A 43,319-nucleotide genomic window follows, 5' to 3' on the forward strand; every position below is an offset into this window, starting at 1 on the left:
ATTAGATTATTGAGGATCAAAGCAAGAGGTTATCGAAATCAAGAACGATTTAAAACAGCAGTGATGTTTCACTATGGTAATTTAGATATGGGATTTTGAGTCTGACCACCATGATCGGGGAAGACCCGTTAATATACAGTATTTTTAAATGTATAAGGAGAAAAAGTCAATATCGATAAAGAATATTTTTTATTTACACTTATCGTAGTTGAATAATTAACACGAAGTAAAATCAAATAGTAAAATAAAACAAAAGGTTAGGTTGCTCGTTGAATAGTTTGGTATTCATAAACGTATTGTCTGCCATTAAAAAATCAGTATTCTAATAATAAAATAGAGCCCATATTGAGATGAGTATAGAACGAAATGTTGCATTCGGTACGAATATCTAAAGATGATATACAAGAGAAAAGCCTGATTAATCGATTATATGATAAGTCCTTCCCTCTCTATGAACAAAGAAGCTATCAAGGCCGTGAAGCAATATTAAGCCATGAGGATTATTACCTTTACTATTTTACAGACAATGGTGAGTTTATTGGTTTTATTGGCAGCTGGAAGGTTGGTGACTATTTTTATATTGAACATCTCGCCATTTCATCAATACATAGAGGAAAAGGTTATGGACAAAGGGTATTAAAGCAATTTTGTCTTAAGGTCGGAAAAATTATCCTTGAAATTGACCCTGTTATTGATGAAGTTAGTCAAAAAAGGCTTTCTTTTTACCAGCACTGTGGGTTTCAACAAAATAACTATCAACATGCTCATCCTAGTTATTATCCTGAAAATAAGCCCCATGAACTTGAAATCTTGAGCTATCCAACTGCAATCAATGTTGAAACTTACCAAAAATTTGCCCAAATGTTGCAAACTGTGGTGATGGTAAAATCTTTATTATAGCTTTGGCTATAGTTAGTCAGGAATATAGCAGTAGATAAGCTCTGGGTCGTTGTCATCCAAATTTTCAATGTAGCCACTAGGAATAAAACCCGCTTTTAACAAAAGTTGTTGAGTGGCCGTATTGGATTGATTCGTTGAAGTGAAAACTTTTTGGGTTTTGCTCTGTTTTTTTAGCTGGTTAATAAGAGAAAGCCCAAGCCCTTGCCGGCGATATTGATGGTTGACCATTAGTAGCTCAATAAATCCATGAGTGAAAAATTGCTGATTTATTACGCCATACGCTAATATTTTGTCATTACCCTCTAAAACAAAACACGTTTTTTGTTCGACCCAGTGTTCAATTTCTTCACGTCGTTTTTTTGTCCCTAGGCTATCTATCTGATAAATTTTAGCTATATCAACCATTGTGGCTAAGCGAAATTTCATGGTTATTTATCTCTAATATATTTAAACACGACAGTATAGGATTAAATTGTTTTAATTTTCAATAAAATATGGGGGGTAGAAATAATAATTCTATTGTATGGCTATTTCTGTGGGGAGTATAGCGTAATTATGTCAAAAAACATGGTATTAAATACAATGCATATGCTTTATAAGATGTCACAAGACAAAATTATTGAGGTGAATATTGATAATCGAAAGCCATAGAGAATATTTAGACCAGACGTTTAGTGATTTAGATATGGAAGACGGACAATTTGAGCATGTGCTATTTGAACGATGCGAGTTTATCAATTGCAACTTTACCCATAGTTATTTTTCACATTGTCGGTTCATCGAATGTACGTTATCTAAATGTAACCTCAGTTTAATGTGTATTCCAAGTACACGGTTTTCAAGTTGTGAGTTTATAGGAAGCAAATTGGTTGGTATTGATTGGACAACAGGGTATTGGCCTCGTTTCGACTTTTATTCACAATTAAGCTTTAGAAGTTGCATCTTAAGCAGTAGTAACTTTTTTGCCCTAAAACTTCATGAAACTTATTTTGATGATTGCCGCTTACATGATGTTGACTTTAGAAATGCAGAATTAAATAAGTCGGTGATAACTGATTCTGATTTGTCTAACAGCTTATTTATGCAAACAAATTTAACGTCAGTAGACTTTACAGGAACGCACTCTTTTACCATTGATATCCGTGAAAATAAACTTAGTCAGGCGAAGTTTTCCCGTTTTGAAGCTCTGGCATTATTACATAGTTTAGATATTCAACTGGTGGACTAAATGATAGTAAATTACCAAATAAAAAACGCCCTTGGCAGGAGAGACCTGAAAGGGCGGTTACTTGGGATCACATAGCATACATAAGTCCTATTTGCTTATCTTCTATCTCAATACTGATTTTGTCGCTATCTGGTGTTTCAATCGTCGCCAAAGAGATGAAAAAAACAATGACAATGATAGTGTATACGAGAAACATACAAACCTCCCGTAATGCTTGGTGTTAACTATACTGCACATAAGCGTATTCGCTCTACTTAAGAATAAATCAGGTTTTAAAATTTGAAAATATTTATTGATGCTTACTTTTGATTATTTTTTATTATTAACTTTGCCATTTGTGAGGGTATTTGCGTTTTAATTATAAGTAATTAGAATGTTAGGTGTTAATGATATGATTTAAGTGGAAACCGTGACTTAAAAGGAAAAACGCAATTCGGGGCGGGCCGAGTATCTATGTTTAAGAGGTAACTCGTGATGGTTCTAGCGCCGCGGCGACGAAAGCTAATCTATGCTGTTGTTTTTGAGTTTTTTGCTATTTTATTAAGTGCGTTGCTACTTTTTATTCTCAATAATGAGAACTCACCAGCCTCATTGCCTGTAGCTATCGCTGTTTCTGTGATAGCGCTTATTTGGAATTATTTCTTTAATACCGTATTTGAATACCTTGAGCTCTCATTTGGGGTGGTGAAGCGAACTTTTAAGGTTAGGGTGTTGCACTCTGCTGGATTCGAGATAGGCCTTTTTATTTTCACTGTCCCACTTTATATGTGGTGGTATGACGTTAGTTTTTTTAAAGCGCTTAGTATGGAGGTAACTATCTTAGTTTTCTTCTTCATATACACCTATGTATTTACCTATATTTTTGATTTGCTATTTCCTCGTGTTAATTGATTTGAGTCTAGAGCTATTCAGGCTTTACACCAACGAATTTCAGACATGAAATAAACCTCAAGTGGGTAGAAAAAGATGCGTCGGCTTTTATTTACAAATAAGTACTGGCATCATGGATGCAAGATTAATTGTGAAGTGGCGTTATTCCAATGAAAAGATTAAACATAGTTTCCTTGTTGCTTACATCCATAATATCCATAACCGCTTGGGCTAATTCAGGTAACGAATCAATATCATCGACAAAGATAACTGCTAAACACATCACAAGTGACTTAGATTCTGCCCCATTTGGGTTTAAATGGGGCGATGACATAAATCTAGTTAAAGGTAAACTCTCGGGGCAATATGAAATAATCGAAGCTTTAGACACATGTCCATTTACAATCGTAAAAGCGAATAACTTAGATGAAGTAATAAAGGGGACAGGGGAATATGAGCTGCTCATTATGCCAAAATATGAAGGTGTTACTTTCAGCGGGTTAATAGCGATTAGTTACAAAAGCAAGCCTGCAAATGTCAGGGAGTATTATAGCCTGCTTAATAAAATTACTAATAGTTTGAGTAAGGAGTATGGTGTGCTTCAACGTGCGAGAAGTATAGATACAATGGAGCGATATTACTTTTTTGAAGGTGAAAATCTGACCATTAACCTTACTGCGGATCAATACAAAGACTACTTTTCTATTGATTTAGAATATGCCTTCACAGGAGACAGGAAAGATCTGGAAACAGAGCAAGGTTATTCTCGATACTATCTCAGTTATTCTACCGCAGAAGAAATATGTAAGAAGCAACGAAGCCAGCACTGAAGTTTTTAACGCATAGCCCGCTAATATTGTAGGTTTTTATGTCTAGAAGTAAGTAAATTAGTCATCCTCAATGGGCTATCGAAAACAATCATAACACAAGTAGATGTTACGCTCTCAGACTGCTCTAGAAACCATTATTGTAGGCAAAACCCTGCGCTCAAGGCTACTGTTTTTCGCAAAAGAATACATGATAGAAAACGGGGTAGATTTATACATCAGTTTTACACTAAGCAAATTTCAGGCACAAAAAAACCAACCTTAAGTGGTTGGTTTCTTTATAAAAAATTGGTCGGCATGATAGGATTTGAACCTACGACCCCCGACACCCCATGACGGTGCGCTACCAAGCTGCGCTACATGCCGAACTGTGGTTTATACTACTCAATTTGCACTTAAAAGCAATAGGTCTTGATGCGACTGGTTGATAATTAAACACTAATTCTCATTAAAACGTTTCAATTCAGTGAAAATTTTCAAAAGCTCAGCCAAGTTGGGTTTTTCATCATTTTTGATGTTGCCTTGTTTATCATAGATATTAAATTGACCATTTTGATCCATGTATAGCGTAGCATTGTCGGTCGTAATGACGACATCATCATTATCACCAGTTATCACCCATGGATAAACACGTTGATTGCTGAATAAATCTTCACCTTGGCTGTAATCATCTGTCGGGTTAGTGACGTGCAATAAGCGCTGCATCAGTGTTGTCATGATATCTTGATGGCTAGTTAGTTTGGCAATTTCCTGTGCTGGTGTATTCGGCCAGTAAATGATTAAAGGTACTTGCATTTTATCGCGGTTAAAGCGCTTATCATCAAGCCAATTTTTCTCTTCTTTACCTTGGTTATTGTAATTTGCCGTTACAATCACAATGGTATTATGCAAACGGTTATCTCGTTTCAAGGTTTCGATGACACGATCAATTTGTTCATTGGTTTTTGTACTTCCTGGGGTGCCTTTAATATTCAGGAAAGAGAACCAAGGGGAATCGTATTTTAGATTATCCAACCAATTAACCCATTGAGATACAGTTAAATTATCGTTATCTGCTGTTTTGGCTGGCAGCGAATAATCAGACAAAATAGCGTGTCGGAATAAGGGTGAATTAAAGCCATCAGTAGAAAATAGACCAAATTGATAACCTTGATGCTGAAGAGCTTCAATCAGAACGGATGGATGACGACCATTTAGGATATTATCGAAATAACTTGATGAAATCCCATAAAATAAACCAAACAATGCCGTATCATTATGCAAGCCAGAGGTATAATGGTTAGTGAATTGTGTACTGATTCCCTTAAATTCATTGAGTGCATTTAGCGAATCTTGTTGAGATTTGTCTCCAAGGTCATCAATCACCAGTAGCAATAAATTATAACCTGAACCTTGATCATAATAACTCAATGGTTTAATCGGATAACTTAATTTAAGTGCAGTAGGACTTCCTTGTTGGAATACGCGGTTTTGGTGCTCTGTTAAGTCTAATAACCCATATCTGTCAAGTAGTTTACGAGCAGTCATTGGCTGAGATAGTGGGTAGTTATAGCGCTGCATAGTGATAGGGCGATAAAAGTTAGCATCCGCCCAAGCATACATCAGGTGTGACATAATGAAGGTCACAATAAAGATACCTGCCAGAGGTTTGCCAAAAGTTTGTCTATTCAGGCTGCGCAGTTTCTGCCAGCTCCAAGTGGCAAATAACATTTCAACCAGAAATATAATTGGGATACTGATAAACATCAGTTGCCATTCACGCGCCATTTCCCCTTTTAGAGGGTTAATAACAAGATCCCAAACTTGAGGTGTCAGGTGTAAGCCAAATTGGCTAAAAACGCGAATGTCAAAGATGAGAAGTGTGATACCCGCTGTTGCTAAAGCCACACAAATTAGTCTCAGTAGCCGCTGAGACATAACAATAAAGGTCAGTGGAAAAATAATTAGCAGATATGCAGCAAACACAATAAAGCTAAAATGACCTAACCAACTGACGAAAGCATAAACTCGACCAGTTAATGTATCTGGCCAATCAAAAATAAACAGATAGCTACTACTTAGCACAAGGCTAAGCAGTATATTGAATAGTGTAAACCAGTGCCCCCAACCAATCATGTTGGAGACTTTGTCACGATATCGCAGATGGGTGACCATGCTGTTTATTTTATTTTCAATTAGTGTGATTGATCTTCTTTAACAGAAGAAAGTAACGCGTTTGCAAAGGACTCTGCGATCATTTTACGTTGCGCAGGGGCAACTGAAGTATTCAGCAGATTCGTCACCATATTACCTAACACCATAAGGGAAAGGTCAACAGGGGTATGGTTTTTTTCTAACACATTAACGAGGTCAGAAAGTAAACCTTCAACTTTTTCATCACTATAGCGAGATGATTGTGGCATAAATTGAAACATCCTAAATTAATGAAAGCTCCATATCATAGCGTATAGCTGCTAGTTTTTCTTCTTTCTTCGCAACAAATTTTCGTTTAAATAGTAATAATGCTTATTCAGATTCGTAAAATGTGTATTAGTTCAGCATTTCGGGGTGAAAAAATAGGCAAAAAATAGTTTTTATTGCAGACGGGGAATATCAATGTTTGAATACGCGCGACAATATTTCTGCTATTAAAGAAGGAGCCAACAATGAGTCTGGAAATTACCCAGATAGCTTTACATCAGTTGATTAAGCGGGATGAACAAACCCTTGAGGTGATGCTACGGGATTCTTTATTGACGGCAGATGATGTCGTTCAGGACATGATGGCAGAATTACACCGTGTCTATAGTGCGAAAAGCAAAGCATTTGGTGAGTTCAATGAAGAAAGTGAATTGGCGGATGCATTAAAGCTATTGCGTAAAGGCGAAGAAGAGTTTTTAGGCTTCAGCCGTGCGATGACGGTGCGTTTAAAAGATGAATTGGCAAAATATCCATTTGCAGAAGGGGGCGTCGTCCTGTTCTGCCAATATCGCTATCTAGCGGTAGAATACCTATTAATTTCAGTGCTTAATAGCTGTGATAGCATGTTTGTGACAGATACATTAGATTTAGGCACAACGCATTATTTAGATATCCCTCATGCGGATATTGTCGCTCGAATTGATTTAACTGAATGGGAAACGAATCCTGAGTCAAAACGCTATTTAACCTTTTTAAAAGGTCGAGTAGGGCGTAAGGTTTCTGATTTCTTTATGGATTTTCTGGCTGCTTCCGAAGGATTGAACGCAAAAGTACAAAATAAAGGCTTAGTCCAAGCGCTGGATGACTTTTGTGATAATGCCCAAATGGATAAAAATACGCGTCAGGCGTATCGTCAGCAAGTACATAGCTATTGTACTGAGCAACTACAATCAGGTGAAGAAATTGAGTTACAAGCGTTGGCAAAAGAATTACCAATGGTTGAAGAACAAAGTTTTGATGATTTTGCTCGCCAAAATGATTATCAGCTAGAGGAAAGTTTCCCAGCTGATCGGGGCACACTCAAACAGTTAACTAAGTTTTCGGGTAGTGGTGGCGGTATCACTATTAGCTTTGATGCGATGTTGATGGGGGAACGAATTTTTTGGGACCCAGTGACGGATACGTTAACAATTCGCGGAACACCGCCTAATTTACGTGATCAGCTACAACGTCGCGGTAGTAAGTAATCAGAAGTGAATAACATTGTTAAATAATTAGCTGGTGGCGGTTTTGTGTGAGCAGAGAGGTTTCTCACTGGTTAATGAGTATTTATCGATAGAAATAAATAACGCCGCAATTGCGGCGTTATTTACTCGGCGTCCCGAAAATTTCTAAAGCTCGGCTGTGGGCTTTAATTAAGCGCGCAGGAAGTCAATGTGCGTCACTTTTGGCTTAAATGGGTGACGTTGAACAGCCTGAACTTTTACTTTAGTTTCTTTACCATCGATAACCAGATTCAGAACTTCGTAAAATTCTGCTTTGCTTTCTTGGTTAATGATTTCATCGTGGTTAAGAGTTACAGAGATAGCTTCTTGGTTGCCACCGTAAACGATAGCTGGAAGCTGGTTATCTCTGCGCAGGCGGCGGCTCGCACCCTTACCCTGCTCTTTACGTTCAATTGCATTGATAGTTAACATTACTATTTCTCTATAAAAAGAAAATATAAATTCCTGCTACAGGCGACCCAGCAGCAGGTTCGAGATTTGGCCAGTGAATACTTTATTCTAAGAACAAGATATCTAGAGGCGGCGGCATTTTAACGAAAAATCGACCATCCAGCAATCATTAAGATCATTTTTACGTTAAGACAGCGAGTCAGAGACACGGAAACGCCCTTGATAATCGAATATTTTTTCTCGTATTTCCCAAAAACGTTCTTTTTTTCTAGCGACGATGAACTGTGGATAACGTAATAGTGACTGTTGCAATAAAATGTCATTAACATTGTTCCATTTAAATGGGATACCAGGAGCACGTTGATGTTCTCGTAAAAAACGATATTCAAATGCTTTTTTTTGCGCAGGAGTGCTTAGGCGGAACCGTTCGGAGACACTGGTTCCATCTTCATCATAATAGTTAATTTTAAGCCATTCACCCTTGGCGTCATTGCCAGTAATGAATTGCATTCCACCGCAACGGATGATTAATGCATCTTTTAATTTTAATGCCGCTTTTAGCATGTCATCAGGGTCTGTAAGCACTTCTTGGCATTTTTGGCAGCGACGTGCTGCAATATCGTTCTCTGCACCACAGTGAGGACATTGCTTGAAGCGAAAACGGAATTCGCATTGTTGTTTCTGTCCGTTATCGTCTTCTTCCCAACCTTGGCAGCGCCGACCATAGTGTTCAATAATTTGCCCGTCTGACGTAGTTTTTCCCCAAAAGGTATTGGCAAATTGGCACAGAGGACAAAAAACCTGCACAGGTACACTGCTTGAATTAGGTTTGCTTGAGCCAACTTCTGGGCGAAATAAGTCATGAGGATTACCTGCATAATCTAAGATTAAACATTGCGTTTTGCCTTCAGCAAGACGTAAACCGCGACCAACAATTTGTTGGTATAAGCTTATTGATTCGGTAGGGCGTAAAATCGCAATGACATCGACATGAGGGGCGTCAAAACCTGTAGTGAGAACGGAAACATTAACTAAATAGTGTAATTGCTTATTTTTAAACTGCTGGATAAGCATTTTTCTGTCTGCCGCTGGAGTCTCTGCGGTGACTAAAGCCGCTGTGTTTTCAGGTAGATAACTGAGTATTTCTTTTGCATGCTCTACAGTGGCTGCAAAAATCATACAGCCTTGTAAAGTGTTTGCATATTCAACAATTTGAGACACAATTTTAGGTGTAATACGTTGTTGTTTTTTGAGTGATAGATTGAGCTCTCGCTCATTAAAAATACCGGAGGATGTGAGTGAAACTTGACTGAAGTCATACTGTAAAACAGGCATGTCTAAGCGTTCAGGAGGGACAAGAAACTTATTTTTAATCATGTAATGTAACGGTAATTCATAAATGCATTCGCGGAAAAAGCATTGTTCATCACCTCTTACCATACCATGATAATGATATTGATAAATCCACCCACTTCCTAGCCTATATGGTGTGGCTGTCAAGCCTAAAATACGTAATGAAGCGTTGTTAGCCTGTAAAACATGAATAATTTGTTGGTATTGGCTTTTGTCATTCAAACTTATGCGATGGCACTCATCAATAATTACTAGGGAAAAATTCGCATCAAAGGCCTGAAGGTTTCGAGCAACAGATTGCACACTGCCAAACACGACTTTGCTTTGTGATTCTTTTCGGTTAAGACCGGCTGCAAAAATATCGGCTTGTAAGCCATAAGCGAGATATTTGGCATGATTTTGTTCAACCAATTCTTTCACATGCGCTAAAACCAAGACTCGGCCGCGAGCAAGGCGAGCCAGTTCTGCAATGACCAGACTTTTTCCAGCCCCTGTTGGGAGAACTATTACCGCAGGCTGAGTCTGTTTGCGGAAGTATTGAAGCGTTGCATTGACAGCTTCTTGTTGATAAGGACGTAAAACAAAAGACATATTATTCAGTATTATGTAGTAAATCAGGTGAATGACGCTAAATTTAGTTTAAAACAATGCCTCTGTCTAAAGATACTTGTTGTGACAAGGAAACTATCCCTTCACTAATGTTATTGTTATAATGAATTATGTGATAGTAATCACAGCAACCTTTCATTGTATATTCTGGCAGTTGAGCGCTATTGTACGCTTGACTGGCATTCCTTCAAGTTAAGAGAATCTATGCGACTGGATAAATTTTTGTCCCAGCAATTAGGGATAAGCCGGAGTTTAGTGGCGCGGGAGCTGCGCGCGGGGCTTGTGACGGTTGATGATGAGGTCGTTAAATCGGGCTCTTTTCAAGTAACAAAAGACCATGAGGTCGCTTATGATGGCAATGTCCTTGTACAGATAACAGGGCCACGTTATTTCATGTTACATAAGCCTCAGGGGTATATTTGCTCAACGGATGATCCTACGCATCCAACTATCCTTTATTTTATTGATGAACCTCTCGCTCAAAAACTTCATTCCGCAGGGCGTTTAGATATTGATACTACAGGGTTAGTGCTCCTCACTGATGATGGGCAGTGGTCACACCGTATTACATCTCCTAAACATCATTGTGAGAAAACATATCGAGTGCAATTAAGTGACGATATTGCGGATGATGTTGCGGGACTATTTGAGCAAGGGGTGATGCTTAATGGTGAAAAATACCCAACTAAACCGGCAAAATTGGAAATTATTAGCTCTAAAGATGTTCGACTGACTATTAGCGAAGGGCGTTACCATCAAGTAAAGCGCATGTTTGCTGCAGTAGGTAATCATGTTTGTGGTTTACATCGTGAGAGAGTCGGGGAGATCTGGCTAGATGAGACGTTAGAGCCTGGAGAGTATCGTCCATTAACGGAAGCAGAAATAAACAGCATTAATGTACCACGTAAATAAGCGTTAGGAGTTTAAATAGTGCAACAGCAGCGTTCATCCTATTTGGGGCTGATATTAATATTAGGATTATTGTCGATGTTGATGCCATTGGCCATCGACATGTATCTACCTAGCTTTCCGACGATGATGCATTATTTTAATGTAGACGAAGGGCGTATTCAAATGACGCTCAATAGCTACATTTTTGGTTTTGCTATCGGGCAGTTGTTCTATGGGCCGATGGCCGACAGTATTGGGCGCAAACCCGTTATTTTAGGCGGAGTCATCGTTTTTGCCTTAGCATCTGCCGCTTGTGCAATTACTGAATCCATTGACTCTTTGATTTGGTTACGCTTCTTACATGGTTTCGCCGCTGCGGCAGCGAGTGTGGTTATCAATGCATTGATGCGCGACATGTTCACGCGTGATGAATTTTCTAGAAGTATGTCTTTTGTCGTACTTGTGATGACAATTGCCCCATTACTTGCACCTATTTTAGGCGGTGAGTTAATGCGTTGGTTCTCTTGGCATGCCATTTTCTGGAGCATCGCTATTGCTGCTGTGGTTGCGGTTATTTTGGTCAGTTGTTTTGTTCGAGAGACACTGCCAGCCGCGAAAAGACAAAAGTTTCATATCGGTAATACGTTGAGGCAATTTGCGACCCTATTTAGGGCAAAGCAAGTTTTGTTTTATATATTAGCCAGTTCATTTTCATTTGCAGGGATGTTCTCATTTTTAAATGCAGGAGCATTTGTTTATATCGATTTAAATGGTGTATCACCTCAACATTTTGGCTATTACTTCGGTATTAATATTGTCTTTCTCTTTATTATGACGACGATAAACAGCCGTTATGTCCGGCGTTTTGGTGCGGAAAGAATGCTTTACTTTGGTATTATTATACAATTTATCATGGGGTTATGGTTATTATTTACCACAGCCTTTGCTTTAGATTTCTGGACGTTAGTGATTGGGGTGGCTATCTATGTCAGTGGGATTGCGATGATTACGTCTAACGCCATGGCTGTTATTTTAGATAACTACCCACATATTGCAGGAACGGTGTCTTCCCTTGCAGGAACGATACGTTTTTCAATTGGTGCACTAGTTGGCACCTTATTGTCTTTGATACCCGCTAAAAATGCATGGCCAATGGTGGGTTCAATGGTGGCATGCGTTGCATTATCTATGTTATTTGTTTTATTAGCAAAAAGAACTAATTAGTTCTTTTTCTTCAGTTTCATGGATGAAACTGAATGCCTCTAGCCTTTCTACTCATCCTTTCTTTTATTTCTGAAGAGATTAAACCGAAGTGTTATCACTTACCTTATATTTCTGTTTGATTTTCAATAAACGACTATTCGTTAAATTCGAGTAGTTAGTTAAGGGTATTAAAATCTTCAGTCATAAATGATCTAAATCAATTATCATTAGTAGGAATTTTGTTAAATTTATGTGTCTTATATCATAATCTGGTATCTAGATAAAAATATATTCACTCTTCAAAAAATCACAGGTTTTTTTCTATTATCGTTTCAAGAATGTAAAAAACAGTTGGTTATTTTATGACTGGTGTTGACTCTAAATTTCAAAAATAATTTAGTTTTTAACGGAATTATCGTAAAAATGCATGTGCAAGGATTTATGTCACAAAAATTTAACGACATGCTGTCTTTTTAATGTTATATTTACACTTTAATTTTTTAACATTAATGTTACTTTTTTGGTGGCGAAAGCTCGGTTTGAACGAAGATTAGTTACACGAATTAATTTGCTTTTAAAAGCAAATTAAGCGTAATGGGATTGACTCAACCCCGTGTTAGATCAAGTGATAGGGTGAACCGGGTTTACTTGGCAAAATACTAAAATGTTTCAATAGGATATATTTGTGGAAAAATTAGGTCTTTCGGTGGTGCACAGGCTACCGCAAAGCTACCGCTGGTTATCAGGAAAAATAGGCACGGATGTTGAAGTGGTGCCTATGAACGATGTTGATAGCGATAAACTTGTGGGGCTAAAATTACTTAGTCATGACTGTGCAACAGATGGTATTGCAATGCAGCAGTTATCTGAGACGTTATCAGATATGCAAATTTCTAATGCTGTTTTAGAGTGGCAGAAAGAGGTTTGTCTATTTATTCACGCAAGTGATGAACTCGCGGCCATGTGTCGGCTAAAAGCCTCTGGTGTTGCAATTGCAGAATTATCTTCTGGTTTTTATTGTGCTTAATTTGGGCGCTTAATATAGATTAATAATATAGATTAAGTAGTAGCTTTATTTATTGTTATTACTTTTTGATGGTGGTGGTCAAAGTTGCCTATTAGTGGTGCCAGTCAGCGAGAGTGGCCTAGACGTTAGTGGGCTAGAGTTATTTTTCAATATACTAAAGTGGTTATTGGCAATTTTTGGTTAGTTAGCGATAAATTTTGTCTTAGATGAATATCAATAAAAAAGCTTCCAGTAGGTTATACTTGGAAGCTTTTTTATTGGTAAGGGAATAAGGGGGAACTAAAATTTAAGAGCCGTTAATAATACGTCGGCTCGCATAGTACCGTTTGTTCCAGTAAGAGTTTGTCATTTCTGAAACAATAACGCCATTGCTGGTTGATGCATGCACAAATTTATCATCACCAATGTAAATTCCTACATGTTTCATCCTGCGACCTGTTTTAAACAAAACTAAATCACCCGCTTTTAAATTATTGCGTTTTACGCTTTTACCTGATGATTCTTGTTCTGAGGTGGTGCGAGGTAATTGAACACCAAATTGTTCAAAGAAAGTGCGTTGAACAAAGCTTGAACAATCAATGCCGCTTTTGGTCGTTCCACCGAGGCGGTAAGCAACACCTTTCCAGTTAGCATATTGCTTCATGATTTTAGATTTAGTGTCAACACTTTGCACTAATTCTTCAAATTCGTCTTGAGAAGCCATCGCCAAAGAGTCTCCTGCTGAACCATTTAGCATGCGTGTATCAGATTTAGCAGTATATTGTGTATTTTTAGCTGACTTCGGGTTGGTACATGCTGTGAGCGTTACAGCAATTGCGATTGCTGGAACAATGCGCCAAGCATAGCGCTTAAGTTTCTCAGAAGTTAACATTCTTATATAAATCCCTTACCATTTTTTCATTGCATTATTGTGTAAAGAAACACAATAGAACTAAACTTATCCCTGTGAAAAACGCATTTAACAATAACAGTGAGTTTTTCGCAGAAACTGTTTATAACAGTACATCAAAACTTTTAATGTTGTAGCTGTTTCCATCACTCATAGAGTATCGATCAAGTATTAAGGCTAGCTAATATTTTAGCACTTGAATCTGGTATCACAACAACACCTGAAGTCAAACCTTAAAGAGCATACATAAACAAAAGCGAAATGGCGAGTTAATCGGGCTATAATTTACAAAACATTAGATAAAGACGCATATTTACTGTGAATCATTGTGATTATTATCATAAATTACGTGTAATCGCATAGTTAAGGGGGAGGGCTGCAAATAAAATATGATCTTCCTCACATTTAATTGCTTCTTTTATTCGGTTTATTTACGTAGTAAATGTTTTTTTAATGTTAATTGTAAAAAAGTTTAAATTTATATAAGTAGGTGGCGTATTTATTCATTAACTTAATATGGAAATAGCGACTTAACATTATTAATTGTTTTAAAAATACTCACATAAGTTAAGTTCTTTAGCTAGCTGTATATATATCAGTATTTTTCATGGTGAAGGCATAGCCTGCCAGTTTTGAGGGAATGTATGAATATTAACTTATACCATCTAGAAAATCTCATGTAGAGACTAGGATGAGTTTCGTAAAAAAGGGCTATAAAAATATAAAGTATGTGATGTTGAATTATTGAGATGTCAAATTAATATAATCTTATTTGGTAATCTTTATCTAAACGCTTTTCGAAATCAGCAAAACGACGTTTCAATGTAGAACGGGCTATAGTGGAGGAAAAATAATTGAGCGGAATTAGGTTAGATGACCCCAAATTATCAATAATAATAAATTGACCGTGTGGTTTATAGCCTAATTGATAAACAATATTATACGTTTTTAATGCCATTGTGGCGATGGCTTCCTTGTAAACCATTTCTTTGAATTGTTTATATGCGATCTTTATATTTTTTTTATGTTTTAAGAATAAATGTTTATTTTGAAGGTAATAATCTAAAGTATGTGAAACATTACCTGTTTTATCTTTAACGAGTTGGAAAACATATCCTAAACCAAGGTTAGTCTCTTGAGTTCCATAATAGCGTGATATGGTCTGACTGGTGATCTTTTTACTATATAAGCGCTTATAATAACGAACTTCCCTTAGTGTTTCCTTGTCATCACGTCCACTCAAATGCACTTTTATACAGAGTTCATCATACTCTGGATGCTGGTAACAGGCACGCTGTCGGCCTGATGCAATTAAATTTGAGGGACATAATTGAACTTTACTAGTTAGATTCTTTTTCATATCAATAACCACTTATTATTAACGTGTTGAGTGTTAACGTATTGAATATAAGCACCATTTAGTAATGATAATTATGAAAAGCATTTTAATACATAAAACCTATTTTAATGGATATAATTTAAAAAGTATTGCACTTTGTGTGGTTAATAATAGGGGGCCAGTATTAAAAATTTTATGTTGAGTTATAAACATTAAAAAAATAAAAAACTACGACTATAAGTGAAATCCCTGATTTTCCTTTGTGATTAGTATGTCGTCCTCAGCGAATTGGGCTGAATTAAATACTTTCAGTGTAAATAAATTACTAAAAGTGACGATAACTTAATTTTAAGTGGAAAAATCTCATGGGTAACTCAGTGAATAAAATAGTAACGGCTATTTTTACAGTAGCAGTATTGAGCTTCAGTTTTTCAGCGGTTGCATCAAAAAAAAGTGATTCAAGGCGTGTTAGCTCCGGTGTTATTCTATTTACAGGTACTATCGTCGTGCCACCATGTGTCGTTGAAACTTATACGAATAAGGTAAAAACGAAGTGTTGGAATGATAAAGGTACTCAAAAAACAGCTTCAATTGATATTCAAAAATTACAAAAATTAAAAGGTCAGGAATTTTCATTACCAAATCTAAACGGTACTCAACAATTTAATTGGGTCAATAAAGATAAAACGTTAGGGGTTTATACCATTAATTATGATTAGTGGCGAAGCGACAAATATAAAGAGTAGGAGAGACGTGAATTAGGGGAATATGATGCTAAATGGGTATGACATATGCCTATGAATCATTAACTCATAGGCATATAAGAATTGCTATTAGCCGATTAATTGTGAATTTTAATCACAACGACCCATATAACGACGCTCGGGGATATGAATACGAATTTTTTCCCCACTAGTGATGTATTCAGGAACTTGAACTGTTAACCCTGTTGCCATCGTCGCTGGCTTAGTTCTGGCACTTGCAGATGCACCTTTAATACCAGGTGTTGTTTCTACTATTACCATATCAACTGTTTGTGGCAGTTCTAACGCTAAAACTTGCCCATCCATTGTCAGGACTTGCATTCCTGGTAGGCCTTCTTCAGGAATAAAAAGTAACTCTTCTTCAATATCCGTCTTCTTGAATATATATGGTGTATAATCTTCATTGTCCATGAAAACATATTCATCGCCATCGATATAAGAGAAACTCACACCACGGCGTGTTAACGAAATCGTTTCTAAAATATCATCGCCTTTGAAACGTTCTTCAACCTTTTGGCCTGTTTTGATATCGGTAAAGCGCATTTTATATAAAGTACTTGCACCACGAGCACTAGGTGCTTGAATATCAATATCTTTCACAAGTAATAACTTGCCGTTGTAGTTAATTGCTAAACCTCGTTTGATTTCGTTGGCTTTGGCCATAAATAACCTTCTTTGGAATTGTCAAAAAGAGTGCGACAAAATTACTCGCACAAAGGCGATTAGGCAAGATGTTGGTGTGATTTTTCAGTGAATTTTTTATCTAAAAAGAAAGTTATGGGTATAGCAATATGGCTATACCCATATAAAGGGGAATTAGTAAATTGGTAGTAAGCCAGCTAAGGATAATAAATGTGCAACAGCATTAATGAGTCCAAATAAAATCACGAAGATAATAACGAACATGCCACCAGGTGCTCTATAGCTATTATTTGGATAGCGTTTACGGCTAGCCTTGGCCATAAGTGCAGGCACAATAACAGCCCAGATAGTTGCTGCGAGCCCGGCAAAGCCAATTGCATAGATAAAGCCGTTCGGGAATAGTAATGCTAATATTGTTGGTGGGGCAAATGTCACTAAAATAGATTTTAAGCGCCCTTGTTTGTTATCATTAAATTTAAAAAAGTCAGCGATAAAGTCAAATAATCCAAGGGATACTCCTAAAAATGAACTCGCCAATGCCATATATGAAAACAGGTTTAGGAATTGATAAATAAAGCTACTTTGTGTGGAGATATTCATCTGCTTGAGTAGCGCGTCAATATTGTTACCATTTTCTCTGATTTCAATAAAAGCTGTACGGGGTATATTACCTTGGATAGCATACTGCCATAAAATATAGATCACGACAGTGATTGTCGCACCATAGACTAGGCTCTTAACAACACGACGACTATCTTTATTATAGTATTTAACTAACCCAGGAACATTTCCGTGATAACCAAAAGAGGTTAATAAGTAAGGTAATGCGGCTAGGGCATAGGGTAGATAGTGATTGTCACTTTGGTCAATTTGATTGAATAGAATTGAAGGTGATGCTGTTGAGATCATGCCACCGATTGACATGATAAAAGTAATCACCATCCCACCGATTAAGATAGTACTTAGCCTATCCACTGCACGAGTTGAAAGCCAAACGAAAAAAGCGACAACTAAGGCAAAAATAAAACCCGCGCCAGCTTGTGGTATTTGGAGATAATTTGGCAAGTTAGCAGTAAGAATAGAGCTACCAGCCGAGATATAAGCATAAGTTAGTATATAGAGAACAAATGTCACGGATAGGCTATTAATTGAGTTCCACGTTGTACCTAATAAGTCTTTAACCATTGTGTGAAAGCTTGCACCTGCCGGATAATTCATGTTTGCTTCGAGGATCATCAACCCTGAAAGAAGCATACAAATAAAGGTATAAATCAGTAGTGCAACAGAGCCAGTAAACCACACGCCTGAAGTCACCATTGGAATTGAAAACATGCCAGCACCGACTGCGGTCCCTGCAATGATCATCGCTCCCCCTAAAATAGAAGGGTGTTTGTGTTGTGTTGTCGCATCAACGGCCATGGTGGCTCCTAATAGAATGTTTCACTGTACTAGCTAAATGATACAGTGTGCGTGAAGTATTGTAAATATGGAAAATGGGATAAATTAGAAAAAAATGATTGATTAGAATGAGATGGCAATAAACGTACAAAGTGAGTTAATTTGTACGTTTAAGCTTAATTAGACGTTATGGTGATAAAAACGCTTAGTTAACCAAAGGTCAACCGCATTGCGGCTAGCTTCAAAATGAGGCTCAGGGAGTTCATTAGGTGAAACCCACATCAAACTCTCACATTTATCAGCTTCCATGATTTGGGGCTCAATATCACCGTTATATTCGATATGCATGCAAATTGAAACGGTATGTTTGCCTTCTTGCTGGTAAGTTTGCAAATTATTACTGATGCCGAATACGGTAGGTGATTGAATATCAATGCCAATTTCTTCTTTTATTTCGCGAATAGCACAGGCTTCAAAGGATTCCCCAGGGTCGACATGACCGCCAAATATAGACCAATAGGGCGCATGTTGGCTACTGCGTTTACCCATTAGAATTTGCCCATGTTGGTTAGTGATAAGTACCCCGACGCCGACAACGACGTTTGCAGGCTCAGACATATATTCTCCTTATTCTTTTATTTTTTGGCGTGCTGATCCTGCCAGAATTCGGTAGAAAAACAAGTTGGAAAAAGTGCAAATATCACTGAAAACAATATGCTTTAATGTTATAAATGTGTTTATATTTAAAGATACGATAATCATGGTAAGGGAGATTAGTGGTTATGACTCGCCGGGTTGCTACAATTACATTAAATCCTGCTTACGACCTTGTGGGCTTATGCTCTACTATCGAAGTTGGTGAAGTCAATTTAGTCAAAACCGCTAGCCTCAATGCGGGTGGTAAAGGTGTCAACGTCGCCAAAGTACTTCGTGACCTAGGGGTTGATATCACTGTTAGTGGTTTTATGGGGAAGGATAACCAAGAAGAGTTTCAACATTTTTTCAGTGAAAATGGTATGGCTAATCGCTTTAGCATGGTGCCAGGACGTACACGTATTAACGTGAAGCTTACAGAAAATAATGGTGAATCGACGGATTTTAATTTTTCAGGGTTTGATGTCAGTAAAGAAGATTGGAATCGTTTTTCAACTGAATCACTTAATTGGCTTGGTCATTTTGATATGGTGGTTGTCAGTGGTAGTTTACCAAATGGCATTGATCCTAAAGAATTTACTCGCTGGATGACACGTCTTCGTCAATTATGTCCGTGTATTATTTTTGATAGCAGCCGTGAAGCGCTAAAAGCAGGATTGAAGGCTTCTCCTTGGTTAGTTAAACCTAATCGTCATGAGCTAGAAAGTTGGGTGGGTAGAAAACTTCCTGATTTAAAAGAGGTTATTGCAGCAGCCCATGAATTGCGTGATAAAGGTATTTCTCACGTCGTTATTTCATTGGGTGAGGAAGGGGCGTTGTGGGTTAATGCTTCAGGCTCTTGGTTGGCAAAACCCCCTCATTGTGAAGTTATCAGCACCGTTGGCGCTGGGGACTCAATGGTCGCAGGTTTAGTATATGGCCTGCTCAATGGGGAATCTAGCGAACATACACTACGTATGGCAACGGCCATCTCTGCATTATCCGTTTCTCAACCGGATGTTGGTTTGAAAAATCGGAATAAATTAGCGGATATGATGGCAAAAATAGACATGAAATCATTATAACTCATTGCAGTTAAAACTTATTTCATTGATTCAATCGCCTCATGTTATTCACATGGGGTTTTTTGTAAATGGTTTATCGATGAGTGTGTTTTGTATAGTGCAAAATGAGTGAATATTATTAGTTGAATATTGAAGAACAATAAAAATGAGGGTATAGGCCTAGGAAGTTTTCTCCCTAAGCCTATACAAAAGTGATTATTTCGCTTGCTGGGATTTAAGCCAAGCGATTTCTTGCGGCCAAATATCTGGATTGATGGTTTCTAAAATTAAAGGAATACCATCAAAACGGCTATCTTGCATAATATAGCTAAAGGGTGTGAACCCAATGTTACCCTCACCTAAACTGTGGTGGCGGTCTACGCGGCTGGCAAATTCACTTTTAGCATCGTTAAGGTGCATACCTTTGAGAAATTCAAAGCCCACGATTTCAGAGAATTGGGTGAACGTTTTATCGCAATCTTCAAGGGTACGTAAATCATAGCCAGCAGCAAAGGCATGGCAGGTATCAATACACACACCTACGCGGCTTTTATCTTCGACGCCTTCGATAATTTTAGCTAGGTGGGTGAAATCAAAACCTAAGTTAGTGCCTTGGCCTGCGGTATTTTCGATCACCGCAGTGACGCCTTCAGTCTCTGCCAGTGCAATATTGATAGACTCAGCAATGCGGGCTAAACAATCATCGATATCAATTTTTTTTAAGTGACTTCCAGGGTGGAAATTCAGTAAATCAATGTCTAACTGTTCACATCGTTGCATTTCATCTATAAAGGCGGCGCGTGATTTTTCGAGAGCCTCAAATTCTGGATGCCCTAAATTTATAAGATAACTGTCATGGGGTAAGATTTGATGTTTACCATAACCATATTTAGCACAGTTATGCTTAAATTTTTTAATCACCTCTTCCGTTAGTGGAGGGGCTTTCCATTGACGTTGATTTTTAGTGAACAATGCAAAAGCGGTTGCATTGATTTCATGGGCGCGAATCACAGCTTGATCAACGCCACCCGATGCGCTGACGTGTGCTCCAATATATTTCATTTTTGACTCCTTTTTGTGGGAGTATGCCATTAATGAGCTAATAAATGAAATTAACAAAAAAGCCACCGGTTAAGGTGGCTAAGAACGAGGGGAAAACAAATTAAATAATGTTTTGAATCATAATGTTAATCAATAAACCGCCAAAAATTAACCAAATGAATAAAATTAATGCCATTAACAACGGTTTTATGCCTGCTTGACGAATTGCGCTTACATGGGTTGTTAAGCCTAAAGCGACCATTGCCATTGCCAGTAAAATAGTGTCTAACGCAATGATTTGTTGTACAACTGCTTGTGGCAGTAAGTGCAATGAATTAAAACCCGCCACAATGATGAAAAATACGGCAAACCAAGGAATGGTTATTTTACTTTTTTGTGCCTTTTCAGTTTGATGCTGACTCGCTTTACGGCTTAAAAAGGCCGATAAAATAATTAAGAAAGGCGCAAGCATCATAACTCGGATCATTTTAGTAATGACGGACGCATTTTCTGCATCAGTACCAATGGTATGTCCCGCAGCCACAACTTGCGCAACCTCATGAACGGTAGAACCAATATAGATCCCAAACGTTTCTTCAGAGGTAGGGAACCACCCAAAATGGATATTTAATTGGTAAAGCCAAGGGTAGATGAAAATACAGAGGGTGCCAAAGATAACAACGGTTGATACCGCTACAGCGACCTTGCTTGCAGAGGCTTTTACGACGGGCTCAGTTGCCATTACTGCGGCAGCACCACAAATACTACTACCAGCACCTATGAGCAAAGTGGTTTCTTCATCAAGACCAAATACTTTTTTACCAAGCCAATACGCTAATAAAAAAGTCGATGTTAATGTTAAGGCATCAATAATGACCCCAGTTGCGCCAACATCGGTGATTTGTTGGAAGGTCAGGCGAAAGCCATACAAAATTATTCCTGCGCGCAAAAAATAGTGTTTAGCAAATTTGATCCCTGCATCACAAGATTTGCTGACGGCGGGGTAAAGCGTATTGCCAACAACAATCCCAAGTAAAATGGCAAGCGTTAATGCACCTAACCCGATATCCATAAACCAAGGTTGATCACCTAGGTAAATTGCGATAGCAGTCAAAATACCCGCTAAAATCACACCAGAGACGAGTTTTAACATAGACGGTAGTCTATGTTGCGTAAGGGCGCTAACGTCACTTTTATTCATAATAATACTCTTTATTACTGCTTATAAGATTTAGGTATAAGCATATAATAAAATGAATAATAAATTAAATTGATTATCTATATATAATCTATCTGAAAAATAGATTATTAGTTTCTTCTGGAATATTGCTGATAAATCATTAATATTAACAATATTATTACAATTACTAAAAATCATACTGGGGCTTACCTTTATGCGAATTACACTTAGGCAACTTGAGGTTTTTACGGAAGTATTAAAAAGTGGCTCCACGACGCAAGCATCTCAATTATTAGCGCTTTCTCAGTCTGCGGTCAGTGCATCGCTAACTGATTTAGAAGGGCAATTAGGCGTGCAACTATTCGACCGTGTGGGTAAACGACTTGTTACAAATGAGCACGGAAGGCTTTTATATCCCAAAGCGCTAGCGCTATTAGAGCAAGGCTTAGAAGTCGAGCAATTATTTAAAAAAGAGATGGGCGCCGTGCGTCTAGCTGCAAGTACCACTATTGGTAATTACATGCTACCTGAAATTTTAGCCGGTTATCGCCATGATCATCCTGATATCCCTTTGGAATTGTTTATTGGTAATACAGAAGAAGTTATCAAAGCAGTCATGGAATTTCGCGCTGATGTGGGATTAATTGAGGGGGTTTGCCACAGTCCTGAGTTAATTTCCAAACCGTGGTTAAAAGATGAGTTGGTTGTTTTTGCCTCACCACGAAATCCATTAGCAAATAAAAAAGTGTCATTAAAAGAATTACGAGATGCGCCTTGGATTTTACGTGAGAGAGGCTCGGGAACACGTGACGTCCTTGATCAGTTATTATTTGCTCATCTTCCCGGTTTCCATATTTTAATGGAACTTGGCAACTCAGAAGCTATTAAGCACGCAGTACGTTTTGGGATGGGGATTAGCTGTTTGTCACGGCGGGTAATAGAGGAACAATTAGAAAATGGCTCATTAGTTGAGCTTCAAGTGGGTGAGCTACAACTTGAAAGAACGTTATATTTAATTTATCACCGTCAAAAACATCTTTCGAATGCGATTAATAATTTGTTGTCTTACTGTAATTAAAAATCCTTGTCACCTTTTAACCTGTCGCGTTGTTGGCTGCAATCGACGACCCAAGTCACATACTAATGTATGCTCTTTAGGTCGTCTCAATTGCCGCCTAGCGACACGCTAAAGAGAGTAAGACGTCGCTTTCTTTATTAATAAGGCATGCTTAATTTTTTGTGATAACGTGTTTTACTTATAATTGTTGGCGAATTATGAAGGTATCTTATAACAGCAAAGAGTTGCTTAGTTCTGACAACCTATTTTGCTAGAATCCAGCGGTTATTAGCTGAATAATAAAAAACAGGGAACAAATGTCAGAACAACATACCAATACTATCTCGCAAGGCGGCCCACAGAGATTACGCCGTGAATTAAAAGCACGCCATCTTGCGATGATTGCTATCGGCGGCTCTATCGGTACCGGCCTATTCGTCGCTTCAGGTGCAACAGTGGCTCAAGCAGGCCCTGGTGGTGCATTACTTTCATACGCAATTATTGGCTTGATGGTTTATTTTTTAATGACCAGTTTAGGTGAATTAGCGGCTTATATGCCTGTCTCTGGTTCATTTGCTACCTATGGCGCAAAATATGTCGATGAGGGTTTTGGTTTTGCATTAGGCTGGAACTACTGGTACAACTGGGCTGTCACCATCGCCGTTGACCTTGTTGCGGCTCAATTAGTCATGACCTATTGGTTCCCTGATACTCCTGGTTGGATCTGGAGTGCTATTTTCCTTGCGATCATTTTCTTATTGAATTTCATTTCAGTAAAAGGTTTTGGTGAAGCGGAATACTGGTTTTCATTAATTAAAGTCACAACCGTTGTTATTTTTATTGCTGTGGGTGTGTTGATGATTTTTGGCATCATGAGTGGCGCAGAAAATGCAGGATGGCATAACTGGGAGATCGGCGATGCGCCATTTGCGGGTGGCTTTTCTGCAATGATTGGTGTGGCTATGATTGTTGGGTTCTCTTTCCAAGGGACTGAACTGATCGGTATTGCGGCGGGAGAGTCCAAAGACCCTGCGAAAAATATTCCAAAAGCGGTACGCAAAGTTTTTTGGCGTATCCTGTTATTTTATATTTTGGCAATTCTCATCATTAGTTTGATCATCCCTTATACTGACCCTAATTTATTACGTAATGACGTAAAAGATATCAGTGTGAGTCCATTTACCTTAGTTTTTGAAAATGCGGGGTTATTGTCTGCGGCGGCCGTGATGAACGCCGTTATTTTAACGGCTGTATTATCTGCGGGTAACTCAGGGATGTATGCATCTACTCGTATGTTGTATACCTTAGCGCGTGAAGGAAAAGCACCTCGAATTTTTGCTCGCCTATCAAAAGGTGGTGTACCACGTTATGCTTTATTAGCAACAACGGTGATCGCAGGGCTTTGTTTTTTAAGCTCCATGTTCGGTAACCAAACCGTTTATTTATGGTTATTAAATACGTCAGGTATGACAGGTTTTATCGCTTGGTTAGGGATTGCGATTAGCCATTATCGCTTCCGTCGAGGTTATATCGCACAAGGTAAAGATCTCAATGATTTACCTTATCGTTCAGGATTCTTTCCTATAGGCCCCATTTTTGCCTTTATTTTATGTTTAACCATCACATTAGGCCAAAACTACCAAGCTTTCTTAGAAGATAAAATTGACTGGGTAGGGGTTACGGCGACGTATATCGGTATTCCATTGTTTTTAGCGATTTGGTTTGGTTACAAAATTGTGAGGAAAACAACCTTTATTCGCTATAAAGATATGAGCTTTCCAAGTTACCGCGAAAACTTAGATAAATAATATTTTAGAATATCTATCATAAAAAAACGGCACTCTTTATAGGGTGCTGTTTTTTTATATATCGCGCAAAAAAGCCTCATTTTGCTGGTGAAATATACTGAATGTTCGGCTTTACGATGATGGTCACAGAATTCCATTGATGAAAGTCATGATTAAACTAATAATCGTATTGATAAGTATTCTTATTTGCTTTATTGTTACGCTATTATGCGTTTTGTAAGTCTATGAGGTTAAGGGTGGAGCTTAATACTATGTCGTCGGTAGCCAAGAAGTCTGTAGCTAGGTCGGTAGTAAAGGGAATAGGTTTAGCATTATTAGCAGGTGTAAGTTTACAAACATGGGCCGCTACAGTGACTGATGTTGCAGGTCGTACTGTTGGAGTTCCGGATAATGTTAACCGTATTTTACTTGGTGAAGGGCGCTTATTCAGCGCAATAGCTCTTCTTGAAGGTGACAAACCCATTGAACGCATTGTTGGTTGGCAGGGCGATCTACGTAAGTTAGACCCACAAACCTACGCTGTTTATAAATCGAAGTTCCCTGAAATTGACAATATTCCTTTAATTGGTAACACCAGTGCGGATAGCGTTAGTGCAGAAAAGGTATTAACTCTTAACCCGGATATTGCTATTTTTGGCTTGTCAGGCCATGGCCCGGGTAAAAATAGTGAATTAGTCAATCAACTAGAAAAAGCGGGGGTTCCGGTTGTTTTTGTGGATTTTCGTGATAACCCGCTGAAAAATACTTTACCGAGTATGCGTTTATTGGGAAAAGTGTTAAACCGTGAGCAAGTGGCAAATAAGTACGTGGATTTTTATGAAAAAAACCAAAAATTAGTCACTGATATTACTCACAATATTCCTGAAGATAAGAAACCAACTGTATTTATAGAGCTGCGTGCGGGAGCCTTTGAAGATTGCTGTGGTACCGCAGGTGACGGCAATATGGGGAACTTTATTGACTTAGCTGGTGGTAAAAATATCGCCAAAGGTGTTTTACCGGGTGCATTAGGTACGATGAATCTTGAAAAAATCATCGCGGCTGATCCAAATATTTATATTGCATCAGGGGCGAAAGCGCCAGGTAGTAAAGATGCAGGCGTCCAATTAGGTGCGCAAAGTTCATTAGCGGATGCGAAAGAAAGCCTGAAAAAAATCACTGAGCGCAAAGGCATTAACTCATTATCAGCGATAAAAGATAAACAAGATTATGCCATTTGGCATAACTACTACAATTCGCCTTACAACGTGATTGCGACTCAAGTGTTTGCTAAATGGTTCTATCCTGAACAATTTGCTGAGCTTAACCCACAACAAACGCTCGAAGAACTGCATAGAGAGTTTCTCGCAGTAGAGCCAACAGGTGTATATTGGGTCAGCGAAAAGTAATGAGAGTAGGTAAGAACTAATGAGTATGACAAGCGAGCCCATAGCGGCTGTTGATCAAGTAGTGATTCAGTCAGATGACGGTGTAAAACAACATTATCAAAGTATGTTACGTCGCAGACTGACATGGATAGGCGTAATTGTTACTGCAATTTTATTGTCACTGGTTATTGATTTTACTTTAGGCCCTTCAGGGTTGTCCCTTGATCGGCTATGGCAGACGCTGATGACACCTGAATCGGTGGATGCAGGGACTCGAGTGATTGTTTGGGATATTCGTCTGCCATATGCGTTGATGGCCGTGGTGATCGGTATGTCTTTAGGGCTTGCTGGTGCAGAAATGCAAACCATTTTAAATAACCCATTAGCAAGTCCGTTTACATTAGGGGTCTCCAACGCAGCGGCGTTTGGTGCTGCATTAGCGATTGTTTCAGGCATCGCTATTCCGGGGGTTCCAGACCAGTGGGTGATCTCCGCCAATGCTTTCATTTTTGCATTGTTAGCGGCATTGATGCTTGACGCGGTAACTCGTTGGACAAGGGTAGCGACTTCAGGTGTTGTTTTATTTGGGATAGCATTAGTTTTTACCTTTAATGCATTGGTTTCGATGATGCAATTCATCGCAACAGAAGACACATTACAAGGCCTTGTTTTCTGGACGATGGGTAGCCTCTCAAAAGCGACATGGGTAAAACTTGGCGTTATGGCATTGGTATTTGCCTTGATATTCCCGATTGCCATGATGAGTTCATGGAAACTGACCGCATTAAGATTAGGTGAAGACAGGGCGATTAGCTTTGGTATTGATGTTCGCCGCTTAAGGCTGACAACGTTGTTACGCATCAGTATTTTATCGGCCTTGGCTGTGGCGTTTGTTGGCCCGATAGCTTTTATTGGTTTAGTGGCTCCGCATATTGCACGGTTAATTTTTGGTGAAGATCACCGCTTCTATTTGCCTGCAAGTGCGTTAATCGGTGCATTGATTTTATCAATGGCGTCAATTGCTTCGAAGAACATCATTCCGGGAGTTATCATTCCAGTTGGGATTGTGACCTCATTAGTAGGAGTACCGTTCTTCTTAAGTATTATTTTACGCCATCGGGGTAACGTATCATGAGCGGCTTGATTATCAACCAATTTAATGCAGGTTATCCGAAGCGTGCGGTGATTGAAAATTTATCCACTGAGGTTTTACCAAGAGGCAAAATTACCGTATTACTTGGGCCGAATGGTAGTGGGAAATCGACACTGTTACGCTCTTTGGCCGGGCTTAATAAAGCAACAGGACAATTACTGTTAGATGGTTTGGACTTAACTCAGCAAAATTTTGCTCAGCGGGCACAAAATGTGGTGTATTTACCGCAAACATTGCCAGCGGGTGTCCATCTATATGTATTAGAGTCGGTGATTGTTGCTCAACGTGCTTCCGGTGGTTTGAGTAATAAAAATAGCAAAGATGAAGTTATGCATTTATTACGTCAATTAGGTATAGAACATCTGGCTTTAAGTTATTTAGACCAACTTTCTGGTGGGCAAAAACAATTAGTCGGTTTGGCTCAATCATTAATTCGCCAACCTAATTTATTATTATTGGATGAGCCACTGAGTGCGTTAGATTTAAATTATCAATATCATGTGATGGATTTAGTCGCAAAGGAAACTAAACGCCGGAATATAATCACGGTCGTGGTGGTTCATGATATTAATATTGCACTCAAACATGCAGAACATGTATTGATGTTGAAGCAAGGTAATTTAATTGCTCAAGGCGAACCTGCTGAGGTGATAACCCCTGAGAGCCTTGCTCAGGTGTATGGTGTGAAGGGGCGCATTGAGCGCTGTTCGCAAGGCGTGCCACAAGTGCTAATCGATGGGCTGGTTGATAAACTCGCTAGCTAAGATAGTCATATAATAGGTGTGTTTGTTATGGTTAATAAGCACACCAAAAATAGAAGGTTTAATATAAGAAAAAATAGACACTGCTATTAGCTAATATTAATTACCCACAGGAAATTTAATTATTTAATGGCTTTTTTGCCACGGATTTCCTATGGGTATTTAAATGTCCAAATATTAAAAAATAATTTTTTGATTCAATGAAATCAATGTGAGCAAATCAATTCATATATAAGACAAATATCTCTTGGAGAGTTGGGAATGGTTGTTTTTAATAAAAGAAAAGTGGCAATTAGCATAATTGCTGCTATTGCGGCTACACCTGCATTTGCTGATGATAGTAAAGATAAAATCTATGTGACGACAGCGTCTGGTTATCAGCAAAAAATTGAAGATGCTCCGGCATCCATTTCCGTGGTGACGCGTGAACAACTCGAAACTAAAGCTTATCGTGATGTGACCGATGCATTAAAAGATGTGCCGGGTGTTTTAGTCACTGGTGGTGGCAGTAGCTCAGACATTAGTATCCGTGGTATGGATGCTAAATACACCATGATTTTAATCGATGGTAAACGTATTGATACGCGTACAACTCGCCCAAATAGTGATGGCTCAGGTATTGAGCAAGGGTGGTTACCACCATTACCTGCAATTGAGCGTATCGAAGTGGTGCGTGGACCAATGTCATCGCTGTACGGTTCAGATGCGATGGGCGGGGTAATTAACATTATTACTCGCCGGGTACAACAAGAGTGGACGACCAGCTTACGTGCAGATACAACATTAACGGAACGTAGAAATTCAGGTAATACAGGCCAAGGCAGCTTCTATACATCAGGTCCATTAATTGATGGTTTATTGGGTGTAAAAGCACAAGGACAATATTCACATCGTGGTGAAGATAAAATTGTTGATGGCTTTAATCGCCAAATTATGACGAGTGGTGGTGCAACGCTGTCATTAACGCCAGATGATAAAAATACGGTTGATGCGGAATTCAAACGTGATAATCAACACCGTGATGATCGTGAAGGCTATAGTAATAAAAGGGGTGATGGGAGTGGCTTTAGTAAATATGAGCTGACTCATATGGCACTTACGCATACAGGTATTTATGATATTGCATCAACAGATACCTATGTTCAGTATGATGAAACCAAAAATCCTGGTCGTAAAATGACGGCGGAAGATCTTGTTTTCCGTAATCAAAGTGTATTTTTATTGGGTGACCATAGTTTAAGTGTAGGTGGTCAATACCGTAAAGAAAAACTAAAAGACGAAGGTAATAAATTTAAACAATATAATAAATTAGATAGATATAGCTGGGCATTATTCGCTGAAGATGAATGGTTAATGACCAATGATTTGGCGGTAACGGGTGGTGTTCGTATGGATAAAGACGAAAACTACGGTACGCACTGGACACCACGTCTGTATGGTGTATGGCATGCGGATGAACAATGGACAATCAAAGGCGGAGTAACCACGGGTTATAAAGCACCTAGTTTGCGTGAATCATCAGCAAACTGGGGGCAAGCAACAGGTGGAAGCCGCGGTAACGCTGTTATTTATGGTAATCCTAACTTAAAGCCAGAAAAAAGTGTTACTGAAGAAATTGGTGTTATCTGGAATAATCAAGATAATATTACAGCAGGGATAACTATTTATAATACTGACTTTAAAGATAAAATCACTGAAGTTAGACGCTGTGAAAATGACAGTAAAGTCGTAAGACCATGTACAGTTGAACAAGATGGTGAGGGCGATCATCCGAATGAACCATATAACTTTATTAGTGATAAAGCTAACGTCGATAAAGCAAGAATGCGAGGTGTAGAATTAACCTTCAACTGGCGTATTATTGATGATTTAAGTTTTGCAGCTAACTATACTTATACTGACACTGAACAAAAAAGTGGTGTAAATAAAGGTAAGCCATTAAATAAACAGCCTAAACATATGGCTAACTCCACACTGACATGGCAAACAACTGAAGATTTAGAAACATGGACGCGCATGAATTTCCGTGGTAAAACTTCAGAATACCAAGGTCGTGGGCAAAAAATGTCAAGCGGTACAGGCTCTTATGCATTATTCGATTTAGGGGCGAGTTACCAATTAAGCAAAAATGCGAATTTAGTCGGTGGCGTTTATAACGTCTTAGACCGTCGTATTGATAGAGCTAATTATGGTGCTGAATTAGAAGGCCGCCGTTACAATATCGGTATCAACTATAACTTCTAAGCAAAATAGTTAATTCTAGTTAATTTAAACCCTTTGGCTCCACCAAAGGGTTTTTTGCTTATTGAGCCACCACAATAAAATAGCATTACAATAGTTATAAGCACTGGATGAAAAATAACGAAAAGTATCAAAAATTCTCATCGAAAATAACGGGGTTGTTAACAATTTAGCTTGCTATTTCGAGTTATGGCGTGCAAAATGCGCGAACTAAAAAATAACTGATGCTTAATCAAATGAAGCATCGGTTTTTTTGTTTTTAGGAACGTTCATTCTAGCGGGGCCGGACATAGAGCCGGAGAGATAATTTTAATATTTACGTGTAGCAAATATTTTTCGCTACCGATTTGAGGAATGCTTTTATGGCTTACTTTTTCGCATTCGCAGCAGGGCCAGGCGCTGGCGGCTGCCGTATTGATGACTACGGGGCTCTAGGTGGCTTAGCAAACACGCCTTTCTCCCTCTCTTCGTTTTTCTCTGCCTATAGGCAGATGCAAAGTCTTCCCAGTAACTGTCGATTAAGCCGAAGTAGTTTGCAATCGAAAGTTATGGGGGGGCTTGAAAATGCAAAATAATTCTTCGATTCCATTAGACATCGGCCACAACCAAACTGGTGCGAACAACCGCGTACAACTTGCAAAAACCTTAACGCTTGTGCAAGTCGTTATGATTGGTATCGCGTATATCCAGCCAATGACCATATTTGATACTTTTGGTATGGTATCGGATAAAACGGGCGGACACGTTCCAACTTCATACATTATTGCACTTGCTGCGATACTGTTTACGGCTCTGAGCTACGGTAAGCTGGTGAAACGCTTCCCATCTGCTGGCTCAGCGTACACTTATGCCCAAAAATCAATGAGCCCACATGTTGGGTTCTTGGTGGGCTGGACATCATTGTTGTCCTATATTTTTATGCCAATGATCAACATCTTATTGGCTAAAATTTACCTGCAAGACATTTTCCCTAACGTAGAGCCTGCAATCTTCGTGGTAGGGCTGGTTATTTTGATGACCGCGGCCAACTTACGTGGGATCAACGTCATTGCCAACTTAAGTACCGTTATTGCCATTATTCAAGTGGGCGTAATGGCTGTATTTACTGGGCTTGTGATCCACGGCGTTTCTAACGGTGAGGGTTCGGGAGAAATTTGGACCTTTAACCCGTTTGCGAATGAAAAAACCGAAGTGATCCCGCTGATAGCAGGGGCGACAATTTTGTGTTTCTCCTTCTTAGGGTTTGATGGTTTGAGTTCTCTGTCAGAAGAAACGCCTAATGCAGGCAAGGTTATTCCTCGTGCAATTTTCTTAACTGCACTGATTGGGGGAGTGATCTTTATCACTGTTTCATTCTTCTTACAGCAATACTTCCCAGATGTATCGCGCTTTAAGAACATTAACGAAACACAGCCGGATATTATGCGATTCGTTGCTGGGGCATTCTTCCAGTCAATCATTTTAGTATTCTCATGTGTTACCGTATTAGCATCAGGTATGGCGGCTCACGCAGGTAGTGCGCGTTTAATGTATGTTATGGGTCGTGATGGGGTATTCCCTGAAAAAGTCTTTGGCTACGTAAGCCCTAAATGGCGCACACCGGCATACAACGTATTAATGGTTGGTTTCTTAGCACTCGGCGCTATCTGGTTTGAAATGGATTTCGCAACCGCGTTAATCAATTTCGGTGCATTAATCGCGTTTACCTTCGTGAATATTTCAGTCATTAGCCAGTTCTTTATTCGCGAGCGTCGTATGTCAGGTTTCAAAAATATCCTGAACTACTTAATTTTACCTGTTATTGGTACACTCACGGTGTGCGTACTATGGTTGAATATTGAAGAAGATTCAATGGTTTATGGATTGTTTTGGACTGCGGTTGGGTTAATTTATATGGCTGTGCTGACGCGTATGTTCAAAAGACCGATGCCTCAGATGAGTGATGTTTAACTATATTCGTGCTGTTGCGGTTTTGCATTCACAAAGTGACAGCACGAGCTATTTTGAATATAGTCAAAATTAGAATTGATAAAATAGCGTCTTCGGGCGCTATTTTTTTATCCATTAAGAATTATTTAAGATAAAGCGTGTAGCCTATTAACATCATAATATTATGTGATATTGTTGTTACAATAAATAAAACACAACACATAATAAACTCGAATTCGATTAAGAAGGCACACACATGAATGATATAAAAAAACCTGAGAATCAACGATTACTACTCACACTCAGGAATATTGTTGGTAAAAAAAATATTTTAACAGAACCTCATAAAACTGAACGTTACCGCAAAGGTTTCCGTTCGGGGATGGGCGATGCAATAGCGGTTGTATTTCCAACAACACTGCTTGAGCAGTGGTATGTATTCAAAGCGTGTGTCGAAGCTGACAAAATTGTACTGATGCAAGCGGCTAACACTGGTTTAACAGAAGGTTCGACGCCAAGTGGCTATGATTATGACCGCGATATCGTGATTATTAGCACGCTAAAACTAAACCAAATTCAAGTTCTTCCAGAATTTAACCAAGTTGTTGCGATGCCAGGAAGCACTTTATACGATCTGGAAAAAATCTTAAAACCCTTAGGTCGTGAGCCACATTCATTGATCGGCTCATCGTGTATTGGTGCCTCAGTGGTGGGCGGAATTTGTAACAGTTCCGGAGGGTCATTAGTTCGCCGTGGGCCTGCTTATACTGAACTTGCTCTTTATGGACGAGTCAATGATGATGGGCAAGTGGAGCTAGTCAACCATTTAGGCATTGATTTAGGTGACACGCCAGAAGAGATTCTGACTAATTTACAAAATCGCGGCTACAGCAGTGAAGACGTGCAAGTCAGCGATAAATTAGCCTCTGACCATGAATATGCGAAGCGCGTTCGCGATATTGATGCCGATACTCCCTCTCGTTTTAATGCTGACGAACGCCGTTTATTTGAAGCGTCTGGCTGCGCTGGAAAATTGGCTGTATTTGCCGTTCGTTTAGATACCTTCCCAGCAGATAAAAAAACGCAGGTATTTTATATCGGTTCAAATAACCCCGATGTATTGGAAGATATTCGCCGTTATATATTGAGTGAGTTTAAAAACTTACCGGTAGCGGGTGAATACATGCACCGAGGTTGTTTCGATATTGCAGAAATTTACGGTAAAGATACCTTTTTGATGATTGATAAATTTGGTACCGATAAAATGCCCATGTTTTTCACATTAAAAGGACGTATTGATGCCGTATTAAATAAAATTCCATTACTGCCATCTAATTTAATTGATCGCACGATGCAAGTACTAAGTAAATTATGGCCGTCTCATTTACCGCCTCGCATGAAAGAGTTCCGTGATCGTTATGAACACCACCTCATGTTAAAAATGGCAGGTGATGGTATCGACGAAGCTAAAGTATGGCTAAAATCCTATTTTGCGACAGCGGATGGGGGATACTTTGAATGTACGCCAGAAGAGGGGGCGAAAGCCTTTTTACATCGTTTTGCCGCCGCAGGTTCAGCGGTGCGCTATCATGCAGTTCATAGCAAAGATGTCGAGGACGTATTACCCCTTGATATTGCATTGCGCCGCAATGATAGAAATTGGTTCGAAACATTGCCCCCTGAAATTGAAAAGTTATTAGTTCATAAATTGTATTGTGGGCATTTTATGTGCCATGTGATGCACCAAGACTACGTGTTGAAAAAAGGCGTAAATCCAAAAGAATTAAAAGAAAAAATGTTAGCATTATTGGATGAACGAGGTGCGCAATACCCAGCGGAACACAATGTTGGGCATCTCTATAAAGCGCCAGAACAACTAAAATCATTCTACAAACAATCGGACCCAACGAATACCATGAACCCTGGTTTAGGAAAAACAACCAAAAAGAAAAATTGGGAAGGGGATTGTGGTTGCAGCCATTCAAACGAACACTGATCGTGTACTGGCCTAAATAACAATGGGCAGGTAATCTGCCCATTGATGTTAATTAGCTCGCTAATTCCATCGCGTAACTTACCAATGCTTTTAGTTGCTGACAGCGTTTTTCATCGTGCTGATGTTCTGCAAGCAACAATTGTATTTGTTGCATATATTCTGTTAAACGTGCTTCATTAAAGTAATCCCGACGATGTTGTAACCAGCGTTGTTGCTCATCAAAGGATAATGTGGCAGGAAAATTACGCGCTTTGTAGCGAAAGAATAATTCTTTCATGCGCTTGTCTTCAAAACTTAGCTCTAAAGCAGGTAAATTATGGGGTGAAGTTTCACGGATAATATCCATAGTAGAACGATCTGATGGGCTAAAGAACCCATTATAGATTTGCGCGTCCACATCAGCGACTTCTTCATAAGTTTGGGGTTCGCTAAATAGCTCAATTAATTTATTACGAATGTCCGGATTTTTTCGCAAAACTTCTAAGTTGCGCAGACAGAGATCGCGGTCAATACCTGTACGTAGAGCATCTTCTGTACGCAGTGTTTTTTCAGGGGCAAGTATGGGGCATTTATTGATGTGTACTAATTTTACAGGTACTGGTAAGGCACCTGCGAGCTCTGCTTTCGGAGTATAGAGTCGAGTACGTAACTGTTGAACATCTAATTCAAGTAAGGGTGTAATATCCGCGGATAAGTCACACATAATGACGGCATTGCGGTTATCTGGATGCCAAGCGAGAGGCGCTACTAAGCTAATGTAGGAGCGCAAAGCACCAAACATACCCGAGACATGAACCAGAGGTGTAATATCCACAATATCAATTAGTTGGCTTACCTTATTTTTATTTCTTAGTTGGTAAAAATAATCAAACATGCGCGGTTGAGCCACTTTTAATAATTTAGCCATATTGATGGTCGCTAGCACATCAGACATAGCATCGTGTGCGTTTTCATGAGCCACGCCATTAGCTTTAGTCAGGTGCTCTAAACGCATACTGGGTAGGCCGTCTTCATTTTCGGGCCATTCAATTCCTTCAGGGCGCAGGGCAAAGCACGCTCGTAAGGGATCAAGCAAATCCCAACGTGAATTTCCTTGCTGCCAGCTATAAGCATATGGGTCATAAAAATTACGATAGAAAATGTTTCGTGTTACCTCATCATCGAAACGAATATTGTTATAGCCCATAATACAGGTATTCGGCACACTGAAGGCTTGATGGATACGTTTAGCAAATTCCGCTTCATTCACGCCTTCAGATAGCGCTAGCTGGGGTGTTATCCCTGTGATCATGACGGCTTCTGGTTGCGGTAAATAGTCATCTGCTGGGGTACAGTAAAAGACTTCAGGCTCTTCTATTATATTGAAATCTAAATCAGTACGCACCCCTGCAAACTGAGCAGGTCTGTCAAGAGCTGGACGTTTGCCGAAAGTTTCATAGTCATGAATAAAGAATGAGGGTTGTTTTTTATTATCTTGCAACGTTTTCACCATTTTGATGGCCTAGAATTGGGTCTGAGAGTGATGAATTGGCTTGTGTACACTCTACTTTGTAGATTAATGATACCTGATCCGCTATAAAAGCTAAAATAAGGTGACTTGGTTTAGCTTTTAATTAACCAATAATTGAGCGAATAGGATGATAAATTAAGTGAAATGTTTAGTAAGGGATAACCGCTATATTGTTAAGTAATTATGATTGTGACATTCATCACAAATACCGTTTGTTAACGTTAACATTGGTGATTAACATCACAAAATATAGCTGTTTTTGTGGTTTAATAACCATGTTAACCTTAACATTTTTATCAATGATAATTATTGATAGGTGATGAAATATGAATAGTGGCTCAAGAAAGTACTATGCCTCTTTGAGTGCATTATTGTTTTTTTTCTTTTTCACATGGTCATCAACATTTTCTGTCGTGGCAATATGGCTACGTAAATATGTTGGTTTAGAGGGGGCGGATACAGGGTTTATTTTTTCGTGTATTTCAATCGTTGCTCTGTGCGCGCAGCCTTTATATGGGTTCATGCAAGATAAATTAGGATTACGGAAAAATTTATTATTATTTATTGCGATCCTACTTATTGCTTCTGGCCCATTTTTTATGGTTTTTGGCTCATTACTAAAATGGAATGTATTTTTTGGTAGTGTTCTTGGCGGACTATTTATTGGGATGACGTTCCATGCAGGGATAGGTGTTCTTGAGTCTTATACTGAGAGAGTAAGCCGTTTACGTAACTTTGAATATGGTAAGGCAAGAATGTGGGGCTCACTAGGGTGGGCGGCAGCCACATTTTTTGCAGGTCGCAACATTAATATTGACCCTGATTATAATTTTATTATGGCCACTATTTCAGGGGTGATTTTTTTAATTATCTTGTTGAATCTAAAAACGGCTAACGCAGATGCTTATAATAGCCTTGAGCATGGTAACCCTTCTGCAATTACTGTAAGTGATGCTCTACAATTATTTGCGCTTCCTCGTTTTTGGGCATTAATATTATTTGTACTGGGTACTTGTGTTTATAGCGTCTACGACCAGCAATTTATGGTGTATTTCGCCCATCAATTCCAAGATGAAAAATTAGGTAATGAGATGTACGGTTATCTGAATTCTTTGCAGGTTTTCTTGGAAGCTGGCGGAATGTTTTTAGCGCCATTTATCGTCAACCGTATTGGCGCTAAAAATGGTTTACTATTTGCGAGCTCAGTCATGGCATTACGCATTATTGGTTCAGGTTTAGTTGATGGACCAATCATGATCTCTGCGATGAAACTATTACATGCTGTCGAGCTACCGATCTTGCTAATTGCTATTTTTAAATATAACAGCCGTCATTTTGATAAACGTTTATCATCAACATTATATTTAGTTGGCTTTAGTTGTATTACATCGGTTGTTGCAAGTGTGTTATCACCACTGGCAGGGTGGGGCTATGACAAAATTGGTTTTGCCGATACCTATTTAGTTATGGGGGCATTTGTGGTGATTACGACGGTATTATCTGCATTTTGTCTCAGAAGTGATAAAAACGACGAGCAATCTACCCCACAATTAGAAAATATGGCCCAAGGTGATGACAGTCATTCTAAAGATTTAACTGCAAAAGCATGAATGATGTGGAATATTAGGTAGATTAATTTGAGAAATATGAGAAACAGGCTTGTCACCCAGTAGGATTAGAATGTATTGTGTTAAGAGATAATGCGTTTTGAATATTGACTAGAGGGTTTTAAACATGGACAACGCTAACAAGCCGTCTTTCCAAAATGTTCTGGAATTTGTGCGTATGTTTCGTCGTAAAAACAAAATTCGTCGTGAAATTACCGACAATGAGAAAAAAATTCGTGATAACCAGAAGCGTGTTTTATTGCTGGATAACCTAAGCGAATATATTAAACCAGGGATGTCGATTGAAGACATTCAAGCTATTATTGCAAACATGCGTAGCGACTATGATGACCGTGTTGACGACTACATCATTAAGAACGCAGAACTTTCTAAAGAGCGTCGTGAAATCTCTAAGAAGTTAAAAGAGATGGGTGAATTACCAAGAATTGACGTCAAGTAATTAGTTGAAAAGCCGAGTTTATCTCGGCTTTTTTTAGGACAGTCAGAGTTGTTCAACCTGATTAATTTCTACTACCAAAGATAGGTATTATAGAAAGAGGGTATTTACTTGCTTGATCAGTGCGTTCGCTAATCTTTCCATGTCACTTTCATCAATAAATCCCATTGTGATTGCCGCAGCAACAAGTTGTCCTTCATTATTGAAAATCGGGCAGGCGATCGATTGTGCGCCAGGTATACCTTCAGTCGGCTGGTAACGGATTGCATACCCCTGTTTTACAATTTTATCGAGCTCTGCTTGAGAATAAAAATTGGAGTGAAACTGGTCATCAAATGCAGAGAAAATCAGCCCCGCAGCACTTCTTTCAACTGGCAATGGCGTATTAGGTAAAAAATCAATCTCAACGTTTTTAAAGCTACGATTATATTTGACTAAAGATAGTGCTTTGCCTAAGCGAAGTGCGATACCAGTCGAAACGTTTTGCTCGTCGCGAAACTGAATTAGGTTATTATTAATGGTTTCGATATAAGAGCTTTCTGGCTCAACAAAATTTGCTAAAAAAGTTAAATTGCGACCTAAAGCATAACGACTCGTTTGAGTATCTTGATACAACATTTGTGTACGACATAATGAAACCAAGTATTTATGTAGGCGGCTTTTGGATATTTCACAGCCTTTTGAAATATCAGCTGCGCGGGCAATTCCCCCATTTTGAGCAATAAAATTTAAAATACTCACCGCGATATCAACAGAATTAACGCCTTGCACAGTAGACATACACAAACCTCAATTTTACAGATACTCATATTTTATCATGAGTTGCTCAGTGCTGCTAATTCCCTTCCTTGAACTGTAATTAAGACGAAAGAGGTAATGAAAAATTACTTATAAATAGTAAGGAATGTTGATATGTCTCAAGTTCACTAATTGTGAATGAGGTATATATATAGTGAACTTTATAAGGCAATGTCGAGGTTTACTATAATGAAAATAATAGAAGAATTACGTTTAAAGCGCCGAACCTTACTTAAAGGGTTAGGGGTTGTCGGTTTAGCAACGATCGCGCCTTGTTCTTTTGCGCAAGGACATAACCGTCAACCTCTTCCCAAAGTGCGGTTACAGTTATCAGACTATAAAACCTATCGATCCACTTGTGCGATGGAATGTTTGCATTGCAACCTTACTGCGTATACCTATCAAGGCAAGTTGATAAAAATTCAAGCAACAGAAGGGTTCAATGTTAAATGCTGTTTACGCGGCATGAGCCGAACCAAATGGGTTTATCATGACCAAAGAGTCACAACGCCATTATTGCGAGTCGGTGAAAAAGGAAAGGCGGAATTTAAGCCAATAAGTTGGGATGAAGCGCTTGACCTGATAGAAAAAAATATCAGAGAAACCATTGCCAAGTATGGCAATGAAGGTTTATTTATTTCAACCCATGCTGGCAATATGGACTCTATCAAAAATGATATGGGTAAGGCTTTTTTTGATTATTTAGGTGGCTCAACAAAACAAGCGGGGTCTTTATGCTGCTCGGCAGTGACTGCAGCGATGATCCCAATGTTGGGTTTACGCTATGCTGATACTCGCGATACCATTGCCGATAGTCGTTATATTTTGTGTTGGGGTAATAATCCAGCCGTCACGATGCAAGCCTATTTTAAAAACTATAACCAAGCTAGAAAAAATGGGGCTCGGTTAGTTGTGATTGACCCGCGATTTAATGAAACTGCCGCAAAAGCAGATGAGTGGATTCCGATTATACCCGGAACAGACACCGCACTTGCTTTGGGAATGATCAAAATCATTATTGAAGAAAACCGCATTGATGATGCTTTTCTTCGAGCTCATACAGGTGCGGTCTATTTGGTTGATGCTGACCAGAAGCAAGTTAGACAAGATAATGATGATAAAGATAGCTACCTTGTATTTGATACCCTTAGCCAGCAATTAGTTCGCCATGATAGTGCGAATATTAAACCTGCGTTATTTCAGCATGAATTACCAAAAGATCTAGGTTACACCACGGTTTTTGAGCAAATTTATCAACAAGCAAAAGGCTGGGATGTAGCTCGCGTTAGTGAAGAAACTGACGTGCCGGTAGAAACTATTGTCCGCCTTGCTCGTGATTACTCATCCATTACACCATCCATGATTGTGCAAAATATGTCAGGCGCTCAGCGAACTGAACATGGAGCCTATGTTGCTGCTAGCCAGTTTTATCTTGCACTGCTTACGGGCAATATCGGTAAGCGCGGCGCAGGTGTTTGCGACGCTGGTGGTGCTCGCCAAATGGCGAATTTTAGCCCAATAGTGCCGCCTGCACCGAATGCTAAAAATATACCACCTATCCCTGTTGCTAAGGTCGGTGACTATATTGTAAATGATAAACCCCACCCGATTAATTTTTGGTGGATCATGACTATGGGGGTCATGACTCAGTTACCGAACACGAATAAGGTACGAGAGGCACTGAAGAAGGTGCCGTTTGTCGTTGTGGCGGATAACTTAATGAGTTCAACGGCACTCTATGCGGATTTAGTCCTACCTGTGACCACTATTTTTGAAGATACCAGTTTGATGGCGGGGGTTCGTAGCCAATATGTCCAATTAATGGAAAAAGCGGTTGAGCCTGTGGGTGAGGCCAAGCCAGACTATTGGATTTTTGCGCGTTTAGCTGAACGTTTTGGTTTTGGCGAGGTATTTAACCAACCGATTGAACACTATATTGATGCTTGCTTAGCAGGTTCAGGGATCACTCGCCAAATGTTAGAAAAAGGCCCTGTACGCCCAGTTGAAGGGGATTGGATACCGTTTAAAGATGGGGTTTTTAGAACATCAACGAAGAAAGCCCATTTGTTCATCGAAGATTGGCAAAAGAAAAACTTTTCCCCTGTCGTAGCGTACTACCAAGTCACTGAATCGGTCAAAGGTTCCCCTGAATTAGCCAAAAAGTATCCATTGATGGCAGTGCAGCGCAAGTTAGCACGTAGCGTGCATTCAAGTCATGGAATGAATGAGTGGATTTTAGAGGTGCAACGTAACCAACCTAACGTCTTAATCCACCCAGAAGATGCGAAACCTCGAGGTATCAAAAACGGTGAATGGGCGATCACCTTTAATGACAGAGGAGAGCACCGAGCTATCGCCGTGGTGACAACGCATATTAAAAAAGGCGTTATTTCTCTCGATAATGGGTGGTGGGAACAGCAGGGTGGAAGTAGCAGCCATGTGACAAACGACCAAGTCGAACACTTAGGAACTGGCCATTGTTGTAACAGTACGTTGGTTGATGTGAGAAGGGAGGCTTAATCATGATTAAACAATATGGTTTTTTAATTAATACAAAAGATTGTTATGGTTGCCGTACTTGTTCTATGGCCTGTAAATCCGAGAATGTTACCCCTCCAGGCGTATTATGGCGTCGAGTACGCGAATTTAATTATGACTCACCCAATACGCAAGCTTTTATTACGATGTCTTGTAATCACTGTGATGACCCCCAGTGCCTAAAAGTGTGTCCTGCGGGCACCTATACTAAGCGAGCAGACGGTATCGTCGTACAAGATCATGAAAAATGTATTGGGTGCCAGATGTGTATTATGGCATGCCCCTATCATGCCCCGGTTTTTGACCCTGCGGAAGGTAAAACCAGCAAGTGTAATATGTGTGCGGAACGCTTGGATGAAGGCTTGTTACCAAGGTGTGTTGAATCTTGCCCAACAGGCGCTATCGAATTTGGCGACATTACTGAATTACGCAAGAAGCACACGACAAACTGGAGCGTATTGGAGCAGCGTTACAACATGCCTGACCACACGATCAGCCACCCGAACATTGTCATTATTGGCATGGAGGACTAATCATGGATATTAAACATATGGAACTCCCGCTGGTATTTTTTACCGTGATGAGCCAGTGGGGGATTGGCGCTGTTCTTGCATTGACGATTTACCAAATGAAAGCCAGTAAAGAGAACCAACTATCAGGTTCTGTACTACGTCGCGCGGTAGTATTGATTTGGTTGATTGAAGTCATTGGCTCTTCGATGTCCATGGGGCATTTAGGGGTTCCTCTGGAAGCTTATCGTTCTGTCCTAGGGTTAAGTCATTCGTGGTTGAGCCGTGAAGCGGTGACCTTTGTGTTATTAAACGGAATAATAACACTCTGGGCGTTATCCTGTTGGTTATCACCTCAAGTGAATGTGCGTAATCAGTTACTCGGTTGGTTAAGTGCTCTCGGTGGTATTGCGGCCATTTTTGTGACTGCACAAGTTTATTATCAAATGGTTGCACATCCATTATGGCATACACCAGCGACGCAAATTGCGTTTATCGGTAGTGCGATTGTCCTTGGTTTTAGTCTAATAGCCTTATTCGTTATTGGACAAGGAAAATCATTGCCATCGATAATTAAAGTAGGGGTACTGATAGGCGTTGCGCTGGTATTAATTGCGCAAATTATTCGCTTACAATTACCCGCAAGCCAAGGTGGAAGTTACTTGCTGTGGTGGCAGGTAGTGATGAGTATGCTATTGCCTTGCATTGTGGCAATGAAAGGATATAAACAACAGCCATCAGCTATTTTAATAGCCTTAGTAATGTTAGCCATATTGAGTGGCGAGCTAGCGGGTCGCGCATTGTTTTATGGTTCGGTGATGACCCAAGCGCCGTGGTTCTAAAAATCCTCGTCATATTTCGGCCTGTCACGTTGTTGGCATCGCACACTCGCCCTAGTCACATACTTATGTATGCTCCTAGGGGCTTGCTTAGCTCGCCGCCTAGCGACAGGCCGAACTATTTAGAGGATTAATGACTTGTTTATTTTGGTTTGTCGTGTTGTTGGTACCGGAGACTCGTCTTAGTTACATACTGATGTATGCTCCTAGTGTCTTGCTTAGCTCGCCGCCTAGTGACAGACCGAACTATTTAGAGGATTAATGACTTGTGTATTTTGGTTTGTCGTGTTGTTGGTACCGGAGACTCGTCTTAGTTACATACTTATGTATGCTCCTAGTGTCTTGCTTAGCTAATGCGCTTATTCAAAAGCACCATTCATCAATATAAATATGGGGTCTGAGCGTTTATAGCTGTTGATTAGGGGAACAAGGCGTTTGAAATGTTCACTGTCACAGTGGATATCTAGCGCTTCTTGATTTGGCCATTCTTCGATAAAAATAAAATGTCCGGGATCTTTCTGGTCAACATAAAGGTCATAGCTGATGCACAATGGTTCTTGTTTGGTCGCAGCGACCAATTCACGGTATAGTGGCATCACAATTTCAATCGCTTCTGTTTGAATAAAATCTTCCGCAATGACTTTCAACATAATCAGCTCCAGTTGGCATGTAAGAATGCTGTATATAACAGGGACTTCCCTTGTTATGGTGGCTGATAATATCATAATGCATATTTTATGATCAGGGATTACTATCATGGACGAAAAGTCTCTTTACGCCCGAATACTCAATTTATCCCCTCCTTGGAGTGTCGC

Annotated in this window: 40 protein-coding genes, 1 tRNA gene and 1 pseudogene; 25 read left to right on the top strand and 17 right to left on the bottom strand. The window is 39.3% G+C overall.

The features are described from left to right. The first annotated feature begins 366 nt into the window (after positions 1-366). Entirely contained in the window at positions 367-900 is a 534-nt protein-coding gene (locus ACLPIE_RS20390) for a GNAT family N-acetyltransferase (protein ID WP_430263532.1), read from the top strand. Between the two features lie 12 nt (positions 901-912). Here the strand turns inward: ACLPIE_RS20390 and ACLPIE_RS20395 are convergent, their stop codons facing one another. After that, on the bottom strand, positions 913-1,326 hold the full coding sequence (locus ACLPIE_RS20395) for a GNAT family N-acetyltransferase (RefSeq protein ID WP_430263533.1): 414 nt from the start codon (positions 1,324-1,326) through the stop codon (positions 913-915). Positions 1,327-1,531: 205 nt separating this feature from the next. On the opposite strand from ACLPIE_RS20395, the pseudogene ACLPIE_RS20400 reads away from it, so the two are divergent. After that, positions 1,532-1,741: pseudogene (locus tag ACLPIE_RS20400) on the top strand (pentapeptide repeat-containing protein); the annotation flags it as partial. A 24-nt stretch (positions 1,742-1,765) separates the two neighbouring features. Beyond that, positions 1,766-2,128 (top strand): pentapeptide repeat-containing protein, encoded by a 363-nt coding sequence (locus ACLPIE_RS20405; protein ID WP_430263567.1) that lies wholly within the window; start codon positions 1,766-1,768, stop codon positions 2,126-2,128. Between the two features lie 67 nt (positions 2,129-2,195). Here the strand turns inward: ACLPIE_RS20405 and ACLPIE_RS20410 are convergent, their stop codons facing one another. After that, on the bottom strand, positions 2,196-2,324 hold the full coding sequence (locus ACLPIE_RS20410) for a hypothetical protein (protein WP_430263534.1): 129 nt from the start codon (positions 2,322-2,324) through the stop codon (positions 2,196-2,198). 278 nt (positions 2,325-2,602) lie between these two features. Between ACLPIE_RS20410 and ACLPIE_RS20415 the strand changes: the two genes are divergently transcribed. Both ACLPIE_RS20415 and ACLPIE_RS20420 read left to right on the top strand, forming a co-directional pair. After that, on the top strand, positions 2,603-3,019 hold the full coding sequence (locus ACLPIE_RS20415) for a PACE efflux transporter (RefSeq protein ID WP_430263535.1): 417 nt from the start codon (positions 2,603-2,605) through the stop codon (positions 3,017-3,019). Between the two features lie 149 nt (positions 3,020-3,168). Further along, the gene (locus ACLPIE_RS20420) at positions 3,169-3,828 is read left to right on the top strand and encodes a hypothetical protein (protein ID WP_430263536.1); all 660 of its coding nucleotides are present in this window, start codon (positions 3,169-3,171) and stop codon (positions 3,826-3,828) included. 286 nt (positions 3,829-4,114) lie between these two features. On the opposite strand, the gene ACLPIE_RS20425 is transcribed toward ACLPIE_RS20420, so the two are convergent. The 3 genes from ACLPIE_RS20425 to ACLPIE_RS20435 form a co-directional block, all read right to left on the bottom strand. Beyond that, a tRNA-Pro gene (locus ACLPIE_RS20425) sits at positions 4,115-4,191 on the bottom strand. Positions 4,192-4,263: 72 nt separating this feature from the next. Next, on the bottom strand, positions 4,264-5,979 hold the full coding sequence (gene yejM / locus ACLPIE_RS20430; protein WP_430263537.1) for an LPS biosynthesis-modulating metalloenzyme YejM: 1,716 nt from the start codon (positions 5,977-5,979) through the stop codon (positions 4,264-4,266). Positions 5,980-5,999: 20 nt separating this feature from the next. Beyond that, positions 6,000-6,227 carry a YejL family protein gene (locus ACLPIE_RS20435; protein ID WP_430263538.1) on the bottom strand — a complete coding sequence of 76 codons (228 nt, stop codon included), beginning with the start codon at positions 6,225-6,227 and terminating at the stop codon, positions 6,000-6,002. A 243-nt stretch (positions 6,228-6,470) separates the two neighbouring features. Between ACLPIE_RS20435 and yejK the strand changes: the two genes are divergently transcribed. Further along, positions 6,471-7,472: a nucleoid-associated protein YejK gene (yejK, locus tag ACLPIE_RS20440; protein WP_430263539.1), complete on the top strand. Its 1,002-nt coding sequence runs from the start codon at positions 6,471-6,473 to the stop codon at positions 7,470-7,472. 168 nt (positions 7,473-7,640) lie between these two features. Here yejK and rplY read toward each other — a convergent pair whose 3' ends face one another. Beyond that, entirely contained in the window at positions 7,641-7,922 is a 282-nt protein-coding gene (rplY, locus tag ACLPIE_RS20445) for a 50S ribosomal protein L25 (RefSeq protein ID WP_004260060.1), read from the bottom strand. A gap of 165 nt (positions 7,923-8,087) precedes the next feature. Further along, positions 8,088-9,845: a DEAD/DEAH box helicase gene (locus ACLPIE_RS20450; protein WP_430263540.1), complete on the bottom strand. Its 1,758-nt coding sequence runs from the start codon at positions 9,843-9,845 to the stop codon at positions 8,088-8,090. Positions 9,846-10,067: 222 nt separating this feature from the next. Between ACLPIE_RS20450 and rsuA the strand changes: the two genes are divergently transcribed. From rsuA to ACLPIE_RS20465, 3 genes are all read left to right on the top strand, one after another. Then, positions 10,068-10,775 carry a 16S rRNA pseudouridine(516) synthase RsuA gene (gene rsuA, locus ACLPIE_RS20455; RefSeq protein WP_430263541.1) on the top strand — a complete coding sequence of 236 codons (708 nt, stop codon included), beginning with the start codon at positions 10,068-10,070 and terminating at the stop codon, positions 10,773-10,775. 18 nt (positions 10,776-10,793) lie between these two features. Further along, entirely contained in the window at positions 10,794-11,978 is a 1,185-nt protein-coding gene (locus tag ACLPIE_RS20460; protein ID WP_430263542.1) for a Bcr/CflA family multidrug efflux MFS transporter, read from the top strand. A gap of 664 nt (positions 11,979-12,642) precedes the next feature. Further along, positions 12,643-12,984: a YejG family protein gene (locus tag ACLPIE_RS20465; protein WP_430263543.1), complete on the top strand. Its 342-nt coding sequence runs from the start codon at positions 12,643-12,645 to the stop codon at positions 12,982-12,984. A 286-nt stretch (positions 12,985-13,270) separates the two neighbouring features. Here ACLPIE_RS20465 and mepS read toward each other — a convergent pair whose 3' ends face one another. After that, positions 13,271-13,855, bottom strand: coding sequence for a bifunctional murein DD-endopeptidase/murein LD-carboxypeptidase (mepS, locus tag ACLPIE_RS20470; protein WP_430263544.1), 585 nt, complete (start codon positions 13,853-13,855; stop codon positions 13,271-13,273). A 775-nt stretch (positions 13,856-14,630) separates the two neighbouring features. Next, positions 14,631-15,233 (bottom strand): YrbL family protein, encoded by a 603-nt coding sequence (locus ACLPIE_RS20475; RefSeq protein WP_430263545.1) that lies wholly within the window; start codon positions 15,231-15,233, stop codon positions 14,631-14,633. A 356-nt stretch (positions 15,234-15,589) separates the two neighbouring features. On the opposite strand from ACLPIE_RS20475, the gene ACLPIE_RS20480 reads away from it, so the two are divergent. After that, positions 15,590-15,931 (top strand): hypothetical protein, encoded by a 342-nt coding sequence (locus ACLPIE_RS20480; protein WP_430263546.1) that lies wholly within the window; start codon positions 15,590-15,592, stop codon positions 15,929-15,931. A 135-nt stretch (positions 15,932-16,066) separates the two neighbouring features. On the opposite strand, the gene yeiP is transcribed toward ACLPIE_RS20480, so the two are convergent. From yeiP to ACLPIE_RS20495, 3 genes are all read right to left on the bottom strand, one after another. Then, positions 16,067-16,639 carry an elongation factor P-like protein YeiP gene (gene yeiP, locus ACLPIE_RS20485; RefSeq protein ID WP_430263547.1) on the bottom strand — a complete coding sequence of 191 codons (573 nt, stop codon included), beginning with the start codon at positions 16,637-16,639 and terminating at the stop codon, positions 16,067-16,069. 153 nt (positions 16,640-16,792) lie between these two features. After that, the gene (gene mtr, locus ACLPIE_RS20490) at positions 16,793-18,037 is read right to left on the bottom strand and encodes a tryptophan permease (protein WP_430263548.1); all 1,245 of its coding nucleotides are present in this window, start codon (positions 18,035-18,037) and stop codon (positions 16,793-16,795) included. A 159-nt stretch (positions 18,038-18,196) separates the two neighbouring features. Further along, the gene (locus tag ACLPIE_RS20495; protein ID WP_430263549.1) at positions 18,197-18,634 is read right to left on the bottom strand and encodes a nucleotide triphosphate diphosphatase NUDT15; all 438 of its coding nucleotides are present in this window, start codon (positions 18,632-18,634) and stop codon (positions 18,197-18,199) included. 164 nt (positions 18,635-18,798) lie between these two features. Here ACLPIE_RS20495 and fruK point away from each other — a divergent pair, with 164 nt between their 5' ends. Then, positions 18,799-19,734, top strand: a complete 936-nt coding sequence (fruK, locus tag ACLPIE_RS20500; RefSeq protein WP_430263550.1) for a 1-phosphofructokinase — start codon at positions 18,799-18,801, stop codon at positions 19,732-19,734. A 195-nt stretch (positions 19,735-19,929) separates the two neighbouring features. Here the strand turns inward: fruK and nfo are convergent, their stop codons facing one another. Beyond that, a complete protein-coding gene (nfo, locus tag ACLPIE_RS20505; protein ID WP_430263551.1) occupies positions 19,930-20,775 on the bottom strand; it encodes a deoxyribonuclease IV in 846 nt (281 codons plus the stop codon). Positions 20,776-20,875: 100 nt separating this feature from the next. After that, complete coding sequence (locus tag ACLPIE_RS20510; protein WP_430263552.1) at positions 20,876-21,955, bottom strand: YeiH family protein; 1,080 nt, start codon at positions 21,953-21,955, stop codon at positions 20,876-20,878. A 193-nt stretch (positions 21,956-22,148) separates the two neighbouring features. Between ACLPIE_RS20510 and yieE the strand changes: the two genes are divergently transcribed. The 9 genes from yieE (at position 22,149) to dld (ending at position 34,246) form a co-directional block, all read left to right on the top strand. Then, positions 22,149-23,012 carry a DNA-binding transcriptional regulator YeiE gene (gene yieE, locus ACLPIE_RS20515; RefSeq protein WP_430263553.1) on the top strand — a complete coding sequence of 288 codons (864 nt, stop codon included), beginning with the start codon at positions 22,149-22,151 and terminating at the stop codon, positions 23,010-23,012. Positions 23,013-23,308: 296 nt separating this feature from the next. Then, on the top strand, positions 23,309-24,799 hold the full coding sequence (locus ACLPIE_RS20520) for an amino acid permease (RefSeq protein ID WP_430263554.1): 1,491 nt from the start codon (positions 23,309-23,311) through the stop codon (positions 24,797-24,799). Between the two features lie 251 nt (positions 24,800-25,050). After that, entirely contained in the window at positions 25,051-26,187 is a 1,137-nt protein-coding gene (locus ACLPIE_RS20525; RefSeq protein ID WP_430263555.1) for an ABC transporter substrate-binding protein, read from the top strand. Positions 26,188-26,290: 103 nt separating this feature from the next. Continuing rightward, entirely contained in the window at positions 26,291-27,301 is a 1,011-nt protein-coding gene (locus tag ACLPIE_RS20530; protein WP_430263568.1) for a FecCD family ABC transporter permease, read from the top strand. Beyond that, on the top strand, positions 27,295-28,083 hold the full coding sequence (locus ACLPIE_RS20535; RefSeq protein WP_430263569.1) for an ABC transporter ATP-binding protein: 789 nt from the start codon (positions 27,295-27,297) through the stop codon (positions 28,081-28,083). The genes ACLPIE_RS20530 and ACLPIE_RS20535 overlap by 7 nt, the downstream gene beginning before the upstream one ends. A gap of 258 nt (positions 28,084-28,341) precedes the next feature. After that, entirely contained in the window at positions 28,342-30,324 is a 1,983-nt protein-coding gene (locus ACLPIE_RS20540; RefSeq protein ID WP_430263556.1) for a ligand-gated channel protein, read from the top strand. A gap of 359 nt (positions 30,325-30,683) precedes the next feature. Beyond that, positions 30,684-30,896, top strand: a complete 213-nt coding sequence (locus ACLPIE_RS20545) for a hypothetical protein (RefSeq protein ID WP_430263557.1) — start codon at positions 30,684-30,686, stop codon at positions 30,894-30,896. Further along, positions 30,886-32,271, top strand: coding sequence for an APC family permease (locus ACLPIE_RS20550; RefSeq protein WP_430263558.1), 1,386 nt, complete (start codon positions 30,886-30,888; stop codon positions 32,269-32,271). The genes ACLPIE_RS20545 and ACLPIE_RS20550 overlap by 11 nt, the downstream gene beginning before the upstream one ends. Positions 32,272-32,506: 235 nt before the next feature. Continuing rightward, positions 32,507-34,246: a D-lactate dehydrogenase gene (gene dld / locus ACLPIE_RS20555; RefSeq protein ID WP_430263559.1), complete on the top strand. Its 1,740-nt coding sequence runs from the start codon at positions 32,507-32,509 to the stop codon at positions 34,244-34,246. A gap of 52 nt (positions 34,247-34,298) precedes the next feature. Here the strand turns inward: dld and sbcB are convergent, their stop codons facing one another. Next, positions 34,299-35,738: an exodeoxyribonuclease I gene (sbcB, locus tag ACLPIE_RS20560; protein WP_430263560.1), complete on the bottom strand. Its 1,440-nt coding sequence runs from the start codon at positions 35,736-35,738 to the stop codon at positions 34,299-34,301. Between the two features lie 344 nt (positions 35,739-36,082). On the opposite strand from sbcB, the gene ACLPIE_RS20565 reads away from it, so the two are divergent. Next, on the top strand, positions 36,083-37,366 hold the full coding sequence (locus tag ACLPIE_RS20565) for an MFS transporter (RefSeq protein ID WP_430263561.1): 1,284 nt from the start codon (positions 36,083-36,085) through the stop codon (positions 37,364-37,366). A gap of 124 nt (positions 37,367-37,490) precedes the next feature. After that, positions 37,491-37,823, top strand: a complete 333-nt coding sequence (gene tmaR / locus ACLPIE_RS20570; RefSeq protein WP_004253179.1) for a PTS system regulator TmaR — start codon at positions 37,491-37,493, stop codon at positions 37,821-37,823. 87 nt (positions 37,824-37,910) lie between these two features. Here tmaR and ACLPIE_RS20575 read toward each other — a convergent pair whose 3' ends face one another. After that, complete coding sequence (locus tag ACLPIE_RS20575) at positions 37,911-38,600, bottom strand: helix-turn-helix domain-containing protein (RefSeq protein WP_430263562.1); 690 nt, start codon at positions 38,598-38,600, stop codon at positions 37,911-37,913. A 207-nt stretch (positions 38,601-38,807) separates the two neighbouring features. On the opposite strand from ACLPIE_RS20575, the gene ACLPIE_RS20580 reads away from it, so the two are divergent. The 3 genes from ACLPIE_RS20580 to ACLPIE_RS20590 are packed head-to-tail and all read left to right on the top strand — an operon-like array spanning position 38,808 to position 42,507. Beyond that, the gene (locus tag ACLPIE_RS20580) at positions 38,808-41,138 is read left to right on the top strand and encodes a molybdopterin-containing oxidoreductase family protein (protein ID WP_430263563.1); all 2,331 of its coding nucleotides are present in this window, start codon (positions 38,808-38,810) and stop codon (positions 41,136-41,138) included. Positions 41,139-41,140: 2 nt separating this feature from the next. After that, on the top strand, positions 41,141-41,689 hold the full coding sequence (locus ACLPIE_RS20585) for a 4Fe-4S dicluster domain-containing protein (RefSeq protein ID WP_430263564.1): 549 nt from the start codon (positions 41,141-41,143) through the stop codon (positions 41,687-41,689). A 2-nt stretch (positions 41,690-41,691) separates the two neighbouring features. Continuing rightward, positions 41,692-42,507: a dimethyl sulfoxide reductase anchor subunit family protein gene (locus tag ACLPIE_RS20590; protein ID WP_430263565.1), complete on the top strand. Its 816-nt coding sequence runs from the start codon at positions 41,692-41,694 to the stop codon at positions 42,505-42,507. A 356-nt stretch (positions 42,508-42,863) separates the two neighbouring features. Here ACLPIE_RS20590 and ACLPIE_RS20595 read toward each other — a convergent pair whose 3' ends face one another. Beyond that, the gene (locus ACLPIE_RS20595) at positions 42,864-43,154 is read right to left on the bottom strand and encodes a putative quinol monooxygenase (RefSeq protein WP_430263566.1); all 291 of its coding nucleotides are present in this window, start codon (positions 43,152-43,154) and stop codon (positions 42,864-42,866) included. Positions 43,155-43,319 lie beyond the last annotated feature (165 nt).

The organism is Providencia sp. Me31A (genome assembly GCF_050487165.1).
In the GTDB taxonomy this organism is placed as follows: Bacteria; Pseudomonadota; Gammaproteobacteria; order Enterobacterales; family Enterobacteriaceae; genus Providencia.

Excerpts from the sequence above, each read along its gene's own strand:
- ACLPIE_RS20510 (WP_430263552.1), bottom strand. The coding sequence starts at position 21,955 with ATGAATAAAAGTGACGTTAGCGCCCTTACGCAACATAGACTACCGTCT.
- ACLPIE_RS20545 (WP_430263557.1), top strand. The coding sequence starts at position 30,684 with ATGGCTTACTTTTTCGCATTCGCAGCAGGGCCAGGCGCTGGCGGCTGC.
- yejK (WP_430263539.1), top strand. The coding sequence starts at position 6,471 with ATGAGTCTGGAAATTACCCAGATAGCTTTACATCAGTTGATTAAGCGG.
- ACLPIE_RS20420 (WP_430263536.1), top strand. The coding sequence starts at position 3,169 with ATGAAAAGATTAAACATAGTTTCCTTGTTGCTTACATCCATAATATCC.
- ACLPIE_RS20575 (WP_430263562.1), bottom strand. The coding sequence starts at position 38,600 with ATGTCTACTGTGCAAGGCGTTAATTCTGTTGATATCGCGGTGAGTATT.
- ACLPIE_RS20415 (WP_430263535.1), top strand. The coding sequence starts at position 2,603 with ATGGTTCTAGCGCCGCGGCGACGAAAGCTAATCTATGCTGTTGTTTTT.
- ACLPIE_RS20450 (WP_430263540.1), bottom strand. The coding sequence starts at position 9,845 with ATGTCTTTTGTTTTACGTCCTTATCAACAAGAAGCTGTCAATGCAACG.
- ACLPIE_RS20565 (WP_430263561.1), top strand. The coding sequence starts at position 36,083 with ATGAATAGTGGCTCAAGAAAGTACTATGCCTCTTTGAGTGCATTATTG.
- ACLPIE_RS20410 (WP_430263534.1), bottom strand. The coding sequence starts at position 2,324 with ATGTTTCTCGTATACACTATCATTGTCATTGTTTTTTTCATCTCTTTG.
- ACLPIE_RS20390 (WP_430263532.1), top strand. The coding sequence starts at position 367 with ATGTTGCATTCGGTACGAATATCTAAAGATGATATACAAGAGAAAAGC.
- sbcB (WP_430263560.1), bottom strand. The coding sequence starts at position 35,738 with ATGGTGAAAACGTTGCAAGATAATAAAAAACAACCCTCATTCTTTATT.
- rsuA (WP_430263541.1), top strand. The coding sequence starts at position 10,068 with ATGCGACTGGATAAATTTTTGTCCCAGCAATTAGGGATAAGCCGGAGT.
- yieE (WP_430263553.1), top strand. The coding sequence starts at position 22,149 with ATGCGAATTACACTTAGGCAACTTGAGGTTTTTACGGAAGTATTAAAA.
- yejM (WP_430263537.1), bottom strand. The coding sequence starts at position 5,979 with ATGGTCACCCATCTGCGATATCGTGACAAAGTCTCCAACATGATTGGT.
- dld (WP_430263559.1), top strand. The coding sequence starts at position 32,507 with ATGAATGATATAAAAAAACCTGAGAATCAACGATTACTACTCACACTC.
- ACLPIE_RS20525 (WP_430263555.1), top strand. The coding sequence starts at position 25,051 with ATGTCGTCGGTAGCCAAGAAGTCTGTAGCTAGGTCGGTAGTAAAGGGA.
- ACLPIE_RS20585 (WP_430263564.1), top strand. The coding sequence starts at position 41,141 with ATGATTAAACAATATGGTTTTTTAATTAATACAAAAGATTGTTATGGT.
- tmaR (WP_004253179.1), top strand. The coding sequence starts at position 37,491 with ATGGACAACGCTAACAAGCCGTCTTTCCAAAATGTTCTGGAATTTGTG.
- ACLPIE_RS20475 (WP_430263545.1), bottom strand. The coding sequence starts at position 15,233 with ATGAAAAAGAATCTAACTAGTAAAGTTCAATTATGTCCCTCAAATTTA.
- rplY (WP_004260060.1), bottom strand. The coding sequence starts at position 7,922 with ATGTTAACTATCAATGCAATTGAACGTAAAGAGCAGGGTAAGGGTGCG.
- mepS (WP_430263544.1), bottom strand. The coding sequence starts at position 13,855 with ATGTTAACTTCTGAGAAACTTAAGCGCTATGCTTGGCGCATTGTTCCA.
- ACLPIE_RS20595 (WP_430263566.1), bottom strand. The coding sequence starts at position 43,154 with ATGTTGAAAGTCATTGCGGAAGATTTTATTCAAACAGAAGCGATTGAA.
- yeiP (WP_430263547.1), bottom strand. The coding sequence starts at position 16,639 with ATGGCCAAAGCCAACGAAATCAAACGAGGTTTAGCAATTAACTACAAC.
- ACLPIE_RS20540 (WP_430263556.1), top strand. The coding sequence starts at position 28,342 with ATGGTTGTTTTTAATAAAAGAAAAGTGGCAATTAGCATAATTGCTGCT.
- mtr (WP_430263548.1), bottom strand. The coding sequence starts at position 18,037 with ATGGCCGTTGATGCGACAACACAACACAAACACCCTTCTATTTTAGGG.
- ACLPIE_RS20530 (WP_430263568.1), top strand. The coding sequence starts at position 26,291 with ATGTTACGTCGCAGACTGACATGGATAGGCGTAATTGTTACTGCAATT.
- ACLPIE_RS20580 (WP_430263563.1), top strand. The coding sequence starts at position 38,808 with ATGAAAATAATAGAAGAATTACGTTTAAAGCGCCGAACCTTACTTAAA.
- ACLPIE_RS20550 (WP_430263558.1), top strand. The coding sequence starts at position 30,886 with ATGCAAAATAATTCTTCGATTCCATTAGACATCGGCCACAACCAAACT.
- fruK (WP_430263550.1), top strand. The coding sequence starts at position 18,799 with ATGACTCGCCGGGTTGCTACAATTACATTAAATCCTGCTTACGACCTT.
- ACLPIE_RS20520 (WP_430263554.1), top strand. The coding sequence starts at position 23,309 with ATGTCAGAACAACATACCAATACTATCTCGCAAGGCGGCCCACAGAGA.
- ACLPIE_RS20590 (WP_430263565.1), top strand. The coding sequence starts at position 41,692 with ATGGATATTAAACATATGGAACTCCCGCTGGTATTTTTTACCGTGATG.
- nfo (WP_430263551.1), bottom strand. The coding sequence starts at position 20,775 with ATGAAATATATTGGAGCACACGTCAGCGCATCGGGTGGCGTTGATCAA.
- ACLPIE_RS20435 (WP_430263538.1), bottom strand. The coding sequence starts at position 6,227 with ATGCCACAATCATCTCGCTATAGTGATGAAAAAGTTGAAGGTTTACTT.
- ACLPIE_RS20495 (WP_430263549.1), bottom strand. The coding sequence starts at position 18,634 with ATGTCTGAGCCTGCAAACGTCGTTGTCGGCGTCGGGGTACTTATCACT.
- ACLPIE_RS20395 (WP_430263533.1), bottom strand. The coding sequence starts at position 1,326 with ATGAAATTTCGCTTAGCCACAATGGTTGATATAGCTAAAATTTATCAG.